This is a genomic window from Puniceibacterium confluentis, from assembly GCF_007923445.1.
GTDB lineage: Bacteria > Pseudomonadota > Alphaproteobacteria > Rhodobacterales > Rhodobacteraceae > Puniceibacterium > Puniceibacterium confluentis.
The window spans coordinates 225,188-280,050 of sequence record NZ_VOJI01000002.1; the positions used below are offsets into that span (position 1 = coordinate 225,188).

Genomic DNA, 54,863 nt, shown 5'->3' on the forward strand with positions numbered 1-54,863 from the left:
TCTTCCATCGCCTGCGACAGGTCGGTCTGGCTGGTGGCCATGAAACGCGGCACGTGTTCGCCCGGGACGTCCATCATGCGCACGATGCGGGCCTGCACCTCGTCGTCGAAATCGGTGATCTCCTCGATCAACAGGGTGCCGCCCTTGACCCGTGCCAGCACCCGCGCGGGGCCTTCGAAATCCGACAGATCCGAGCTGGTCACCGTGACGAACGGCAGATTGCGCCGGTCGGAAAAGTCATGCACCGCCCGGGCGATCAGCGACTTTCCGGTACCGGATTCACCGCAGATCAGCACCGGCAGGTCAGTGTTCATCACCCGCGCCACCAGCCTGTACAGCGACTGCATCGCCGGTGTCTTGCCCACCAGCGGCAGCTCGTCCGGGCCGTCGGCATGTTCCACCCGCTCGTCGCGCCGCGGTGACAGATTGCGGTTTTCCAGCGCCCGCGCGGTGCGTTTCATCAGATCCGGCAGATCAAACGGCTTGGGCAGATAGTCATAGGCCTCGGCCTCTGCGGCCTGGATTGCGGTCATGATGGTGTTTTGCGCCGAAATGACGATCACCGGCAGTCCGGGGCGGTCCTGCGCGATCTTGGGCAGCATCTCGAGCCCGTTGCCGTCCGGCATGACCACGTCGGAAATCACCACGTCGCCCTTGCCTTCGGCCACCCAGCGCATCAGCGTGGTGAGTGACGACGTGGCATGGACCTTGCAGCCCGCACGGGTCAGCGCCTGCGTCAGTACCGTGCGGATCGTGCGGTCGTCATCTGCGACCAGAACGGTGCCATCCATCAGTCTATCTCCTGTTTTTCTCGCGGCGCCATCGGCAGCGAAATGCGGAATACGGTGCGGCCGGGAACGGATTCCACGGAAATCCAGCCGTCGTGGTCCGACACGATCTTGCTGACCAGCGCCAGTCCGAGACCGGTGCCGTTTTCCTTGCCCGACACGAAGGGTTCAAAAATCTCACTCTTGATATGGTCCGGCAGTCCCGGGCCATTGTCGATGATCTCGATCTGCAGCGGCAGCGACTGGCCAGAGCCGTCGGCCCGGCGCAGGCGAAAGCTGTGCTCGTAGAACGAATGCAGCCGAATGGTGCCGCCCCTGGTTGCCGCCGCTTCCGATGCATTCTTGAGCAGGTTCAGCACCACCTGCAGCAATTGGTCGGGATCGCCGTGGGCCATCGGCAGCGAAGGGTCGTAATCCTCGACGATCTTCATATGCGCCCCAAAGCCCAGCAGGGCCGAGCGGCGGGCCCGGTCCAGCACATCGTGGACATTGACCGCCCGGCGCTCGGGCGGGCTGAGGTTGCCGAACTGTTCAACCTGTTCCAGCAACTTCACGATGCGGCGCGTTTCCTGAACGATCAGGTCGGTCAGCTCGAGGTCGTCCTTGGAGAGCGACATTGACAGCAGCTGGGCCGCTCCGGTGATGCCGGCCAGCGGATTCTTGATCTCGTGCGCCAGCATTTCGGCCATGCCGATCGCGGATTTCGCCGCTGACTTGACCGAATGGCTTTGGGTCATGCGCCCCGCCAGTTCGCGCGGGCTGATCAGCAGGATGGTCCAGCCCGGCCGACCCTGCACCGGGGCCATCTGCAGGTTGCACACCAGCGGCGCGCGGCGCCCGGTGCCGACATCGACATCGTTCACGAACAGCGGCGTGCCGTTGGCCCGGGCCCGGGCCAGGCTTTCCTCCAGCGGCGCATCGACGGCTAGCCTGTCCCAGATCGGCTGCCCCATCAGCCATTTGGACGAATTGTTCATGAATCCTTCGGCAGCCGAATTCATGTCGGCAATCCGCTCGTCCGCGTCGAGCAGAATTGCCGGCACCGGCAGCGACGACCACAGCATCAGATCGGTCTCGGCGTTCATGCGGCGGCTCTCCGGCGGATGTCCACAGCCCCGCCAAGAAGCGCCAAGACCGCGGCGGGCGACGTCTCGGTCAGGATGCGGCGGCGCAGATCGGTCGGGGTCGCAGCCTGATCCATGTACCAGCCCAGATGCTTGCGGGCGACGCGGACCCCGAGGTCCGGGCCATAAAAGGCCAGCATCGCCTCGTAATGACTGCGGATCATGTCGGACAGCGCGGCACCCTCGGGCCCTTCCGGGACATCGGTACCGGACAGAGCGGCGCCGATCTGTGCCAGAACCCAGGGCGTGCCCCGCGCCCCGCGCCCGATCATCACCCCGTCGGCACCGGACGCCCGCAGAGCGGCCCGGGCCGTGTCCGCATCCGTGATGTCGCCGTTGGCGATCACCGGAATGGCCACGGCGTTCTTGACGGCCCGGATCGCCGCCCAGTCGGCGCGCCCCTTGTAGAACTGGCAACGGGTGCGGCCGTGCACGACCACCATCTGCACCCCCGCAGATTCGGCGCGGCGGGCAAGCTCCGGCGCGTTCAGGCAGTCCGAATCCCAGCCCAGCCGCATCTTCAGCGTCACCGGCACATCGACGGCACCGACCACGGCGTCGATCAGGCGCAGCGCATGATCGGGATCGCGCATCAGCGCCGAGCCGGAATAGCCGCCCACCACCTTTTTTGCCGGGCAGCCCATGTTGATGTCGATCACCCGCGCACCGTTTGCCGCCACCATCCGCGCCGCTTCGGCCATCCAGTAGGCATCGCGTCCGGCGAGCTGCACCGAGGTCTGCTGCGCATCCAGTCCCAGTTCGGCACGCTCGCGGGTGCCGCGCCGGTTCTGCACCATTTCCTGGCTGGCGATCATCTCGCTCACCACAAGACCTGCGCCAAAGCCCGACACCAGCGCGCGGAACGGCAGGTCGGTGATTCCGGCCAACGGCGCCAGTAGGACCGGCATGCTGAGTTGTGTCTGGGCAAGCGTGATGCTCAAGCGCCTATTCCTTGTGCAATTGATCAGCAGCTAGCAAGGGCCGACCTATCATACAATGACCACAAGGGATTTCGTATCCGCAGAATTCCCCTTTGCTCAATTATTAAGCGATTAATCGCAAGAGATTGCACAGGCTTCGCGCAGGGCCTAAACCGGGCAGCAGCAAGAGGACCCAGGATGACCATTGCCGCTTTGATCGTCGCCGCAGGCCGTGGCACCCGGGCCGGCGGTCCGGTTCCCAAGCAGTGGCAACAGCTTGGCAGCCGACCGGTGGCGCGTTGGACGCTGGAAAAATTCGCTGATTTCCATCCGGTGATCATGGTCGTTGCCCAGGACGATATGGCGGTTGCGGCGCAGGTCAGCGACGGGCTTGCGGTCACGCTGGTGGCCGGTGGCGCGGATCGTGCCGCTTCGGTCCGGGCGGGGCTCGAAGCGCTGGCGGCGGCTCCTCCCGACCTGGTGTTGATCCATGACGTGGCGCGACCCTGTGTCGACCGGGCGGTGATCGCCGCGGTGATCGCCGCCCTGGACCAGGCCCCCGCGGCCGCCCCTGCCCTGCCGGTGACCGACGCGTTGTGGACCGGAACCGCGGGACGGGTCAGCGGCACACGTGACCGGGACGGGCTGTTCCGGGCGCAGACGCCGCAGGGATTTCATTTCGCCGCCATCCTTGACGCGCACCGCCGCCATGCCGGCGGGGCTGCGGATGACGTCGCGGTGGCGCGCGCCGCGGGGCTGGACGTGATCATCACTCCGGGCGACGAACGCAACCTCAAGATCACCGGACCCGGCGACTTCGCCCGGGCCGCAGCACTTCTGGAGACTGGAATGGATATTCGCCTTGGCAACGGGTTTGACGTGCACAGATTCCGCGACGGAGACCACGTGATGCTTTGTGGCGTCCGGCTGGCCCATACACAGGGACTGGACGGGCATTCGGACGCCGATGTCGGCATGCACGCACTCACCGACGCCCTGTATGGCGCCCTGGCCGAGGGGGACATCGGACGGCACTTCCCGCCGTCGGACCCGCAATGGAAGGGCGCGCAAAGCCATATCTTTCTGCGTCACGCGGGCGGGCTGGCGCGCGAAAAGGGCTATGCCATCAGCAATGTCGACGTGACGCTGGTGTGCGAGTTTCCCAAGATCGGACCGCATGCGGATGCGATGCGGGCGGCACTGGCCGAAATTCTGGAACTGTCGCCGGATCAGGTCTCGGTCAAGGCGACGACCTCGGAGCGGTTGGGCTTTACCGGCCGCGGCGAAGGAATCGCGGCGCTGGCCACAGCCGCCCTGGTGCGGACATGAGCCGCCTTGTCGCCACGGTTCTCGGGGTCGGCTACCTGCGACCGGCGCCGGGCACCTGGGGATCGCTGGCCGCCTTGCCGCTGTTCTGGGTGCTGCATGTGCTGGGCGGGTTCTGGCTGGCGCTGGCCGCCTGTGTTGCGGTCTTTGCTCTGGGCTGGTGGGCGACAAGCCGCGAAACTGTCGGCAGCGCCGATCACGACCCGTCCGAAATTGTCATCGACGAAGTTGTGGGTCAGTGGATCGCCCTGCTGCCGATCTCGTACGGCGCCGAGATGATGGGGGTCGATGTGACGCGGCTGTGGCCCGGATGGGTCGCGGGATTTGTCCTGTTCCGGCTGTTCGACATCTGGAAACCCTGGCTGGTGGGCATGGCGGACAGGCGCGGCGATGCCCTGGGGGTGATGCTGGACGACCTAGTCGCCGGCCTGTTTGCCGCCCTGGTGGCCATGGTGCTGGCCGGTCTGGCGCATGGGGTTCTGGTGTGAGCCACGCACTGGCCGAAGAGATTTTTGCCCGGGCCAGCGCGCAGGGCGTCACCATCACCTGCGCCGAAAGCTGCACCGGCGGGCTGGTAGCCGCCGCGATCACCGATGTCGCCGGATCCTCGGCGATTTTCGAGCGGGGCTTCGTGACCTACTCCAACCGCGCCAAACAGGAGATGCTGGGCGTGACCACTGCAACCCTGGATGCCTTCGGCGCGGTGTCCGAAGAGGTCTGCGCCGAGATGGCCACCGGGGCCAGGGCGGCGGCTCAGGCCGATCTGGCGATTTCCATCAGCGGCATCGCCGGGCCGGGCGGGTCCGAATTCAAGCCCGAGGGCCGCGTGTGCTTTGGCCTCGCCCGGTCGCACGGGGTGCACACCGAAACCATCGAGTTTACGGCGCTTGGCCGGGCGCAGGTGCGCGCGGCGGCGACGCGCCACGCGCTGACACTGATCCTTGGCGCCCTGAAGGAACTCTGACCGCACTGCCTGAGGCTTGCGCCGGACACCCGGCTGTTGCGCCCCGAGGTTTCAGATCAGCGCCGCACCGATCAGCCCCGGCGCCGCGCCGTCACCGATCAGCGCGCTCAGGCAGGCGACTCGGTCCTCGCCCAGCAGGCTTTCGGCTTTGGCCAGCACCTTGGCGCGCCGCTGCTCCAGCGGCAAGGCGTGCGCCAGATCGTGCTCTGCCCGGCAGTCCGAACCATCATCCAGAACCAGCGTCACCCGGCTTGCCGTTTCGGGAATGGTATCATCCCCCGTGACCTCGACCCGCTGCCGCAACGCCGCGACGCCGGTATCTGCACAGAGTGCATCGGTGTAGCTGTCCAGCCGCGCCGTGTCATGGCCCAGCAGGTGCATGGCCATCACCTGCGCATAGGAGAACTTGGACTGAAGCCCGGTGGTCGGGGACGTGATATTGCACACGCTCAGCCAGCGGGGATGGGTGCTGACCCGGATCCGCGCCACCGCGTCGGGCCGCACCGCGCCCAGGGATTTCAGCGCCTCGAGCGCGGCATGCAGGCCGTGGCAGCAGGCATGGAACTTGTGGCTGACCCGGTCAAAGTGCCAGTCGGTCCCCAGACCGTCCAGCGCTGCGTGATCGGCCGCACCGTGATGCGTCACGCCAAAGCCCTGCGCCACCTCGAGCGCATCCCGGCGCGGCTGCAACCCGTAGTGGACCAGCAGCGCCGCCTCGACGCCGTTGGCCGCCGCGATGCCAGCGTTGAAGGGTTTGGCCATGCTGCCGAACTGAGATTTCAGGCCCGAGGCCCGGGTTGCCAGCAGCCCCAGGACATCCGCCATCTGCGCCGGGTCAAGCCGCAACAGCCGCCCCGCCGCTAGCCCGGCGCCGAACGCCCCGGCCGTGGCCGTCTGGTGAAATCCCGCCTGATAGTGACCGCGCCCAAGCCAGAGACCGACCCGCACCGAAGCTTCGCAGCCGATCAGCGCAGCCGCCTGAAATTCCGGCCCCGACGCGCCGATACGTTCCGCCATTGCCAGCGCCGCAGGCACCACCGCCACCGACGGATGGCCGATATGGGCAAAATGGGTGTCGTCGTAATCCAGCGCATGGCTCACCGTGCCGTTCACCAGCGCCGCCATCCGGGCCGGTACCCGTTGCGCCATGCCCAGCGCATGCGCCTGCGCGGCACCGCCCTCGTCCCGGGCGAGCGCGCGCACCGATGCCGCAACCGGTTCATCGCGCCCGGCACAGCCCACCACGATCCAGTCCAGCAACGACAGGCGCATCACCGCCATGACCTCTTGCGGGATGTCCTGTGCATCTTGCTGCACGGCAAACGCGGCCAACGCCTGCGTGATGCCCTGTTGCTGTGACCGGTCCTTCATTGCGCCCCCTGTTTTCAGCGGCACAATAGCAGCGTGCCTTCAGCCGTAAAGCTCTGCCGCGCGACGCTCGAACGCGCGCACGACGCGTTGCATCGCATCGTTGAAAACCAGCCCGATGATGCCCTGCAACACCGCATTCTTGAACTCGAAGTCGACAAAGAATGACACCTCGCAACCGCCCTCGACATCGCGGAAGGCCCAGTTCGACTTGAGAAAACGGAACGGCCCGTCCAGATATTCGGTGTCGATCTTCCGCTCCCCAGGATGCAACGTCACCCGGCTGCCAAAACGTTCGCGGAACACCTTGAAGCTGATCACAAGGTCCGCCAGCATCACCAGCGCCTCCCCGTCGGGAGCGACGGAGCGCACGCGCGCCGCCGAACACCATGGCAGAAACTTGGGGTAATCATCCACATCCGCCACCAGATCATACATCTGCTGAGCGCTGTAGGGCAGCGTCCTGGTTTCGGAATGGGTTGGCATACGGCCTCGTATCTGGTTGCGTTCCGTAGGTGTCCCCGGCCCGTTTGCGCCGTGACATTGGCCGTGCATGTCGTATGCTGCGCCCGGAAAATCAAGGGAAACCAGCAAGAGAGCTCTATGACACAACGTCCCTATGTGATCGACGAACTGATTTCGGCCAAAGCCATCGCCGCCCGGATCGAAGTCCTCTGCCAGAAAATTCACGCGGAATTCGAGCAGACGGACAAGCTGGTGGTGGTCGGGCTGCTGCGCGGTTCCTTTGTGTTCATCGCCGATCTTGTGCGTGAACTGGACCTGCCGGTGGAGGTCGATTTTCTCGAAGTCTCGTCTTACGGCGATGCGATGCAGTCCAGCCGCGAGGTGCGCATACTCAAGGACCTGCGCGGCCAGATCGAGGGGCGCGATGTGCTGGTGGTCGAGGACATCGTCGACACCGGCTACACCCTCAGCCATGTCACCAACCTGCTGAAGTCGCGCAACCCGGCGCGGCTGCGCACCATCGCGCTGCTGGACAAGCCGTCCCGGCGCGAAGTCGATTTCCGCGCCGACTGGACCGGGTTCGAAATCCCGGATGAATTTGTCGTCGGCTATGGCATCGACTATGCCCAGCGCAATCGCAACCTGCCCTATATCGGCAAGGTGCGGTTCCCCGAAAACGACGCGGCATGAACTGGATCCATCTGCTGCACATGGCCCGCTGGGTGCGCAACCCGCCCTCGGCGGCCCGGGTGAAACTCGTGCTCGCGGTGATTGCCCTGTGTCTGGGGCTCTATGCCGTCGAACGCTGGATCGGGTGGCCCGAAGGTCTGAGTGTTGACGGTGTCAGGGCTCCGACACAGGTGATGCGCTGAGGGGGCAATGATGCGGCCTGGTGCCGCGAAAGATTTTCCGGGGAAGTTCCGCACACCTGGCACGGATGTTGATGTCCCGCCATGGCCCGGACCACACGGCGTTGCCCACAGCCGTTGACGCAATTGTCACAAAAACTTTAGTTGCACCACCTGGGCGATCCAAAGTTACCTTTGGTCATCCATAGGGAGTTCACAATGAAAAATACATTTATTCTGCTTACCGGCCTGGCCTTTCTGGGCAGCACCGCTGCCGTGGCCCAGAGCGATTTCTCCGGTCATCTCAAGGCGCGACAGGGGCAGTTCCGTATTCTGGCCATCAACCTCGGCATTCTCGGCGCTATGGCCAAGGGGGAAACACCCTATGATGCCGAAGCCGCGCAGCACGCCGCCGACACGCTGAAGGCAGTATCAATGATTCACGAGCCCCCGCTCTGGCCGGAAGGGTCCGACAACATGAGCATCGAAGGCACTCGTGCCCTGCCCTCGATCTGGGATGAACGCGAGGATTTCCTGGCGAAATGGGCTGGCCTGGGCGAAGCCGTAAGCGGCATGCAAGAGGTTGCTGGCACCGGCCAGGAGGCGGTTGGCCCGGCGCTTGGCAAGGTCGGTGGCGCCTGCAAGGCCTGCCACGACAAGCACCGCGCGCCCGACACCTGACTTCGGCATGCGCAGAACCCTGTCCCTTGTGATGCTGGCGGCTGTGGTCGCCGCCAGTGCCGGTCTGATCGTGACCCGGGCCATCCCGATGCCCGCAGAGACGGTGGCGGACCTGCGAGGCGATGCCGGACGCGGTGAACTGGTCTTTACCGCGGCGGGTTGTGCGTCCTGCCACCACGCGCCCGACGCCAAGGGCGCGGCAAAGCTGGTCCTGTCGGGGGGACAGAAATTCCCGTCGGAATTCGGCACCTTCCTGTCACCCAACATCTCTCCGGACCCCGTCGCCGGACTCGGCGACTGGACCCTTTCGGATTTTGCAAGCGCGGTGACTCGCGGCGTCTCGCCCGATGGCCAGCACTATTACCCGGCCTTTCCCTATACCGCCTATGCGCATATGGAGCCGCAGGATGTGGCCGATCTCTGGGCCTATATCCAGACGCTGCCAGCCTCGTCCGAACCCAGCAAGCCGCACGACGTCGGCTTTCCCTTCAACATCCGCCGGAGCCTCGGGGTGTGGAAGCTGCTGTTCGCATCGGATCAGTGGGTGATGCAGGATCCGCCGAACGCCGCGGCGATGCGGGGCCGCTACCTGGTCGAGGCTCTCGGCCATTGCGGCGAATGCCACACGCCGCGCAACGCGCTGGGGGGGCTGAAACGCAATGCCTGGCTGAGCGGCGCCCCCAATCCCAGCGGATCGGGGAAGATCCCGGCGCTGACACCCGATGAGCTTGACTGGTCGGAAACCGACATCGCCTATTACCTCGAAACCGGGTTCACCCCGGACTTTGACAGCGTCGGCGGGCACATGGTCGCTGTGGTCGAAAATTTCGCGCGCCTTCCCGCCGCGGACCGCGCGGCTGTCGCCGCCTATCTCAAGGCGCTGCCCAAACCGGCGGCGAACTGAATCACCGATAACGGCCCGCCCTTGTGTGCAAAAGCCGACCGCCTGCCAGGCAGCGACGCGACGCACCCGTGGCAAGGCAGCGGGCAGCCACGGGTCCGGATGAGCTCGGACGCGTTGCGGCAAGCCTGTGACAGTCGCATGCAGCAGGTGCAGTCGCAGTGGTGCAATCGCGGCTGGTTATCCTCTGCCGCGATAGGGCGGCACACCCTGATCCGGGATCCAGACGTCTTTTGGCATGGCGCCCGTCTGCCAGAAGACATCTATCGGAATGCCGCCGCGTGGATACCAGTAGCCTCCGATCCGCAACCAGCGCGGCGACAGGAACTCCACCAGCCGCCGCGCGATCGAAACGGTGCAGTCCTCGTGAAAGGCGCCGTGATTGCGAAACGCCCCGAGAAACAGCTTGAGGGATTTCGACTCGACCAGCCAGTCACCCGGCACGTAGTCGATCACCAGATGCGCAAAGTCGGGTTGACCGGTCATGGGGCAAAGCGAGGTGAATTCGGGTGCGGTGAAGCGCACGCAATAGGACACGTCGGCCTGCGGGTTCGACACCCGTTCCAGGACCGCCTTTTCTGGCGATGCCGGCAGATCCGTCTTGCCGCCGAGCTGTGTCAAGTCGCTGTAAATGGTTTCCATATAGTGCTCCTGTGGCGGGTCAGACGCCGCGTTTGTTACCCCAAAGCAGAACGTGAAGTTGTGGCAGCACCCGAGGCGCGAACCAGCCATCGGCCATGACCTTGTCGACCAGCCACAACAGCCGGTCTGACAGGGCTTGCGGCGCGACTGCGACCGCCGGGTCGACCTCCGGGTTGCCCGGCTGCAGATAGAGCGGCAGCGATGGATACCTGTCGGCCACGTCACGGGCCCAGGCATAATCCACGTCATCGAAGATCACGATCTTCAGCACGACCTGTCCGGCCCCCGAGGCCGCGCCGACGCAGGCCGAAAATGTGGTCCAGTTGACTTTTTCGCCGCTGGACGGCGGCTTGGGGCTGAGCACCAGCGTGTCCAGCGCCGCGAACCATGGTCTTGCGACAGAGCCCTGGGTTTCACAGGCAAAGCGGTACCCTGCCGTCTGCCCCAGCGCGATCAACGCGGTGAAATCCTGAATGGCCGGATTGCCCCCGGACAAAGAGATCGTCAGAGGCTTGCCGCCCGACAGGCGCGTGATCTCGCTCCACACCGCGTCGGTCGACATCGCCGCCCAGGTGTGGCGCAGTGCGGGATCCACCGCATGCATGCTGTCACACCATGCACAGCGGTAATCACACCCGCCGGTGCGCACGAAAACAGTGGGCTCTCCGATCAGAGCCCCCTCTCCCTGAATGGTCGGGCCAAAGATCTCGGCAATGCGCAAACTTGTCACGGCCGGTATTCCGCCCAGGTCTTGGGGGTCTCGCTGACCTTTGCCGCCACTGTCTCGGGCCAGCGCGCCGCGCACCAGTCGTAGAAATGCCGCGCCATGTTTTCGCCGGTTGGCGGATTTTCCATCACATCGTTCAGATGCCGGTGATCAAAATTTTCGTCAATATAGGTCTTCAACGGCTTCAACGCGCTATAATCGCGCACGAAACCATCAGCGTTCAGCTCGGCCGACGCCAGCTCGATCACGACGATATAGTTGTGACCATGCAGGCGGGCACATTGATGACCCTCCGGCAGGTGCGACAGTTGATGCGAGGCGGAGAAGTGAAACTCCTTTGTGATCCGATACATCAGGCGGGGTGCTTTCGTGCGATGGCCTCGGTCCAGAAGTCCGGGTCTTCATAGATCGTGGGGTCGGTCACCCCGGCCAGATGAAAGGCCTCGCGGCGTTCAACACAGGTGCCGCAGCGGCCGCAATGCAGTGCGCCGCCCTTGTAGCATGACCATGTCTCGGCGAAGGGCGTGTTGTGGCGCTGGCCAGCGGTCACGATGTCGGCCTTGGTGCGATGCACGAACGGCGTGTACAGGCGGACATCGGCATAACCGTCCAAAGCCAGCGCCTGCATGGTCGCAAAGGCTTCGGTGAAGGCGGGGCGGCAATCGGGATAAATGAAATGGTCCCCGCCGTGCACCGCGGTGGCAACAGCCTGATCGCCGCGCGCGGCGGCGACGCCGAAAGCCACGGTCAGCATTATCGCATTGCGGTTCGGCACAACGGTAATCCGCATGCTGTCCTCGGCGTAGTGGCCGTCAGGCACCGCGATATCGTCGGTCAAGGCAGAGCCGGTCAGAACGGCACCTATGGCGCGCAGGTCAATGATATCGTGCGGCACGTCCAGTCGGCGCGCGCACAGCGCGGCATAGTCCACTTCCTTGCGATGACGCTGGCCATAGTCGAACGACACGAGGCGCGTCAGTTCGCGTTCGTCTGCGACCATATGCGCAAGCGATACAGAGTCCAATCCGCCGGAGCAGATGACAATCGTCTTCATTTTACACCCTTGTTTTGTTACCCGGGTAGGCTGCGACCGGAAATCGCTCTTTAAACCGTGTTGCAATCGGTGCCAAGTGGCATGTCCTGGCGTTGCGCCCCGACGCTGGGTCACCGCAAGCCGGTCCTGGCGTTGCGCCCCGACGCTGGGTCACCGCAAGCCGGAATCCACCCGGGACCGCGTCGATCCGGGCCGCGGGCAGAGTGATCTGCGGATATCAGCACCGGGTCACCGAACGGCTGTATTTCGGACGTTCGCCAGACCACCTCAGAAGAGCCGGACAAGCACCTGATTTTGCCGACCTTGCGGATTCGCAGGGTCCTGGAACTGCCGTGCACTTCGCAATTCTGGCCTAAGTCGCTGAAATAATGGTGGGTGATAAGGGATTTGAACCCCTGACATCTTCGATGTGAACGAAGCGCTCTACCACTGAGCTAATCACCCGCTGGGGCCTATTAACGCCCTGCGGCGGACTGTGCAAGGGGGTCGCGGCACCTATACTCAGCCGTGAGCCGCAATTGTTTTGGCACCTGTATCCGGGACTGGCAGCACGGGTTTGACAACGCGTTCCGAAATTCCGGAGGCACTGGTCGCCGACAGGGAACTGTCACGCCGTTGCCGGAACGCATACGCCGCCCGGAGGTGTTCCGGGCGGCGTATTCTGGCAGGATCCGTTCGGCTCAGTGCGCTACGGGGGCCGCGCCGGGCGCGTCGCCCTTGGACAGCGCCTGGGATGCCGCCTCTTCGGCCTCTTCATCCCAGTCAATCGGCTCGGGCGCGCGGATCAGGGCTTTGGCCAGCACTTCCGCGACATGTTCGACCGGGATGATCTCCAGCCCGTTCTTCACGTTGTCGGGCAGTTCGGCCAGATCCTTTTCGTTTTCCTTCGGGATCAGAACGGTCTTGACCCCGCCCCGCAGCGCGGCGAGCAGTTTTTCCTTCAGGCCGCCGATGGGCATGGCGTTGCCTCGCAAGGACACTTCGCCGGTCATGGCGATGTCCTTGCGCACCGGGATACCCGTCAGCGCCGAGACGATCGACGTCACCATCGCCAGACCCGCCGAGGGACCATCCTTGGGAGTGGCCCCGTCCGGAACGTGGACATGGATGTCCCACCGCTCGAACCGCGGCGGCTTGATCCCGATCTGAGGCGAGATCGAGCGGACATAAGACGAGGCCGCGTCGATGCTCTCCTTCATTACGTCGCCCAGCTTGCCGGTGGTCTTCATCCGGCCCTTGCCCGGCAGGCGCAGCGCCTCGATCTGCAGCAGGTCGCCACCGACCGACGTATAGGCAAGCCCTGTCACGACGCCGACCTGGTGCTCGTCCTCGGTCAGACCATAGCGGTGTTTGCGCACGCCAAGGAAGTCACCGAGGTTTTCGGACGTGACCACAACGGTCTTTTCATCGCCGCGCACAATTTGCGTCACCGCCTTGCGCGACAGCTTGGCCAGTTCCCGTTCCAGATTCCGCACGCCGGCCTCGCGGGTATAGTACCGCACGATGTCCGTCAGCGCGCCGTCGGTCACCTCGAACTCGCCCTTTTTCAGGCCGTGGTTCTTGATCTGCTTGGCGATCAGGTGGCGCTTGGCGATCTCGGTCTTCTCGTCCTCGGTGTAGCCCGACAGCGGAATGATCTCCATCCGGTCCAGCAACGGGCCCGGCATGTTGTACGAGTTCGCCGTGGTCAGGAACATCACGTTCGACAGGTCATACTCGACCTCGAGGTAGTGATCCGAGAATGTCGCGTTCTGTTCCGGATCCAGCACCTCGAGCATGGCCGAGGCAGGGTCGCCGCGGAAGTCCTGACCCATCTTGTCGATTTCATCCAGCAGGATGAGCGGATTGGTGGTCTTTGCCTTCTTCAGCGCCTGGATGATCTTGCCGGGCATCGAACCGATATAGGTCCGGCGATGGCCGCGGATCTCGGATTCGTCGCGCACGCCGCCCAGCGAGATGCGGATGAATTCGCGCCCCGTGGCCTTGGCAACCGATTTGCCCAGACTGGTCTTGCCGACACCCGGAGGGCCGACGAGGCACATGATCGGGCCTTTCAGTTTCTTGCTGCGCTGCTGCACCGCCAGATATTCGACAATCCGCTCCTTCACTTTCTCAAGCGAATAGTGGTCGTCATCCAGCACCTTCTGCGCCAGAACGAGGTCTTTCTTGACGCGTGACTTGACGCCCCACGGAATGCTCAGCATCCAGTCGAGATAGTTGCGCACCACCGTCGCCTCGGCGGACATCGGCGACATGTTCTTCAGCTTCTTGATCTCGGCATCCGCCTTTTCGCGGGCCTCTTTGCTCAGCTTGGTTTCCGAGACGCGCTTTTCCAGTTCGGCGACCTCGTTCTGGCCGTCCTCACCATCGCCCAGCTCTTTCTGAATCGCCTTCATCTGCTCATTCAGATAATATTCGCGCTGGGTGCGCTCCATCTGGGATTTCACCCGGGTCTTGATCTTTTTCTCGACCTGCAGGACAGACATTTCGCCCTGCATCAGGCCATAGACCTTCTCGAGCCGGTCGGAGATCGCCAGCGTTTCCAGAAGCTCCTGTTTCTGACCCACTTCGATGCCCAGATGGCCGGATACCAGATCAGCCAGCTTGGCGGGTTCGGTGGTTTCCGAAACGGTGCTCAGCGCCTCTTCGGGGATGTTCTTCTTGATCTTCGCATAGCGCTCGAATTCATCGCCCACCGTGCGCACCAGTGCCTCGATCGCGGTGGCGTCACCCGGCATCTCGGTCAGGTACTCGGCCCTGGCCTCGAAGAATTCCTCATTGTCGAGATATTCGGTGATGCGGACGCGCGCCTGACCTTCGACAAGCACCTTGACGGTGCCGTCGGGCAATTTCAGCAATTGCAGCACATTGGCCAGCACGCCGGCCTTGTAGATGCCCTCGGACGTGGGGTCGTCCACGGCGGGGTCGATCTGCGACGACAACAGGATCTGCTTGTCGTCCGACATCACCTCTTCGAGGGCGCGCACCGACTTTTCGCGCCCCACGAACAGCGGCACAATCATGTGCGGGAACACCACGATGTCGCGCAGGGGCAGCACCGGATAAGACGTGTTGAGAGGCTTTTTCATGCTCAATCCTTATTCTTGGCAAGATGGCACCGGCCCCGCTGTGCGGCAGCCCCGGCCAACTCCGGTCATGGACAGTGAAGATGGGGCACAATGGTGCCGGTTTCAAGCTGTTCCCACACTGTCTTGCGGCAGCATGACCCGCAGCGACGCCAAGCGCAAGCGGGTTGGGCAGCGGTAAAACTGCCGGGGAGTTTCGGATCATTGCCGGGCAGGCTGTGCACCTGCCCGGATGGTCCCGGGGACTATTACCTGTCAATCGCGATGCCGCGGACTCTGGTTCCGGCCTGGGGCCGCAACCAGGGGCCGCGTCACCCGTTGAGACGGTCTGCCCGGCGCAAAGCCCGTGTCAGCCTGCCTTTTTCAGCTCCGCTTCGCTCAGGAACGGATAATCGGTATAGCCCTTGGCACCGCCGCCATAGAAGGTCGATTTGTCCGCAGCGTTGAGCTCTGCATCAAGCTCGAGGCGTTGGGCAAGATCGGGATTCGCGATATAGGGCACCCCGAAGGCGACCAGATCGGCAGGGCCGTCAGCAACATTTTTGAGCGCAAGTTCCCGGTCATAGCCGTTGTTGCCCATCCAGGTGCCGCCGAACTTAGCCTTCAGCGCGGCCAGATCGGTCTCGTTCGGCCAGCTGCGCGGACCGCCGGTCTCGCCTTCGATCATGTGGAGATAGGCAAGGTCATACCGTGCCAGCCTGCCGACAACGTAGTCGGCCAGTGCCGCCGGATCGCTGTCTGTCGCGCCATTGGCACCCGAGAACGGGCTCAGGCGGATACCGACGCGGCCCGGTTCCCAGACAGTGAGGATCGCGTCCAGCACTTCGAAGGTCAGCCGGGTGCGATTCTCCAGCGAGCCGCCATAGGTGTCTTCGCGCTTGTTGGGGCCATCCTTCATGAACTGATCCAGCAGGTAGCCATTGGCCGCGTGCAGCTCGATGCCATCAAAACCGGCCTTCTTGGCGTTTGCCGCCGCATGGCGGTATTCGTCCAGAAGGCGGGGAATCTCGGCGACTTCCAGGGCGCGCGGCTCGGAGGTGTCAATCATCTGGGTGCCGTCGAAGGTGGGCGCCCCCGAGGCGATGGGCGACGGGGCCACGGGCTTCTTGCCGTCCTCCTGCAACGATGTGTGCGACACCCGGCCGACATGCCAGAGCTGCATGACGATCTTGCCGCCCGCAGCGTGCACCGAGTCGGTGACGCGTTTCCAGGCATCAACCTGCGCTTCGGAATAAATGCCCGGCGTCCAGGCATAGCCCTTGCCTTCGGGTGTGATCTGCGTCGCCTCGGTGATGATCAGGCCGGCGCCCGCCCGTTGGGTGTAATAGGTGACGTGCAGGTCATGCGGTGTGTCATCTTCGGGGCGCGCCCGGTTGCGCGTCAGCGGCGCCATCACAATGCGGTTCTTCAGCTCGATCTTGCCCGCGGTATGCGGCGTGAACAACGTGTGTTTGGTCATTGGTCGGTCCTTTTATGGTGCGCCTGCCAGCAACAGGTGTCCGGATGCAACGCGCCGCATCCCGGATCGGATCCATCCGGCCGCGACCGAACGCGCGCAAACATGGTGCGGATTGCTGAAACCGGGGGCTGCCGCGCGGCCCGACCAGACCGGCGCGGGACGCTTTGCTCAGACAGGCTCGATGTCGCCCTCGGCACGTAAATCGTGGAACTGCGCCTCGAATCGGGCAAAGCCGCCCGCAGCGATTGCCTCGCGCAGACCCTGCATGAGTTCCTGGTAGTAATGCAGGTTGTGCCAGGTCAGCAGCATGCCCGAGATCATCTCCTGGGCGCGGAACACGTGGTGCAGATAGGCGCGCGAATAGTTCCGGCACGTCGGACAGGTACATTGCTCGTCCAGCGGGCGCGGATCGTCCTGATGGCGGGCGTTTTTCATGTTGACCTGCCCGCGCCGCGTCCAGGCTTGCCCTGTGCGCCCCGAACGCGACGGCAAAACACAGTCCATCATGTCGATGCCGCGCTTTACCGCGCCGACGATGTCATCCGGCTTGCCCACCCCCATCAGGTATCGCGGCTTGTCCTGCGGCAACATGTCCGTCGCGAAATCAAGGGTTTGCAGCATCATCTCCTGCCCCTCGCCCACCGCGAGACCGCCGACGGCATAACCGTCAAAGCCGATGGACTTCAACGCATCGGCGCTTTCCTGGCGCTGGTCGGCATAGACACTGCCTTGCTGGATGCCGAACAGCATGTGGCCGGGGCGGTCACCAAAGGCGTCCCGCGAGCGCTGCGCCCAGCGCATCGACAGCCGCATGCTGTCCAGGGCCTGGGCCTCGGTGCAGGGGTACGGCGTACATTCGTCAAACGCCATGACGATGTCCGAACCCAGCAGCCGCTGGATCTCCATCGAGCGTTCGGGCGTGATTTCATGTTTCGACCCGTCGATGTGGCTTTTGAAGGTGACGCCCTTTTCGGTCAGTTTGCGCAGCGCGGCCAGGGACATCACCTGAAATCCGCCGGAATCCGTCAGAATGGGGCGCTCCCAGTTCATGAACTTGTGCAGGCCGCCCAACCGCTGCACCCGCTCGGCCGTGGGCCGCAGCATCAGGTGGTAGGTATTTCCCAGCAGGATGTCGGCGCCGGTCGCGCGCACGCTTTCGGGCATCATCGCCTTGACGGTGGCGGCGGTGCCGACCGGCATGAAGGCAGGTGTGCGGATGTCGCCCCTGGGTGTCGAAATGACCCCGGTCCGGGCCATGCCATCCTTGGCGTTCAGGGTAAATGAGGTGCTCATGGGAGCCTGCTTTAAGCCCCCCGATGGCGCGGCACAAGACAGCTGCGGTGCGCGACGCCCCGGCAATGTTGCAAACCGGCCCGGACTGCCGCCCGCCCGGTATCCCGCAAGGCATCGGCACCGCGACCGGGGTCACTGCCGCCTGCCCCGGCAGCCGCGCGGGTTTCCGCGGCCCGAGGCGGCCCGGCAGAGCGCCCGAAAAGCCGCCCCACCGTGCGAAACGTTCCGTCAAACGGCCCGACTGTAACACAATGGTCATCTGCGCGCCCTAGGCACACCTTGCGGCGCTTCGTCCTGCTTGTTAGGGCTGGGGACCCTCTTCGCACCAAAGGCGTGAACATGACCGACGACATTCCAGTATCTCCCGATCTGATCCGTTTCGGATGGGAAGAATGGGTCGCACTTCCCGACCTTGGCCTGCCGGCGTTGCGGGTAAAGGTCGATACCGGGGCGCGCACCAGCGCCCTGCATGCCTTTGACATCGAAACCTTCGGATCGGCCAGCGCGCCGCGCGTGCGCTTTACCGTGCACCCGATCCCGGGACGGGACGATCTGGTGATCCCCTGTTCCGCGCCCATAGTCGACCGGCGCAGCGTGGTGTCGTCGAACGGGGAAAGCGAAAGCCGCTACGTCATCGGCTCGACCCTGCGGGTGGGCGGCGAAGACTGGCCGATCGAGATCACCCTGACCAATCGCGACCGGATGAACAGCCGGATGCTGCTCGGACGCGAAGCGCTGAAGGATCACATCACCATCGTTGCCACGGACCGTTTCTGCCAGCCCGAGCTGAGCTATGACGTCTACTCCTCGCTCGAAGTCCGCCGCGCCGCCCCCAAGCGGGCGCTGCGGGTGGCGGTGCTGAGCCGCGAGGACAATTATTCCACCCGCCGTCTGGTGGCCGAAGGCGAAGAGCGCGGCCATACGGTCGAGGTGATCGACACCACCCGCTGCTACATGGCGATCAACGCCATGGCGCCCGAGGTGCATTACGACGGCAAGCGGCTGCCGCGCTATGATGCGGTGATCCCGCGCATCGGCGCCTCTGTGACCTCTTATGGCACGGCGGTGATCCGGCAGTTTGAAACCATCGGCACCTTCTGTGTGAACGGGTCCGAAGGCATCACGGCGAGCCGCGACAAGCTGCACGCGCACCAGTTGATGGCCCAGCACCGGATCGGCATGCCGAACACCGCGTTTGCGTCGTCGCCAAAGGACACGGATTCGCTGATGCGGCTGGTCGGTACCGCGCCGCTGATCGTGAAGCTGCTTGAATCGACGCAGGGCAAGGGTGTCGTCCTTGCCGAAACCAAGAAGGCGGCGCAATCGGTGATCGACGCTTTCCGGGGTCTGCGGGCCAATTTCCTGGTGCAGGATTTTGTCAAGGAAGCGGCAGGCGAGGATGTGCGCTGTCTGGTGGTCGGCGGCAAGGTCGTCGCCGCGATGAAGCGCACCGGCGCCGAAGGCGATTTCCGCTCGAATCTGCATCAGGGCGGCACAGCCACGGTGGTGCGGATCTCGAAGGACGAGCGGGAAGCGGCGATCCGGGCGGCACGGGCGTTCAAGCTGAACCTCGCGGGCGTCGACCTGCTGCGCTCGGAGGCCGGGCCCAAGGTGCTCGAGGTCAATTCCAGCCCCGGGTTCGAGGGAATCGAGGCCGCATCGAAGAAAAATATCGCAGGAATGCTGTACGATCACATAGAAGAACGTGTGCGCCCGGTGCCGGTCCGCAAACGCAAATTGCTGGGCTGAGCGGGGCGCGCGCGACGGCACCGGTCGCGCGGTCTGCCAGTCGTGCTGATCGGCAGATCGGCTGCCCTTTACGCCGTCATTGCCATTCCCTATATGTTTGCTCAGGTAAGACTTGGAAGGACCGTCCATGACCGACGCAAGCCCAAAGCTTGAAGGCACCCCGCTGATCACGCCGTCCAGCACCGATCATCCGCTGTATGATCAGGTGGTCGAGGCCTGTCGCAGTGTCTATGACCCCGAAATTCCGGTCAACATCTATGATCTGGGGCTGATCTACACCATCGACATCTCGCCAGAGAACGCCGTGAACGTGACCATGACCCTGACCGCGCCGGGATGTCCCGTGGCCGGAGAGATGCCGGGCTGGGTGGCCGAGGCGATCGAACCGCTGGCCGGGGTCAAGCATGTGGATGTCGACATGGTCTTTGAACCGCCCTGGGGCATGGACATGATGTCAGACGAGGCGCGGCTTGAACTGGGGTTCATGTAGGCGTTCGCCACCGGGCTGACGCCCTTTTTCCCCTCCCCTCCCCGCGACGCAGACAGAAGGCGCCTTTGCCGATGCCCTCGGAAAAGCAGAAGATGATTGGCGGGGAGCTGTACCTGGCCGGTGATCCCGAACTTGTCGCGGAGCGCAAGCGCGCGCAGGGGCTGATGCGCGATTATAATCAGACGATCTTTGGCGACGACGCGCGCAAGGACCTGTTGCCCCAGCTTTTCGCCAAGGCCGAGGGCGTGGCGGTGCGGGCGCCGGTCTACGTGGACTATGGCTATAACATCACCCTCGGGCGCGATGTCTTCGTGAACTACGGCTGCGTGTTCCTGGATGTCTGTGCGATCACCATCGGCGAGAAGACCGCCATTGGCCCTTATGTCCAGATCCTGACGGCGGATCATCCGCGTGACGGGGCGACCCGCGACGCCGGGCTGGAGTTCGGCCGCCCCGTCACCATCGGGCGCAATGTCTGGATTGGCGGCGGGGCCGTGATCCTGCCGGGTGTCAGCATCGGCGACGACGCGATCATCGGCGCGGGCAGCGTGGTGACCCGCGACGTTCCCGCAGGGGTCACGGTCGCGGGCAGCCCGGCCCGCCCCCTTGTTTCCAAAGGCTGATCGCCTTACCTTGAGGCCAACACAGGAGTTAGGCGCATGTTCGGCATTCCCGGCAAATCCCCGATCACCATGACCCCGGCGGCGATCAGCCAGATCACCCGGCTGATGGCGCGCGACAACCGCGCCGGTCTGCGGATCGGCGTGAAAAAGGGCGGCTGCGCGGGCATGGAATACACGATGGAATACGTCGACGCGGCCGACCCCCATGACGAGGTGGTGAATCAGGATGGCGCCTGCGTGATGATTGCGCCGATGGCGCAGATGTTCCTGTTCGGCACCGAAATCGACTATCAGACCTCACTGCTGGAATCCGGTTTCCGGTTCAACAACCCGAACGTGGCGGATGCCTGCGGCTGCGGCGAGTCGATCAAGTTCAAGGACATCGCCGAACTCGAGAGCGAGCAGGCGGGCGGCAAGGCCTGAAACCCCCGCATCTTCGCCAGCATACGAACGACGGCCCGAGGGTCGGCGGCACCGTGTTGCAGCATTCGTCTGTGGACGTTCCGAGCTGCCGGTGCCGGGAAGCGGTCTCGCGACCGTCAGAAGGCAAATTTTATTTGAACCCGAATAGACACAGGAGACTTCATGCGACGCAAGATGGCGGCAGGAAATTGGAAGATGAACGGCACGCAGGTGTCCTTGGCGGAACTCGCGGCCCTGCAGGGCATGGCGCAGGGCACGGTTGAGACACTGATATGCCCCCCGGCGACACTGATCTATGCGGCGGCGGGCCTCAAGACCGGCATCACCATTGGCGCGCAGGACTGTCACAGCGCCGAAAGTGGCGCGCATACCGGTGATCTGTCGGCTGGCATGCTGGCCGATGCCGGCGCGGCATATGTGATCACCGGGCACTCTGAACGCCGTCAGGACCATGGCGAAAGCGATGCCGATATCGCCGCCAAGACCAAAGCCGCCTGGGCTGCCGGGCTGAAGGTGATCCTGTGTGTCGGCGAAAGCCTGGAACAGCGCGAGGATGGCACCACGCTCGAGGTGCTCGCGGCGCAGCTCAAAGGCTCGGTGCCGGACGGCAGCACCGGCGGCAATCTGGTCATTGCCTACGAACCGATCTGGGCCATCGGCACCGGCAAGGTTCCGACCGCCCAGCAGATCGGCGAAGTACACCGCTTCCTGCGCACCGAACTGGCCAGCCGCTTTGGTGACGACATCGCCGGTGGCGTGCGGTTGCTGTATGGTGGCAGCGTCAAGGCGTCGAATGCTGCGGAAATCTTTGCGGTACCGGATGTCGACGGCGCACTTGTCGGCGGAGCCAGCCTGAAGGCGTCGGATTTCATGCCCATCGTCTCGGCGCTGAACGCCGCTCCCAACACCTGAGACCGGCCACAGACCAGGTGGAGCCGGGCCGTTTCGCGGCTGGTGCTCGGGACAGACGCTCCGGCGCGGACCGACACGGTCGACAAAGACGGGCCCGCGCGATGCGCGGGCCCGATACTCGTTACCAACCTCAGTTGGTGATGATCTCGGGGCCCATGATGCTGTTGGGCAGGAAGGTCGAGATGATCGGGATGTAGGTGATCAGGATCAGGAAGACGAAGAGCACGGCGAGGAACGGCAGCGCTGCCTTCACCACCCGCATCATCGACATGCCCGCCACACCGGAGGTCACGAACAGGTTCAGGCCGACCGGCGGTGTGATCATGCCGATTTCCATGTTCACCACCATGATGATGCCCAGGTGGATGGGGTCGATCCCCAGCTGAATGGCAATCGGGAACACCAGCGGCGCGACGATCACGATCAGTCCCGAAGGCTCCATGAACTGCCCGCCGATCAGCAGGATGACGTTCACGATCACCAGGAACATCACCGCACCAAAGCCTGCGCTCAGCATCGCATTGGCGATGTGCTGCGGGATCTGCTCGTCCGTCAGGACGTGTTTGAGCAGCAGCGCGTTGGCAATGATGAACATCAGCGTGATGGTCAGCTTGCCGCCTTCGAACAGCGTCGCCTGCGTGTCGCGGTGAAAGAACGCGGTGACCAGCGCCAGGGGCTTGCGGTGCAGCGGCAGCGGGCGGCCGCCCGGTTCGGTTGCGGCCAGCGGACCCATGTCGCGGTAGATGAAGGTCGCCACGACAAAGGCATAGACGGCGGCCACGGCAGCGGCTTCGGTCGGGGTAAAGGCCCCGCCCTTCCAGTAGATCGGGCTCAGGCCGTCCTCGAACCGGATCCAGGGGTGGCCGTAGATGCCGCCCATGATGATCCCGATTAGCAGCAGACCCCAGACGGCGTCACGGAAGGAATCGCCGATTTCGCCCCAGCCCAGCCATTCGCCCCTGGGCATGTCCTTGATACGGGCGATGACATAGATCGTCACCATCAGCATGAGCCCCGCGAGCAAGCCCGGAAAGACCCCCGCCAGGAACATCCGCCCGACCGAGACATCGGTGGCCGAGGCATAGACCACCATCACGATCGACGGCGGAATGAGGATGCCCAGCGTGCCCGCGTTGCAGATAACCCCGGCGGCAAAGTCCTTGGTGTATCCCACCTGCCGCATCGCCGCGATGACGATGGAGCCGATGGCGACCACCGTGGCCGGGCTGGACCCGGACAGGGCCGCGAACATCATGCAGGCCAGAACGCCGGCAATGGCAAGACCGCCCTGCAGGTGCCCGACGCAGGCAATGGCAAAGCGGATGATCCGCTTGGCGACGCCGCCGGTGGACATGAAGCTTGAGGCCAGCACAAAGAACGGGATCGCCAGCAGCGTGTAGTGCCCGGCCATCGCCAGATACAGCGACTGGGCGACCGAGGCGAGCGAGGTTTCGGAAAAGGCCAGCTGAAAGAAGATCGAGCTGAAGCCAAGCGCCACGGCGATCGGAACGCCGAGAAACAGCAGGCCGATGATCAGGATAAAGAGAAGGAGGACTTCCATGTAATCAGTCTCCGCGGTTCATGGCTGCGACGTCCTCGATGGCGTCTTCGGCTTCGTGGCTGACGATCAGGCTTTCGCTTTCGTCGTTCCAGACCCGCAGGACCGCCTGACAGATGCGGAACAGAATCAAGACGGCGGCAATCGGCAGGATGGTGTAGGGCACCACGCGCGGCAGTTTCGAATACCGCTCGCCGTAGTTGATCCAGTCTTCCAGAAACCGCAGCCATTCCGGCATCGGGATCTGGTCGGTTTCAAAGAAGGAACGTCCTCGGGCCTGGGTGTCCAGCCCGGTCGGGAACCAGTGTCCGGTGGTGGGGGGAAGATCGGCGAAGGGCGCCCACTGATCCCAGGCGCCTTTGCACAGCAGCAGCGCATAGGCAATGCAGACCACCCCGGCGATCAGCGCCACAACCTTGCGCGGCCCGGGGGGCAGCAGATTGGTGATTGCGTCAACCCCGAGGTGCGCCGTCACCTTGAAGGCATAGGACACCCCGAACAGTACCAGCCATGTGAACAGCACCAGCACGATTTCAAGGCTCCAGATCAGCGAGCTGTTGAAGACGTAGCGCAGGATCACGTTGACGAATGTAAGCATCGTCATCAGACCCAGCATGACGGCGATGGCGGTCTCTTCGAACCCGTGCACGACCCGTCCGACAGGGCCTTTGGGTGTGTATTTGCCGCTCATGGTGTCCCTCCCCCGGCAGAATCGGACGGCCCGGAATGTCCGGGCCGTCCTTCAGATGTCCGCGCTTCAGTTCTGCGCGTTGATCTCTTGGGCTGCGGCGATGTTCTCGGCGCCGACCTCTTCCTCGAACTGCGCCCAGACCGGCTTCATCACGTCGACCCAGTCCTGGCGCTGCTCTGCGGTCAGCTCGCGGATGGTGCCGCCGGCATCGAGGATCGCCTGACGCGCCTCGAGATCGACCTTGCCGACTTCGGCGTTCCGCTCGACGGTGACCTCGTTCAGGATGGTCAGGAACTGCTCGCGCACGGCGGCATCCAGGCTGTCGAGCCAGTCGACACTCGCCACCACCAGATAGTCGATGATGCCATGGTTGGTTTCGGTGATCCCGTCCTGCACCTCAAAGAACTTCTGGCCGTAGATGTTGGACCAGGTGTTCTCCTGCCCGTCGACAACGCCGGTCTGCAGCGCGCCGTAAACCTCGGCAAAGGCCATCGGCTGCGGGCTGGCGCCCAGCGCGTTCATCTGTGCCACAAGCACATCCGAGGGCTGCACGCGGAACTTGAGGCCATTGGCATCCGAGGGCTCGAGCAGCGGCTTGTTGGCCGAAATCTGCTTCATGCCATTGTGCCAGAAGCCCAGCCCCTGCAGGCCGCGGCGCTGCATCGCGTCCAGCATCGCGCGCCCGGTATCGGACCCCTGGAAAGCGTCGACCGCCGCGATGTTCTTGAACATGAACGGCAGGTCGAACAGGCGGTAGGATTTGGTGATCGATTCAAACAGCGACAGCGACGGTGCAGCCAGCTGCACATCGCCGCGCAGCATCGCCTCGATCACCTGCTCGTCGGTGTACAGTGTCGAGTTCGGGAACACCTCCATGCAGGCGGTGCCGTTCATCTCGTCGTTTACGCGCTGCTGCAGCAGCGACGCGGCGATGCCCTTGGGGTGTTTGTCGGTGTTGGTCACGTGGCTGAACTTGATGACCATCTCGCCGTCTTCGCAGGATGCGGCAGCGGTCTGCGCCGTGGCGCCCAGAGCCATTACCGCGGCAGCGGTCATGAGAAACTTCTTCATCGGTGTCCTCCCGGAACGTTTTTTGAATTTGAGGTCCAAGCGCCACTCCCCGAGGCGGCTGGATGTCCCTAGAAGACAGCGCCTGCGACGGCGCATCAAGGCTTCGCTTCCGGTGACGCCTTGAAATCCTTAAAATCTATATTTTTCAATATCTTATAAAGAAAGGCTCAGAGCCCCCACTGGCATCAGCGACCCGGTTGTGCGGATTTTCGCACAAATGTTTGCGCTGCCCGTGCGAAAATCCGCACAACTCCGACTCGGCAGAGCGGCGGACTTCGCACCGGCACAGGCGCGCTGTCGCCCAGGTTGGGGCTAACGGAAGGACTCGGGTTTCAGCCCGTATTTCGCCAGTTTGTCGTAAAACGTCTTGCGTGGCAGCTTGAGCGCTTCGGCAGCGGCACTGGCCTGCCCGTCACAGCGCCGCAACGCTTCGCTCAGCAACGACTGTTCGACTTGGGCCAGTTGTTCGCTCAGCCCGAGCCGGGTGTCCGGGGTTCCGGCTTCGCGCAGGCCCAGCGCAAAGCGCATCGCCGCCGACATCAGCGCCCGGGCATTGCCCGGCCAGTCCTGCGCCATCAGGCCTGCGACCACTTCGGGGGTGATCTCGGGCGGCCGCAGTCCGGCCTGCTCGCTGGCCTGCGCCACGTAATGACGGAACAGCACCGGAATATCCTCTGGCCGCTCGGACAGGGCCGGAATCCGCACGGTCACGACCTGCAACCGGTAGAACAGTTCGGCACTCAATCCGCCCGTTGCCACCATGGCGTCGAGCGCCTGCGTGCTGCCTGCGATCAGACGGGTGCCGCCCCCCGCCTGCGACCGCTCGAGCGCGTCGATCAATGCCAGCTGCGTGTCCATCGGCAGCGCCCCGATATCGTCCAGGAACAGCGTGCCGGGGGCGCAGGCCTGCCAGATTTCGCTCAGCAGGTCGCGCGTCAGACCGGCCGAGGCGCGCTTCTCGAACGGCCCCTTGGCTCTCGGTGAACACAGGTGCACGACTTCGGCAATCTTTGATATGCCGGTTCCGGGCGCGCCGGTCACCAGCACGTCGGTGCCCGCCTTCGCGGCGGCACGCACCGTGGCGCGCAGATCTCCGGCCAGGGCGGAATTGCCAAAGATCAGCCGGGCGGCGGCATCCCCGGTCTCAAGCTGCGCCTTCAGGCGGCGGTTCTCCAGCACCAGGGTCCGGGTACGCAGGGCGCGTTCGATCACCGCCGTGAGATCACCCGGGGCGCAGGGCTTTTCGAGAAAATCAAAGGCGCCGGCGGCCATCGCCCGCACCGCCATCGGGATGTCACCCTCGCCGGTCAAAAGGATCACCGGCAGATCCGGATCGACGCCGCGGGCATACTCCAGCAGATGAAATCCGTCGCGGCCCGGCATCCGCAGATCCGACACCACCACGCCGGCAAACCCGGGGGCGATGTGATCCTTGGCCTCGATGAACGAGCCCGCGGGAAGCGCCTGCATGTCAGCCAGTTCCAGCGACTGGCACAGCGCATCGCGCACCGCGGTGTCATCGTCGACCAGCAATACCCGCCGGATCATCGCCGCTCTCCTGCGGGATGGCGGGTGGGGCGACGGGCGTCAGCCCGAGCGTCACCGGCCATGCCCCGCCTCACGCCGCCACCTCTTCGGCCCAGGGTTCCAGCGCCACGGTGAACACGGCACCACCCCCCGCGGCATTCGCCCCCAGAATGGTGCCGCCGAAACTCTGCACCAGACCATAGCTGATCGACAGACCCAGCCCCATGCCGTCACCGCCCCCCACCGCCTTCGTCGTGTAGAACGGATCAAAGATCCGGTCCGGCTCCTCGATGCCCGGGCCGCTGTCGCGGAACGTCACCAGCGTGTGTGCGCTGGTCACGATCCCGATCTCCAGCCGCCGCCGCGCGCCGCCCTCCATCGCATCCGCCGCGTTGGTGATGAGGTTGACGAACACCTGCCCCAGACGGACGTCCCCCCCCCGCACCCACAGCGGCGCCTCGGGGCGCTGCCAGACAAGGTCCACCGCCGCCTGTTCGCGCCGCGTCTCGGTCAGTTCGACCGCGGACTGCAACACACGGCCCAGATCGACCCGGGTCACCGGCGCGCTTTCCTGTCGTGCAAACGCCCGCAGATTGCGGATGATCCGCGCCATCCGCTGCGCCATCTCGGAAATCCGACCCAGCGCCTCGCCGGCCTTTTCCGGCCGCTGCCGGTCCAGGAAGGCGACACCATTCTCGGCATAGGACCGGATGGCCATCAGCGGCTGGTTCAATTCGTGGCTGATGCCCGCCGACATCTGCCCCAATGCGCTCAGCTTGCCGGCCTGGACCAGTTCCGTCTGCGCCTGTCGCAATGCGGCTTCGGCCTCTTCGCGCTCTCGCACCTCGCGGCGCAACGCGGTGTTGGTCGCGGACAGCGCCCGCGTGCGCGCGGCCACCCGTTCTTCCAGCACGATATTGGCCAGTGCCAGCGCACGCCGCCGCTCGGTTGTCAGAAACAGCAGCGCCCCGAGAAACAGGCAGACCGCGACCACCACAGCCGCCTGCAAGGCTGCAAGCCGCCGCGCCGGGGTGACGTCGATCAGAGCGCCCCCCTCCATTTCGATCACCGGCAGCGGTGTCGACAGGTACAGCGCCCGCTGCGGCACATAGGGGCTCCAGTCCTGCAGCCAGATCTCGTGGCCGCCCAGCCGCTGCAGCGCCACATCGTACCGCGCCAGGTCCGGCGCCTCCATCGCCCCGTCACCGGCAGGTTTCCAGAACAGCAACTCCGAGCGGTTGGTGATGAAGATCTGCCCGTCGGCATCGGTGAAATAGACCGTGGGCAGGGTGCCGCGCCAGTCCTGTTCCAGCTCGACCACATCGACCACCGCCACCAGAACGCCGCGCACCTTGCCGGTGGCACCGAAATTCGGCGCGGCAAAGGAAAATGTCCGCTGACCGTTGCGAATGCCCAGCGACACCCCCAGTGCCCCCTGCAACGCCCGCAGGAAATGCGGGGACTGTGCCAGATCCGGCGGCACGTCTCCGGTGGACGAGGCCAGCACCTGACCACGGGCGTCGGCGTATAGTGCGGTCAGCGTGCCGGTCTTGTCCGCGGCGGCCAGCAGCACCGCCTCGGCCACGGCGCGATCACCCACCGTGTGCAGCAATTCCAGCGTTGGGTGACGCGCCATCAGGACCGCGAATTCGCGGTATCGCTGCAACTGCGTGACCAACCTGTCGGCTGCCAGCTCCAGATCCGACCGGCCCCGGGCCGCCACCTGATCCAGCGCCTGCACATAGCCGTAGACCCAGACGCCGACCGACAGACCCAGCACGGCGGCAAGGTAAAGTCCGATCAGCGCCGGTCGTGAAGAGATCCAGGTCCGCATGCCCCTGCTTAGCAAAAGCCCGCTTGCAAACGCCAGCGTCAAACGCCATGCCGGGCCGCATGCAAAGCTTTGACCAGTCCCCGACCGATCCCGAATTCAATCAGGATCCCTATCCGCTCTACGCGGCGATGCGCGCCGCTGGCGATCTGGTGCGCTGGACCCAGTATGACCACGTCTGCGCCGTCAGCCACCGCGCGGTCAATGCCATCCTGCGTGACCGCCGTTTTGGTCGCGAAGTTCCGCCCGACCTTGCCGCTCCGGTGCCCCAACATCTTGCCGCGTTCTATGCGATCGAGGATCACTCGATGCTGGAACTGGAACCGCCGCGCCACACCCGGTTGCGCGGCCTTGTGCTGCGCGCCTTCACCTCGCGGCGCATCGCGGCGCTGCAACCCGAGATTGCCGACCTGAGCCACACATTGATCGACGCCATTCCCGAGGGCAACTTCGACCTGCTGCCGCATTTTGCCCAGAAGCTGCCGGTGATCGTCATCGCGCGATTGCTGGGGGTCCCGGACAGTCACGCCGACCAGCTGCTGCGCTGGTCCAATGCCATGGTGGCGATGTATCGGGCGGGGCGCAGCCGCGCGATCGAAGACGCGGCGAACGCCGCTGCCGCCGAATTCGCAGTCTTTCTGAACGGCTATATCAATGCCCGCCGCGCCGATCCGCGCGACGATCTTCTGACACAACTCATTGCCGCCGAGGAATCCGGCGCGGCGCTGACAACCGATGAGCTGATTTCGACCTGTATCCTGCTGCTGAACGCCGGCCACGAAGCCACCGTGCACACACTGGGCAATGGCGTCACCTGCCTGCTGAACCACGGGATTACCCCGACAGCGAGCAATGCGGACGCCGTCAGCGAAGAGATCCTGCGCTACGATCCTCCGCTGCACATCTTTACCCGCATCGCCTATGAGGACATCCCGATGTACGGGCACACCTTCCGGCGCGGTGACAGGGTGGCGCTGCTGCTGGCCTCGGCAAACCGCGACGCGACGGTCTGGGACCACCCCGAAGTGTTTGATCCCGCGCGCGGCAGGGCCGCACACACCAGCTTTGGCGGCGGGCTGCATTTCTGTGTCGGTGCGCCGCTGGCAAGGCTCGAGTTGCAGACCGCTCTGCCGATCCTGTTCGCGCGGATGCCGGATCTGCGGCTTGCCGCGCCTGTGCGCTACGCGACAACCTACCATTTTCATGGACTCGAGGCGCTGCACCTCGCGCGCTGATCGCCCCGGCGGCGCAGAGGGCGCGGCCCCGGCTGCTGGACGGTGGACCGGCGGGCGGCCCTCGCGCACAAGTCGGCGCCGCCGGGACAGGGTTGGCCTGGCGTGAATTACCGAGCGGTGTCAACGCGTTGACACACGCAAAAAAACTAGGGTTTTTTCTGTGGCGTCCAATAGGCCTGGCTGTGTTTTCGCAGGTCTTCATACGAAGTGATTCTGGTCTGCGCCGCCTCGCCTCCGCGGGCGACCAGCATGGCGATCAAAGTGTCGATCAGGGCCATCGCCCCGGCGTAGCACCCGAAATGATATGTCGACAGAACCGACGCGATCAATGTCTCGTCCGCGCGGAAATCCGGAGACACGATCTCACTGTCGGAAATCATGATCAGTTTCAGACCCTTGCGTCTGGCAAAGCCACAGGCTTCGATGGTTTCGCGGGAATATGGGGTAAAGGTGATCGCGATCACCACGTCTCCCGGCTGGGCAGAGTGCAGTTCGTCGATGGCACTGTTCATGTGGCGCGGGATCAGTTGCAGCGACGGCAGCGCCATCCGCCCGACATAGTGCAGATAATAGGCCAGCGCATAACTGGCACGCACCGCCGTCAGATACACCGTCGACGCCTCGCTCAGCATCGCAACAATCCGCTGCATCTGCGCGGCCTTCTGCCCTTCGAGTGTGCGTCGCACGATGGCCATCTCATTCGCCGAGGCCTCGGCCTGCACGATGCCCAGCACGCCCTGCTCCCGCAGCCCGTCGATCCATTCGGGTTTCTCCTCAGCGGCCGCTGAAACAAGCGCCTGTCGGAACGGTTCGCGCATTTCGTCATAGCCGCCAAAACCAAGCCGTTCGGCCAGCCGCACCAGCGTATAGGTGCTGACCCCAATCTTCTTGGCCGATTCACGAATTGGATCGAGTCCGAAATCGGAGGGGTGGTCGACCACATATTTCGCCGCCATCCGCAGACCCCGTGGCAGATTGGGAATCTCGTTTTTCAGGGTGGCAACAGTACGGTTCCTGAGCGTCGGGTCCATGCGCCGGCCTTTCCGATCCTCGCAATATCAGATGTTATTAATTGGCAAGATTGACCGGTTTCGTTTTTTACGCAAGACTTGCGCCATGCAGTTCCGGCCCAGCCCCACCGTCTCTGCCAACCCTCTGCTGAAAGACGTCATGTCCGATGCCCGCCCCGCCCGCAACTCTCCCTCGGTCAGCGCTGCCACCGCCACCGGACATGAGCTTTGTCAGCCCGAAGCCGGATCGGCGCCTGCGCCGGATCCGCCGCACCGGGCGGCCCCGATCTCGACCGATGGCGACCTGCGGCTCAGGGCACCGCCCCGCACTCCACCTGACCGATAAGGCCCCGCGAGGTCAAACCACCATCGCGGCGTCGATTGAAGCGTTGCAGACCCTGCTTGAAAGGCACATGCCATGAGCCACGTTTTTCCCCGTCACTGTCACACCCCCCTGCCCACCGCCGTCGGGGGCGACGGTTGTTATCTGATTGATGCGGACGGCAAACGCTACTTTGACGGTTCCGGCGGGGCGGCTGTCTCCTGCCTTGGCCATTCCAACGGCCGGGTGCAGGCGGCGATCAAGGCGCAGGTTGACCAGCTGGCCTTTGCCCACACCGGCTTTTTCACATCGGAGCCTGCCGAACAGTTGGCCGACCTGCTGATCGCCAACGCCCCCGGAGACCTGGACCGGGTGTATTTTGTCTCGGGCGGCTCCGAGGCGGTGGAAAGCGCGATCAAGCTGGCGCGGCAGTACCATGTCGAACGCGGCGAGCCGCAGCGGCGTCACCTGATCGCCCGGCGGCAAAGTTATCACGGCAACACCATCGGTGCGCTGTCGGCCGGCGGCAACGCCTGGCGTCGTCAGCAATTCGCCCCTCTGTTGGTCGAGATGAGCCATATCGCACCCTGCTATGAATACGCCGAACGCGCCGGAACCGAGACCGTCGAGGCCTACGGCCTGCGGGTCGCGGACGAACTGGAGGCCGAGATTCAGCGGCTCGGGACCGACAGCGTCATCGCCTTCATCGCCGAGCCCGTGGTGGGCGCGACACTGGGGGCAGTGCCGTCGGTGCCGGGCTACTTCAAACGCGTGCGCGAGATCTGCGACCGCCACGGTGTGCTGCTGATCCTGGATGAGGTCATGTGCGGCATGGGCCGTACCGGGCACCTTTTTGCCTGTGATGGCGATGGTGTGGCCCCCGATATCCTGTGCATCGCCAAAGGACTGGGCGCCGGGTATCAGCCGATCGGTGCAATGCTGTGTTCCGGCGGAGTTTACGAGACGATTGCGGGGGGCACCGGCTTTTTCCAGCACGGGCATACCTACATCGGGCATCCGGTGGCGGCGGCGGCAGGCCTTGCCGTGGTGTCCGAACTGCTGGAGCGTGACCTGATCCCGCAGGTCCAGGCACGCGGCAACTACCTGCAGTCTGCCCTGATGGCGCGCTTTGGCCAGCATGCCCATGTCGGTGACATCCGCGGCCGAGGCCTGTTCCGCGGCCTGGAGTTCGTGGCCGACCGCGCAACCAAAACGCCGTTCGACCCGGCTCTGGGCGTGGCGGGGAAGCTGAAGAAAGCCGCCTTTGCCGAAGGTCTGATCTGCTACCCGATGCCCGGCACGCGCGACGGTCGCCACGGCGATCACCTGCTGCTGGCGCCGCCGTTCATTGCGACCGAAGCTGAACTGGACGAGATGGTGGGCCGTCTGTCGCGTGCCGTCGACAGGGTGATGGCCGAAACTGTGTAATACCTCTGCCGACGGCGTCACGCTGCGACAGGGCCGAGCCCGGATGCCCCGCGGATGCAATTACGGCGCTCCTGAACCCTACGGCTGCCTGCCCGAGGCGCGTTCCGGCGGCCATTCGCTGGCCGCTTGAACCGGTCCCGGGGTATCTTCAGACCCGTTGCCCCTACCGCGCAGCGACGGCACCGCCGCGCGTTTCGGGCCGCGCGGCCGACAACGGAAGGCCGGAAGCGATCAGAAATGGGCCCGCGGTTCGTCAGGGCGACCGGCGAGTAGCGCCAGAGCCCCGCCCAGACCGGCAAAACAGATCGGAAACATGGTAAAGACGTTAAAGCCAAAGGCGACATACATGCCTGTGGCCGACAGCAACATCATGACACCGCCCCACAGCGCCCGGGACACCGCCATGGCGCCGCCTGCAATCGCCAGCATCGGCGACAGGATCGACACCATGCGCACCAGGGCGGGATCGTCGAACATGCCGAACAGCTCTTCGATTTCGCCAAAATGCCGGGCCACTTCGGTATAGCCGAACCCGGCGAAACCGACGACCATACCGATCATCCCGGCAATGATGCCCAGTGTCAGGGCGGCGTTGCGCATCTCAGCCCCGTCCCGACAGCGCGGTCTGAACCTCGCCGCCCCAGCCGAGCCACATCTCGTCACCCTGAACGATCAACGGCCGCTTCATCAGGCTTGGGTGCTCTTGCAGCAGTGCCTGCGCAGGCTGTGCGCGTTGCTCCGGTGTAAGTCCGCGCCAGGTGGTTGAACGCCTGTTCACGAGATCGGCGCCAAACTGTTCAAGCGCACGGCTGAGCAACGGCACCGGCACCCCATCCGTCCGCACATCCCGGAAGGTCGCTGTGTCCAGCACCTTCATCGCCTTGCGGCAGGTGTCACACGTCTTGAGTCCGTAGAGGATCATGCCCGCTCCTGTGTCATCACCTTCAAATAATCGCCCCGTCATCACATTGCGACCCTGTTTTGCTTGCTTTTTACATATCCCATGCAATCATTTTGCTCACGTGGCCCTCGGGGCCGGTTCGAAAACGGCACTCCGCACCCGGCATCTGCCGCCCTCCGAACCCTGCGGACCGCGCCGAAACCCTGACATTTTCAGGGAAAAGCAAGACATGAAGGAGACACGGGACATGCCGACGGGCACCGTGAAATGGTTTAACACCACCAAAGGATACGGGTTCATTGCACCCGATGATGGCGGCAAGGATGTGTTTGTGCACATCTCCGCAGTGGAACGCTCGGGCCTCACTGGCCTGGCCGACAATCAGAAAGTCGGATTTGAAATGCGCGAAGGCCGCGATGGGCGGCAGATGGCTTCGGATCTTACCCTTCTCTAGGGGGCCCTGTTCCAGGGGGATTGCCCGTGCCGGAGCTATTGCGCCTGAAGCTTGACCGCTTCGGTGCGGGCATATCCGATCAGGTCACGCACAAAAGGCTTGTCCACATCCGTGCTGCGGGTCGCAGCATACAGCCGCCGGGTGATGCCTGCGCGGGTCAGCGGTCGGGTGACGTAATCCGAGTTGTACTTGACCTCGCGCACAACCCAGTCCGGCAACACGGCAACACCGCGGTTGCTGGCCACCAGCAGCAGGATGACGGCTGTCAGTTCGACCTGCCGGATGGCGGCCGGCTCCACCTTGGCCGGTGTCAGCAACTGGCTGAACACGTCCAGCCGGGCGCGGTCCACCGGATAGGTGATCAGCGTCTGACCACGGAAGTCCTGCGCCTCGACATAGGCTTTCTTTGCCAGCGGATGTGTCGATGCGGCGACAAAAACCGCATTGTAATCAAACAGCTCGGTAAAGGTGACGCCCGAAATTTTTTCGGGATCCGACGACACCACCAGATCGACGTCCTCCTTCAGCAGCGCCGGAAGTGCGTCAAAGGCCAGTCCAGGGCGGATGTCCACATCGACATCCGGCCAGCTCTTGCGAAAGGCTTCCAGCACCGGAAACAGCCACTCGAAACAGGCATGACATTCGATCGCGATGTGCATCCGCCCCGAAGAGCCGGCCCGCAGGCCAGTGAACTCGTCCTGAAGCGCCTCGACCTGCGGCAGCACCTGCTCGGCCAGCCGCAACAGGCGCATGCCCGCCGCCGACAATGTCATGGGCTTGGACCGACGGACGAACAGCTCGACCCCCGCCTGATCCTCAAGCCCCTTGATCTGGTGGCTGAGCGCGCTTTGCGTGATGTTCAGCTGGTCCGCGGCCTTGGCGACACCGCCAGCTTCGTAGATCGCCTTGATCGTGCGCAGATGCCGGAATTCGATGTGCATACCCGCGTCCACCTCATGTTGTTGATGAGTTTTATGAGTTTGTCTCACAGAGGCGATCGTGCAACAAGAGCTGAAACGAGTACAAGGACCGCCGCCATGACCCGCCCCGAAATCTCTTTCGAGTTCTTCCCGCCCAAGAATATCGAAGCCACCTTCCGGCTCTGGGACACGGTGCAGGTGCTGGCTCCTCTTGCACCGCGGTTCGTCTCGGTGACTTATGGCGCCGGCGGGACGACGCGGGATCTGACCCGCGACGTGGTGTCGACCCTGCACAAACACTCCGGCCTGCGCACCGCCGCGCATCTGACCTGTGTCGATGCCACCCGCGCGGAAACGTTGCAGATCGCCCGCGACTTTGCGGACGCAGGCGTCACCGACATCGTTGCGCTGCGCGGCGACCCGCCCAAGGGCGCAAACGGCTTCGTCCCGCACCCCGAAGGCTTCCACAACTCGGTCGAACTGATCGAATCACTGAAAGCGACCGGTGATTTCACCATCCGTGTCGGTGCCTATCCCGACAAGCACCCCGAGGCCCCCACCGCGACGGCGGATGTCGAGTACCTGAAGCGCAAGCTGGATGCGGGTGCCGACGAAGCGCTGACGCAGTTTTTCTTCGAGGCCGAGACATTTTTCCGCTTCCGCGACGCCTGTGTGAAGGCCGGGATCGACAAGCCGATCGTTCCGGGCATCTTTCCGATCGAAAACTGGAAAGGCGCGCGCCGCTTTGCCGAAGCCTGTGGCACGCATATTCCCGCCTGGGTGATCGATGCCTTTGAAACGGCAACCCGCGACGGACGCCAGGACCTGCTGGCCACGGCGATGTGTACGGAGCTTTGTTCCGACCTGATCGACGGTGGCGTGGACAAGCTGCATTTCTACACGCTCAACCGGCCGGAACTGACGCGTGACGTCTGCTTCGCCCTCGGTGTCGCACCCGACGTAAAGCTGGAAAATGTCGCCTGACATCGCGACCCGGACCAAGAATTTTAAATAAAATTCTTGTGAAAATTCTTCGCAAGAATTTTCTCCCGGCGCGACCGGCACCGCCCCGCACGGGCCGGTGCGTCCGGCCGTTCTGATGTGCATGATACGTCGCGCTGAAATTGCCGATCTGCCCGAGATGCGACGCATCGCGCAGCAAGCCTATGCCCGTTACATCCCGGCGATAGGTCGCAGACCCGCGCCCATGGACGCGGATTATGCAGAGCAGATCAGTGGCGGGCACGCCTATGTTGCACAGACCGATACCGGTGATTTGGCCGGATTCATCGTCTTCTTCCCGAAGGGACAGTCGATGTTTCTGGAAAATGTCGCGGTGGATCAGGAGATGACGGGGCGGGGGATCGGCAGGGCCCTCATCACCTATTGTGAAACCCAGGCCCGCGTCGGTGGGTTCGGCTCGGTGTCGCTGTACACCAATGCCCGGATGACGGCCAATCTGCGGATCTATCCGCGCCTGGGATATGTCCGCACCGGACGTGGCCGCGAGGATGGCTTTGACAGGATTTATTTCAGCAAGGATCTGACTTCAGCCTGAGACCTGTCTGCCGATGCCCTCAGTCACGTCCCGCGCAGCCGCGAGCAGGGTGAATCCGGTAAACCGCTGTGCCGCCTGTTCGTGGAGAATCCGCACCACCAGCCCTGCCTGTTCGATGCCCAGGTCCGCGGTCTTTCCGGTATTCTCCAGCAGCCGCCGCAGCACTGGACTCGCCCACGCGGCGCCTGTCCGCCACCCGCATCACCTTCGATCAACCTCGGCTCGATCACTTTGAAAAACGCCCTCGTACCGTGAAAAATACAAGGCATTGAATTTCATGAAATATTTCTGAAATTACAAAAATGAAATGTAATTTCAAAAAAATTGCCCGCCAAACGGGTACGGCGTACATCAATCCCACAGCGAGGAGAAAACGCCATGAGCCTTCAGAACCCGGTATTCATTCCCGGCCCCACCAACATTCCCGAGGCGATCCGCAAAGCCTGCGACATGCCCACAATCGACCACCGCTCGCCACTGTTTGCGACGATCCTGCATCCCGCCATCGACGGCTGCCGCAAAGTGCTGAAGACGACCGAGGGCGAACTGTTCATCTTCCCCGCCTCCGGCACCGGCGGCTGGGAGGCGGCATTGTCCAACACCCTCAACCCCGGCGACACGGTTCTTGCCGCGCGCAACGGCATGTTTTCGCACAAGTGGATCGACATGTGCCGTCGCTTTGGCCTGAATGTCACCCAGGTTGACGTGCCCTGGGGCGAAGGGCTGCCCGTCGCGAAGTTTGGGGAGATCCTGCGTGCCGACACGTCGGGCACCATCAAGGCCGTCCTCGCCACGCACAACGAGACCGCAACCGGAGTGGTGTCCGACATCAGCGGCCTGCGCCGGGCGATGGACGACGCGGACCACGGCGCACTGCTGCTGGTCGATGGCGTCAGCTCGATCGGCTCCATGGACTTCCAGTTCGACGCCTGGGGTGTGGATGTCGCCGTTGCCGGGTCGCAAAAGGGGTTCATGCTGCCCGCCGGCCTTGCCATCGCCTGCTTTTCCGCCAAGGCCGTTGCCGCGTCCAGGACCGCGACCCTGCCCCGGACGTTCTGGAGCATCGACGACATGCGCAAAGGCTATGCCGCCAATGCCTACCCCTACACGCCGGCGGTCGGCCTGCTGAACGGGCTGAAGCTGTCGACAGAAATGCTGCTGGCCGAAGGGCTTGACCAAGTCTATGCCCGGCACGCCCGGATTGCCGACGGGGTGCGCGCCGCCGTCGCGGCCTGGGGCATGGCCCCCTGCGCCGCGACGCCCGACCTCTACTCCAACACGGTGACGGCGATCCGCACGCCCGAAGGCTTTGACGCGACCACGATCGTCGAACGTGCGGCGCAGGACTACGGCATGGCCTTTGGCACCGGTCTCGGCGATGTCGCGGGCAAGGTGTTCCGCATCGGCCATCTGGGCATGCTCACCGACGCCATGGCCCTGTCCGGCATCGCCACCGCCGAAATGGTCATGGTCGATCTGGGTCTGCCCGTGACCCTCGGGTCCGGCGTCGCTGCGGCACAGAGCGTTTACCGCAGGGGCCGCCCCCGGGCGACGGAACTGGCCGCATGACCCAGCGCGTCGCCAAGCGGGACTGGAATGTGACATCAACGGCGGCGGGACCAGTTCGAAGCCGGGGCTGCCGGTGGCCCATGGGCGCAGCGATGTCATCCGTGTCAAATGCTCGGACGAACATGGCGTCGTCGCGGACCCCGGCACGGATCTGAAAGTGAACGACAGGCCGGGTTTCGTGCCCGGCCACAGCGACCCGACCTGCAATGTGCATGACTGGAATGTCGGTTTTCGCAACAGCTGCGTCGAAACGCTCTGGCCGGTCTTCGCACGCGGCAAGGCCTGCTGACGTGGCAGGCAGCTCCCGGATTTCGGGGACTGCCGTTCGACGGCGTCTTTCTGGGAACCCCTGGACGCGTTGCGGAAGTGATCACCTCGATCACGTCGAGCTTTGCGCCGATCCTGCGTGACGCCTGTGACACTCCCGAAACCCACATTGCCTGCACGACAACCAACACCGGGAAAGCAGGAGGCTGGGGCGGACCGGCGTCTGCACCGAATTGATCGCCCAAAGCGTCGGAATCGGTGAAGCCCGGCACGCCATCGCTTCGGGGATGGTCGCGCCCGCCGACGTCACCGAAATCGGCGCCCTCATCAACGCCGCTGATCCCGGCTGCACCTCTGATGCGGAAATCCCCCTGTTCGACGGCACCGGAGCCGGCCTGCAAGACCTTGCAGTCGCCGCCAAATTGGTGAAGCTTGCACACCGGAACGGCACTGCCGTTTCGGTTGATTTCCAAGGCAAAGGCAATGACATGCGGGTGGCTCTTAACGGATTTGGCCGGATCGGTCGCACCATCCTGCGCCAGCTTTTGGCCACGCATTCCGATATCACCGTCGCGCTGATCAACGACATCGCGCCTCTGGACACATGCGCCTATCTTTTCCGCTACGATTCGGTGTTCGGGCCGTTTCCGGGGGAAGTACGGACTGATCCGGACGCGTTGATCATCAACGATCAGACCATCCCGTTCCGCCAGAAACGTGATCTGGCCGATCTGGACCTGTCCGACGTCGATGTGGTCATGGATTGCACCGGCACAATCAGCACCCGTGCCCATGCGGCGCGCGGTCTGACGGCGGGTGCCAGGAATGTCCTGATATCGGGTCCCTGCGACGAGGCCGAGCAGACCATTGTTCTGGGGGCGAACGCGCATCTTCTGGCGGATGCCCGCATCGTGTCAAACGCATCCTGCACAACGAATGCACTGGCGCCGCTGCTGCGCGTCCTGCAGGACAGCTGCGGTGTGGTCCAGGGACATATGACCACGATACATTGTTACACCGGCAGTCAGCCGATGGTCGATGCCCCCCGGGGTGATCTGGCCCGCAGCCGTGCCGGCGCCGTGTCCATGGTTCCGACCACCACCAGCGCCACCCGGCTGATCGACCGTGTTCTGCCCGACATCGCAGGTCGGGTGACAGGTGCCGCGGTGCGCGTCCCGGTGATCAGCGTTTCTGCCATCGACCTCGTGGTAACTCTGAAAACATTGCCGGATCAGCCGCTTGCGGATCATCTTGCATGTATCGCACAAACGTCTGCGGTACTGGGTGTCACCCGAGATGCCACCGTGTCCACCGACTTGCGCGCCCGCCCGGAATCCCTGGTGATCGCTCTGCCGGAAACCATTCAGAGCGGCAATCAGGCGCGGATCTTCGGCTGGTATGACAACGAATGGGGCTTTTCGGCCCGCATGATCGACATGGCGCGGTTGATGGCCGCGCGCTGACGCAGCCTAGCGCGCCAGCCGCGCCAGTTGCGCGACTCCCGCCAGCGCCCTGTCGTGTTTGCCGTCTTCCAGGAAGGTCTGCACCCGGGCCAGTGCCGTCGGCAGGCAGAGCCGGTCCAGCACGGCGCTGTTGCCCAGCGCCTTGCGGCGAATGGTGAAATAACTCACCCGCAGATCCCGGGCACCAAAGGAATACTTGTACGGCTCGTTGCCGTGGCAGAAATCGTAGTCGGCAAACCCGTTCTCGATACCCCAGCGAATGCTCTCGGCGTGCAAAAGCAGCCCGATCGCCGCCGCATCCGATCCCGTGTCACGCCCGGCGACGATGAAATGCAGACGGTCCATCTCGTGATCCACCACATGCCCCAGCGCCCCGAGAGGTCTGTCGCCCTGCCACAGCACCGGCAAAAAGAGACAGTCGATCTTCAGCGCGGTTTCCAGGATCAGCCGATAGTTCGCCGCCACCTTTGCGGCCGCCTCGGCGCCCTTGCTGGCCAGCCATTTTTCCTGCCAGAACCCAAGCAGGATATCCACGTCACGGCGGAATGTCCGGGCGGTGGCAAAGCTGATGTGCCAGTCGCCATTTGTCAGGAAGCGGCGGGAAAAGCGGCGGATTTTTTGCCGGGTGCCTGGGCGCGGCATGGTCTGAAGCCAGGTTTCATAGCTGCCCGGCAGCGGCACATGCGGGCACAGCAGGTTGTCGGTGGCGCCATCATTGATCATGTAGGGCCGAAAGCTGACGTCAAAGTCGTTGTCCGCAAACGACTGTGCGAACAGGGCCGCCCGGTTGCGCGACGATTCGTAGCGCAACGACAGGGTCGACCAGGGCAGGGTCTGCAGGCGCCGCGCAATCGCCGCTATCGCGGTGTCCTCGAAAGCGGGATCGCACAGAAAGCCGGTGTATTCGCTGTACAGCAACCGACCGCCGGCCTCGATCTCGGTCTGGAACTCAGAGCGCGACCGGCTCCAGTGTACCCGCAGCCGCAGCGGCATGACGCAGACCGGTCCGGCATTGCGGTCCGGGCCGTGCGCGACGAGAACCCGCCACTGCCCCGGCGCCGCGCGAAAGGCGGCATCCAGCCAGGCCCAGGACAGAAATATCGTGCCTTCGGGGTCACGGGCCTGCAACGCCATCCAGCCGGGTCTGAGCGCCTGAAACCCCTCGTAGGTGTCGATCACGCTGACCTGGATACCGCTGTCGCGTGACACAACCTTGGTGGCGGCGGCCATGCGGGCCGCGATCCGCGCCTGGATGTCATCGGGCTGGTCTAGCATGGATGCACCCTCAGACCCTCAGCACAGGGCGGCGCTTTTTCTTCAACAGCCGCGCCGCTTCCCGCGCTTCGCGTCGTGCCTCCTGCACCGTGACATATTGAAAATTCACCATCGCCGCCTCGAAGGCATCGCGCAGCGGCAGAGTCAGCTTGTCCTGAGCCGCGAAATAGGCGCCAACCTTGCAGATGTGGGCCGCAAATTCGGGGTGGACACCGGCGTCGTCATACTTGCGCACCCGGTCCTTGTTCAGCCAGCCGCGCTTGGCCTCTTCTTTCAGGATCAGCTTGAAGCGCTGGATGCAGTGCAAGGTCACATAGGTCGACAGATAGCGGAAATACTCTTCGAGACTGTGGCCGCAGCTGGGATCGAAGGCATCAATCACCACATCGACCATGGCGTCCGGTTCCAGTGGCCAGGCCTCATCACCGATCAGCCAGGCGATGTCCTCGGCGCCGTGGCGCACGCCGCAGTATTCAAAGTCGAACCAGCGCAGCTTGCCGTCCGCGCCGATGGCGGCATTGCCGGACCGGCAGTCCCATTTGATGAACTGCGTCATCGGGACCGCAAGCCGTTCATACACCGCCTGCCCGTCAAAGTCCTTGCCGACGCCCGGCCCGTAGGGCTGCAGGGCCGTGGCCGCGTTGATGAAGTTTTCGTACCACTCGCCATTGCTGCCGAGATTGGGCAGAAAGGTGTGCAGATCCGTGGCGCGCGCCGCATTCTGGAACCGAAAGATCCCGGCGACGGCATTTTCGGCCATGTGCTGACGCTCGCTGCCCTCGACGCGGGCAATCTCGACGTTCAGTCTCTTGCGGCCCACATCGGACTGGAACAGGATTTCGCCGACAACACCCAGCATCCGTGGCACGTCATCGCAATGCGCCGAAATCTGTTCCAGCGCATGGGCTTCGAGGTGGGTGCGGCGGAAGTTGGGCCGGAGCGTCGCAATCACGCTCTGATCCTTGAAATGGATCCGAAAGCTCGAACGGCCGTCGCCGCCGGGCGCCGAGGTCTTGACCACCGGCTTGCCGAAATGCGACTCGGCGGCGGTCACGATGCGCGACAGGCGGCTCTCGCTGGACTCAGACATCGGCAAATCTCCATTCTCTCGGCAATAAATTCGGCGGCGGCTGTCGCGCGCGGCCACGCGACGGCACCGACCTTTCGGCTAAACAAAGATTTCGGCAATTTTATGGTATTTCCGGTGTCACACAGGTTCCGCGGCCTGCTGACGGCAGCCTGCTGGAAACAATGGGGCGCACGCCGGGACACTGTCGCCATTCCTACAACGATTGCCCACGGATTGGAAACGCCGTGCCGCCGTTGGCGGAACGCCGGTTCAGTCCGGCAGAATCTGTGCGTCGATCAATGCCAGGCGACCGGTGCGGACCTCGCTCAGCGCCTCTTGCAGAGCTTTTGCCAGCCCGGCTTCGTCCCGGACGGTTGCGGTCCAGGCGCGGCTGGCCCCGGCAATTGCCGCAAAATCCGGTGACGGACCCAGCCCGGTCAACGGCATCTCGTTCGCCCGCGCCGCTGCGCCGTCGGGATACAGCCCGCGCACCGACTGACGCACCGCGCCCCATTCATGATTGTTCAGCACCAGAACCAGAATGCCGATGCCAAGGGATTCCGCGATCTGGTGGCAAGCGACAGGGTTGGAAAAAATGTAGGATCCGTCGCCCATCGTCGCCACGACCATGCGGTCGGGCGCGGCCATCCTGGCCCCCAGGGCCGCCGGAAAACACCAGCCCAGCCCACCGGAGTGCGGTTCCTGAAACCAGGACCGGTGGTCGCGGCGCGGCAGCGCCCCCAGCACGCAGCCCAGTTCGGAAAATACCGCGGATGGCAGACCGTCAAGCGCGGCGCCCAGGGCCCGGCTCACTCCGGCCTTGGTCAGCGCACCGTCGGCCCGGGGCCGCGCCGCCGCCGCCGTCCGGTCCCGATCCGCCCGCGCCAGATCACCCACCCGGCGGCGGCGCACGGCGATTTCGTCGGTGTCGCGTGCATGTTTCCCCATCTCGGCGATCAGGGCCGGCAGGGTGTCGGCGCTTTCCCCGGCGATGCACAGATCGGCCGGAAAACTGCGGCCGGGATAGCGGCTGAACAGCGGGTCGGGTCCGATATGGATGACCTTCGCCCCGGGTCTGAGCGGGTGTCTGTCCGGCCACCAGGGCGCGAGACAGTCAAGAACCACCACCACGTCCGCCTGCGCCAAGGCGGCGCCCGGGTCAGCCCCGACATGGCAGGGATGGTCGGTCGCCAGCGCCAGATGCGTCGCCCACCAGCTGCTGACCGCAATGCCCCAGTCCGCGACCCACGCGCCAAAGGCGTCGAAACTGGCTGCATCCCCTGCCCCGCGCTGTGCGATCACCAGCGGGGCCCTGGCCGCGGCCAGCCACGTCGCCGCCTGTTCCAGAGCCGCGGCATCCGGTGCGATCCGGACCGGGCGCTGCAACGGGGCCGCATCGAGCCCGCTGGCGGGAATGGTCTCGCACAGCACTTCGCGCGGGAGGGACAGATAGACCGGCCCCTTCGGCGTCGAGTTGGCAACCGCATGGGCGCGGTCCAGCATCGGCGACACCTGTTCCGGAAACTTCAGCTCGTAGTCCCACTTGGCGGCTTCGCGCACCAGTGCGGTCTGATCGCGCATTTCCTGCCCCCAGCCGATGGGCACGGTGCGCGCGCCGAACCGTCCGCCCTCGGTCACCGGGGTGCGGCCCGACATCAACACCATCGGCACATGGTCGCAGGCCGCATTCAGCGCGCCGATGGCACCGTTCGCTAGACCGACGTTGGTGTGCAGCATCACCGCCTGCGCCCGCCCGGACAGCAGGTAATAGCCGTGCGCCATGCCCATCGCCGCGTGTTCATGCGGCATGACCAGTGCCTGCGGCAGGTCTTCTCCGGCTTCGGCCGCCTGCGCCAGACCTTCGATGATCGGCGGAAAGTCGGTCCCGGAATTGGCAAAGACACAGTCCACACCCAGCGCCTTCAACCGCGGGAACAAGGCCCCCCCGGCAGTGATCCTCGTGGCCATGCCCTACCCCGCCAGCAGCCGCGGCAGCCACAGGGACAGACCCGGCAACATCAGCAGCACCACAACCCGGACGATCTCGGCACCAAAGAACGGCATGACCCCTTTGAAGGTTTCGATCATCGGCGTGTCCCTGGCCAGGGCCGAGATCACAAAGACGTTCATCCCCACGGGTGGCGTGATCAGTCCCAGTTCCACGACAATCAGCGCCAGAATGCCGAACCAGACCTTGAGATCTTCGGTGCTCATCCCGAACCCGGCGCCTTCGGTCCCCTGGTACATGCCGCCGTTCAGATCCATCAGCACCGGCCAGAAGAACGGGATCACCAGCAGGATCATCGAGAGGCTGTCCATCAGGCAGCCCAGCAGCACCAGCGCGATCAGCAGCAGGACCATCACCGTCATCGGCGCATATCCCGACTGAATGATCCACTCTGCCGTTGCCTGCGGCAGGCCCGCGCGCGACATGAAGATCTTCATCAGTTCGGCGCCCAGCAGGATCAGATAGATCATGCCCGCGGTTCTGGCGGTTTCCTGAATGCTGTCGACCAGTTCGGCGGTCCGGATGCGACCGCGCAGCGCGCCATAGAGCCAGACCAGCGCCACCCCGATCGAGGCGGCCGGGGTCGGGTTGTAGAAACCACCGTAGATCCCGCCCAGCACGACACCAAAGATCAGCACGACCGGGATCACCCCCAGCGTTGCCGCGCGAAACTCGGCGCGGTCGATACCGGCGCCGCGCGGGCCCGCCTCGGGACGGATCCAGACGTAGATAGCGATTGTCAGGATGAACAGCAGCACCGCCAGCAGGCCGGGCACCAGGGCGGCGGCGAACATGGTGACGATGTTCGCCTCGACGATGATTGCGTAGATGATCAGCACGACCGACGGCGGGATCAGGATACCCAGCACCCCGCCAGCCGCCAGCGTGCCGGTGGCCAGCGCGCCGGAATAACCGTAGCGCTTGAGTTCCGGCAGCGCCACGCGCCCCATGGTCGACGCGGTGGCAAGCGACGAGCCGCAGACCGCGCCAAAGCCTGCACAGGCCGCGATCGCTGCCATCGCCGTGCCGCCGCGCATCCGCCCCAGCCAGGCGTTGGCGCAGCGGAACAGGGCAGTGCTCAGCCCTGCCTTGGAGGCCAGCGCGCCCATCAGGATGAACATCGGCACGACCGTCAGGTCGTAGATCGAGAACTGGCCATAGGCGAGCGTCTTGAGCTGGTTGAGCAGCAGCGCGGGTCCGTTCAGCAGCGCCACCCCGACGCCGCCGACAAGGATCATCGCGTAACCGATGGGGATGCGGATGGCGATCAGCGCGACCAGAATGGCCAGCGCCGTGAACCCCAGTGTGATCGGATCCATCAGGTTGTTCCTCTCAGCACCGCGGCATGGTCACGCAGCGACACCAGCGCCGCCAGCGCCAGCAGGGCCAGGGACACCAGGATCGGCAGGAACGCCAGCCAGACCGGAACCTGCAGGATGGTGGTGGTATAGCCATACGCACGCTGATCCCCCATGCCGGCATACATGCGCCACAGCAGCAGCAGCGCAAACCCAAAGGCGATCACCGCGCCCACCAGCTTGAGACAGGCCACAGTGCGCGGCCCGGCCCCCGAGGTGAAGATGTCGGCCGTCACATTACCGTCCGACACCTGGGTGTAGGGCAGAAAGGCAAAGACCGCGATTGCGACGCCCAACTCGGTCAGTTCGAAATCCCCCGGCACGGGACGGCCGATGATGGCCCCCAGTATGGACGCCACGTTCATCAGAACCACCGCAAACAGCAGCGCACCGCCCAACAGGGCCCAGAGGGTGATCACACGGACAGCCGCACCGGTCCAGCCGGTGCGGCTCCTGTTCAGGGGGTCGGTCACTTACATGCTGCCCGCGTTGTCCGCGACCAGTTTGCGTGCCTTTTCGACCAGAGCGGCGCCATCGATACCGCTGCCCGCAACATCCGCGATCCAGCGGTCCACAACAGGTGCCACCGCGTCGCGGAACGCCTGTGTCTCGGCTTCGGTCAGTTCGATATGGGTGTTGCCCGCGTCGGTCGCGATCTTGAGGCCAAAGTCATCGGTGCCGCGCCAGACATCGCCCACCTTGCCCCACCAGTCGCGTCCGGAGGCATCCTTGAACGCCTTCTTGATATCGTCGGGCAGCCCGGCCCAGCGGTCGCCGTTCATCGAGACCTGGAAGGTGGTTGTGCCCAGACGCTCTTCTTCGAAGCCTTCGATCTGGTATTGGGTCTGGTCCTGGATCGCCAGCGGCGGAATGATCTCGAACGGGATCAGCGCTCCGTCCACCACCTTTTTCTGCAGCGCCGGCGGCAGTTCCGGCACCGGCATGCCGATCGGGGATGCACCCAGCGCCTCGATCACCCAGGCACCGGTCCGGGTCGGAATACGCAACTTGGTCCCGGCCAGATCGGCGGGTGCGCGCACTTCCTTGTCGACCATGTGGATGGCCTGACCGGCGTGGACATGCAGGAACATCACCTCAAGGCCTTTGTAGTCGTCCTTGAGATCACTTTCGAACATGTCGAACAGCGCCAGATTGGCCGCCCTTGGATCGTTCTTGAACACCGTTGGCAGTTCCATCACCTCGGTCCGCGGGAACAGACCGGGGGTATAGCCGTTCACCGTCCAGATCAGGTCGACGACACCGTCGCGCGCCTGCTGCACCAGTTCGGGGGGGCGCCCGCCCAGGGTCATCGCCGGAAAGATCTCGATCTTGACCTGCCCGCCGGAATTTTCCTCGACCTGCTTGGCCCAGGGCTCGAGCATCTCGGTCTGCGCCGGCGACCGTGCGCCGAGCAGGTGGTGCAGCCGGAATGTGTAATCCTGCGCCGCGGCGGCGCTGGCCAAGGTCATGGCAACGGCTGTTCCCGCCATCGCCCCCATCATCGTGCGTCTCTTCATTGTATCCTCCCTGGATGTTTCCCGATTGCGGGTCTTGTTCTCTGCTTTTATGCAGGCCGGTCCTTGTCCGGCACCACACTTGTTGTGATCGATACCCTTTCCGGCGCGTGACCGGCAAATATCAATCATGCCGTGATTTATAATTTCAGGCTAGCCCACCCCGCGCGTGCCGACGTCCGCCATCAGCGCGATTCCCGGAATCCGCGCTGAATGTCTGGCCCCCTCACCCAGAAAGAAATTCAGGTTGCGCAGGGCAAGGCGGGCATGTTCGCGCGCCAGCGCCTCGGCGCGCGCGCCCTCGCGCTGGCGAATGGCATCGACGATCGAGCGGTGGTGGTCCTGTGCCACCAGCAGCGAACGCAGGGTCTGCGGGATCACCGCCTGCCCCTGCAAAAAGGCACTGGGCCCCGCCATCGGCATGTTGGTCACACGTTCAAGCTCCCGCAGCACCACCGCGCTGCCCCCAAGTTGCGCCAGGGCGTGATGAAACTGCGCGTTCAGATCCATGTACAGTTCGAAATCCGTATTCTCGGCACTCCGCCCGAGCGCGACGTCGATCCTGTCCAGAAGCGCATCGCAGGCGGCAAGCCGGTCCCCGGACACGCCGCGCTCCGCAGCAAGCCGACAGGCCAGACCTTCGAGCGTTCCGCGCAGCTCGATTCCATCCTCGACGTCGGCGCGGGTCAGGCTGCGCACCATGCACCCGCCGGTGGGCATCTTTTCCAGCAGGCCCTGCTCTACCAGCTCCGACATCGCCTCGCGCAGGGGTGTGCGGGACACCCCGAGATCCCGGGCCAGCGCAACCTCTGACACCCGGTCCCCCACGGCGAGCGCGCCGGTGAGGATCCGCTCGCGCAGGCCCATGACGGCGCGCTGATAACTGATCTTCTTTTCGGCTTCGGCCACACCGGTCCCCTCGCGTCCTCTGAGGATGTTTGTATACATTAATTTTCATCTGTCACATGAAAATCGCCATCTCGTCCACATGATAGCAAAAATATGGTAGGCCAAGATTATAATTGTCGACATTTATCTGCGACCGGCCTAGCTTTCCCAAACCAGTCAGATTGGGAATCGCCACCGTGACCGACGCCCCCCTTGCCCCGCTCGACACCTCGATCAGCATCCAGCAACTGGATGAAGACCCCTATCCGATCTACCGTCGGCTGCGTGCGGAATCGCCGGTGCTGCGGGTTCAGTCCGTCGGCCGCACCCTTCTGACCCGTGCCGAGGACACCAAGTACGTCAAGGACAATCCCGGCCTGTTCAGCTCGGACGACCCGAACACGCCGATGCAGCGCGCCTTTCTGGCGCAGACGCTGATGCGCAAGGATGGCGACGCGCACAAATGCGAACGCGACGCCATGGCGCCGGCCTTCAATCCCCGGGTCATCCAGACCGAGTGGGTCCCCAAGTACCGCGAGATTGCCGAAGCCTACCTCGACCGGTTGCCGCGGAACGAACCGGTCGACCTGTTCAGCCTGCTTGCCGCGCCCTATGCCGCGCGCGGCCTTGCCGTGCTGCTGGGCACGGAAGAGGCGTCGGATGCCGAAATGATCCGTTGGTCGCAAGTGCTGATCGACGGCGCGGGCAACTTCGGCTGGCGGCCGGAACCCTTTGAAAAGACCGACATCGCCAATGCCGAAATGGACGCGCTGTTCGACCGGATCAGCGCGCGTCACCGGGCCGAGCCCAACAACTCGGCCCTGTCGGTGATGCTCAACGCCGATCGCCCGATTCCCAAAAGCCAGATCTACGCCAACATCAAGATCGCCATCGGCGGCGGCATCAACGAACCGCGCGACGCGCTGTGCACCATCCTGTACGGCCTGCTCACCAATCCGGATCAGCTTGAACAGGTGCGCGCGAATGCCGACTGGAGCAAGGCGTTCGAAGAAGGCGTGCGCTGGGTCGCCCCCATTCAGGCCTCGTCGCGTCTGGTCACCGAAGACACCGAGATCCGCGGTTGCAGGATCCCCAAAGGTGACACCGTGATGACGATTCAGGCTTCGGCCAACCGCGATGAAGACCTGTATGACAACGGCGAGGCGTTTGTCGTCTATCGGGACAAGAACCCGCATCAGGCCTTTGGCAACGGGCCCCACTTCTGTCAGGGCACACATGTGGCCCGGCGTGCGGTCGGCGTGGTGATGCTGCCGCTGCTGTTCGAACGCTTCCCGGACATCCGGCTGGTGGCGCCGGAAAAGGTGCTCTGGCGCGGATTTGGCTTTCGCGGACCGACCTCGCTGCCGGTGATCCTGTCGTGACAGCAAGATAGGCCTCGAAGCGGCCCGGCTTTGACGCTACTCAGGGCGCCATGAGCAACGCCACACCTTTTGAAATCTTCCTTGTCGCCCCCCCGGGCCTCGAATCCCTGCTGTGCGCCGAAGCGCGGGAAAAGGGGTTTGACGGCGCGGTTGTGACGCCGGGCGGCGTCACCTTCACCGGCGGCTGGCCCGAGGTGTGGCGCGCCAACCTGACCCTGAGAGGGGCATCGCGCGTCCTTGCGCGGATCGGCGCGATCCGGGTGATGCATCTGGCCCAGCTGGACAAGCGGGCGCGCAAATTTCCCTGGGCCGAAGTGCTGCGCCCCGATGTGCCGATCCGCGTCGACGTCAGCTGCAAGGCGTCGCGCATCTACCACGCCGGTGCCGCCACCCAGCGGATCGAAACCGCCCTGAAGGAAAGCCTTGGCGCGACGATTGCCGCCGATGCCCCGCTGCGGCTGATGGCGCGGATCGAGGATGACCTTTGCACATTTTCGCTCGACACCTCCGGCGAACCGCTGCACAGGCGCGGCCACAAAGAAGCGGTGGGCAAGGCTCCGATTCGCGAAACCCTGGCCGCGCTGTTCCTGCGCCAATGCGGCTACAGCGGCAGCGAGCCGGTGGTCGACCCGATGTGTGGCTCCGGCACTTTCGTCATCGAAGCGGCGGAAATCGCCCGCGGGCTGTATCCCGGACGATCCCGCACCTTTGCCTTTGAACAGTTCGCGAGCTTTGATCCCGCGCTTTGGGCACAGATGCGCGGCGCCGCCACGCCCCGCACCCCGGACAGCCGCTATTTCGGCAGCGACCGCGACACCGGCGCAATCCGCATGAGCACCGCAAACGCCGAACGTGCGGGGGTGCAGGATATCGCCAGCTTCCGGCACAACGCGGTCAGCGATCTGATCCGCCCCGAGGGCCGCCCGGGCCTGGTCATGGTCAATCCGCCCTATGGCACCCGGATCGGCGAGAAAAAGCTCTTGTTTGCGGTCTATGGCGCGCTTGGCAAGACTCTGCTCGAGCGGTTCAAAGGCTGGCGCGTCGGCATGGTCACAACCGACCTGGGGCTTGCCAAGGCGGCGGCCCTGCCCTTCACCACGCCGCTGCCGCCGGTGTCGCACGGCGGCCTGCGCATCCAGCTGTTGCAGACGGAACCGCTGCGCTGAACCACCGTGTCAGGGGCGGCAAGCGGACCGGAGCGGTCATATTTTCGTGACCCTCCACAGGGGCGAGCTGACGGAAACCAGCCACGGGTGCTGTCCGACCGGCCTCGGTGAACAGGATCTGCGCGTCGGCGCCTGCTTTGCGTGCATCCGACAGCGTTTCATCGCCGCCGGACCCGGCCCGCCTGAACAAACGCGTTGTACCCTGTCACCACATCAGAGTAGGAAGCGACCATGTATCGACAACGGGCGACATGCTGACATGAAAATGCGCGACACCTTCATCAAGCCCATGCACCCCGAGGGGCGCCGGTTTGTGGCGATATTCGCCGCCATCACCGTGGTTCTGTTCCTGGTCTGGGAGGTGCTGGGCTGGGTCGGTCTGGGCCTGACCATCTGGTGCTATTACTTCTTTCGCGATCCGCAGCGCACGACGCCGACCCGCGCCGGGCTGATCGTCAGCCCCGCAGACGGTGTGGTGTCCCTGATCGAACCGGCGGTGCCCCCCGCCGAGCTGGGCATGTCCGACCAGCCGCTGACCCGGGTGAGCGTGTTCATGAACGTGTTCAACTGCCATGTGAACCGCGCCCCGGTCGCGGGCCGCATCAGCGCCATCGCCTACCGGCCGGGCAAGTTCCTGAACGCCTCGCTCGACAAGGCCAGCGAAGACAATGAACGCAACAGCCTGTGCATCGACATGGAAGACGGCCGCCAGATCGCCGTCGTGCAGATCGCGGGCCTCGTGGCGCGCCGGATCGTCTGTTTCGTCACGCCGGGCACCGAGATCCTCACCGGGCAGCGCTTTGGCCTGATCCGTTTCGGGTCGCGGCTGGATGTCTATCTTCCCGACGGCGTGCCGCCGATGGTGAACATCGGTCAGACCATGGTGGCAGGCGAAACCGTGCTTGCAGATCTCCTGTCGGACGAACCGGCCCGCGTCGGACGCACGGGTTAACGGATGAGGGACGACGTACCGGGCCAGAAGGGCGATCTGCAGCTTGTCCAACTGCTGCCCAACCTCATGACCATCGCCGCCATCTGCGCCGGACTGACCGCGATTCGCTTTGGCTTTCAGTCCGATTTCGAACGCGCTGTGCGGCTGATCCTGCTGGCAGCGGTTCTGGACGGTCTGGACGGGCGCCTTGCCCGGATGCTCAAGAGCGAATCCAAGATCGGCGCCGAACTCGACTCTCTGGCCGATTTCCTGAACTTCGGGGTGGCCCCGGCGCTGATCGTACACGTCTGGGCCCTGCAGCACTGGCGTGGCGCCGGCTGGATCGCGGTGCTGGTCTATGCGATCTGCTGCGTGCTGCGCCTGGCCCGGTTCAACGTCACCAGCAAGGACGCGGACGACACCGCTGACAAAAGCTTTTTCGTTGGTGTGCCGTCACCGGCAGGGGCGTTTCTGGTGATGTTGCCGATGTTCGTTGCGTTTCTGTTCCCGGACATGCCGCGCCTGCCGGTCGAAGTGCTTGCCGGGTATGTGGTGGCGGTCGGATTGCTGATGATCAGCAACATCCCGACGTATTCTTTCAAGAAGATCGCTGTCTCGCGGCGCGACGCAAAATTCGTCGTTGTCGGCTTCGTGCTCTTGATTGCCGCACTCCTGACCTATCTCTGGGCGACGCTGGCCTTGCTGAGCATCGGCTACGCCGCAACCGTTATCTGGGCTCTGCGCCCGGGCAAGACCCCGAAGCGCGGGCAAGGATAACTGCATGGACATCGACGCTGTCAAATCTTCCTACGCCCGCTGGGCGCCTGTCTATGATCGCACCTTTGGCGCCCTGACCCGCGCCGGTCGCCACGCAACGGTGCGCTACATCAACAGCCAGCCGGTCGAATCCGTGCTCGAGGTAGGTGTCGGCACCGGCCTTGCCCTGCCTTACTATCGCAACGACCTGAAGGTGACCGGCATCGACTTCAGCGAGGACATGCTGAAAAAGGCCCGGCGCCGCGTCGACGAGGACGCGCTGGACCATGTGGCGGACCTGCGTCAGATGGATGCCCGGTCGCTGGACTTTCCCGACGATCACTTCGACGTCGTGACCGCGATGCACATCGTCTCGGTGGTGCCCGAACCCGAACGGGTGGTGTCCGAGATGGCGCGGGTCTGCAAACCCGGCGGCAAGATCGTGATCACCAACCACTTTGCCAGCGACAAGGGCATTCTGGCTGTGGTCGAAAAGCTGAGCGCGCCGTTCTCGGAACTGCTGGGGTGGCACTCGGATTTCTGCATCTCGACGGTGCTGGCGAACCCCACTCTGACAGTGGTGGAACGCAGATCCCTGCCCCCCATGGGCGTGATGACCTTTCTGGTGCTGGAAAAGTCCGCGCACGTGGTGTCCTGACAGCCCGCCGCCGGGCCTGCCCGGCAGTATCCCGCAGCATTGACAGCCATGGACACAGCCCCCTGTGCCATTGCCGGACGGCAATGCGCGGTTGAGGGCTGCCCGCTGGTCGCCCCCCGAGGTCTGAACGCAAAAGGGGAAGGCCGCAGCCCTCCCCTCTGGTGTGCGTGCGAGGACGCGTCCTATCGCCCGGTGATCCCCGGAAAGGCGATCAGCACAGCCAGTGCCAGGATCTGCAGGCAGATGAACGGCAGCAGCGACCTGAAGATCTCGCCCAGTGAGATGTCCGGTGGTGCCACGGATTTCAGGTAGAATGCCGCCGGGCCAAACGGGGGCGACAGGAAACTGACCTGCATGTTCATGCAGAACAACACCCCGAACCAGACCGGGTCATACCCCAGATCCACGATGATCGGCACAAACACCGGCATCGCCAGAAGTGCGATCCCGACCCAGTCAAGGAACATGCCGAGCACAAACAGGATCAGCATCATGAACAGCAGGATCACCAGCGGGCTGTCCGAGATTCCGGTGATCAGCTGCGAGATGAAGTTGATCCCGCCCATCAGGTTGAACACCCCGACCAGCGCCGAGGCGCCAATGCCGATCCAGACGATCATGCCCACGGTCTGCAGGGTCTGAAGGGCTGCGCCCTTCATCAGCGACAGGGTGAATTCGCCACGGATGATCGTCGACAGCGTCACGCCGAGCACCCCGACGGCCGACGCCTCGGTCACCGAGGCGATGCCGCCATAGATCGAACCCAGCACGCCGATGACCACGAGTATCGGCAGGATCAGGCCCTTGAGCAGCTTGATCTTTTCCGACGTGGGGGTTGTGTCCGCTTCCATGATCGGCGCAACCGACGGGTTGAGATAGGCACGGATCAGCACATAGGCGACGTAAAAGCCCGCCAGCATCAGCCCCGGCAGGAACGAGGCGGTGAACAGCGCCCCGATCGAGACGTTGGCCGTCAGCCCGTAGATGATCAGCACGATCGACGGCGGCACCATGGTGCCCAGTGCGCCCCCCGCACAGACCACGCCGATGGCAAGCCGCCGGTCATACCCCAGCCGGAGCATCTGCGGCAGTGCGATCAGGCCCAGCAGAACGATCTCTCCGCCGATGATGCCCGACATCGCCGCCAGAACCACAGCGACAATGATCGTCTGGATCGCGACGCCGCCGCGCAGGCGGCCGCCGACAAGCTTCATCGCGTCGAACAGATCGCGTGCGATGCCCGACCGGTCGAGGATCGCCGCCATCAGCACGAACATCGGGACCGATACAAAGACAAAGCTCGAGACAAAGGAATAGACCCGGCTGGTGATCAGCGGCACCGCCATCGGGCCGAACCAGCCAACAGCAAAGATCAGCGCCACAAGCAGTGTCACGAAGGCCAGCGGAATGCCGGTGACCAGCAAAAGCAGCAGCATGGCGAACATCAGGAAGGTGCCGCCCTCGACCCCCAGGGCCTGAAGGGATCCGAAAATTTCCATCAGCGTTTGACTCCGCGAGCATAGTTCCAGGCAAGGATCAGAAATTGCAGCGCCATCACGCTCATCACCACCAGCAGAAAGATCTTCATCAGTCCCGGATAGACCGGGTCCCAGGCGCTGCCCGAGCGTTCGAGCCGAAAATCACCCTGGGGTGTGAATGCCGCGCGCGCGACCATCAGCCAGGCCGCCCAGGCAAACATCAGGCTTGCGGCAGCACAGACCAGCGAAATCACGATATCGAAAATGCGGCGCGGGCCCGGCGGGATCGCGTCATAGATCAGCACCACGCGGATGTGGCTGTCGCGGGCGGTGCAGTACAGTCCGCCATAGACAAAGGCGATGCCGGACAGGAAAATCGTGGTCTCATGCGCCCAGTTGGTCGGCGCGTTGAAGAAATACCGCAGAACGACTTCCTGAATCAGGATCAGCATCGCGGCAACGATGCCGATGGCGAAAATCAGCCCCCCCGCAGAAATCCAGCGGCCCAGCAGACCCGCCTCGGCAATCGGACCGCCTTCATCGCGGTGAACGGTTTCAGGTAAATCAGTCATCCGGTGTCCCCCTGTGATCCCTGTCGTACTATCAAAACGGGCCGACCCCCGGGGGCCGGCCCGCCAAACTGGCCCGGAGGCCGGGCCTTACATCAGTCCGGCGTCCTTGAGGTATTTGGTCAGCGCGTCATAGACCTTCCGGGCGCTTTCCGAGCGTTCG

The 54,863-nt window shown here is 64.2% G+C and carries 57 protein-coding genes, 1 tRNA gene and 1 pseudogene (2 of these 59 running past the window's edge); 26 read left to right on the forward strand and 33 right to left on the reverse strand.

Annotated features, from left to right (window positions below):
- The 3 genes in view from FOY53_RS03710 to dusB are tightly spaced (each overlapping or abutting the next) and all read right to left on the reverse strand, a layout consistent with a single transcriptional unit that may run on beyond the window.
- Window positions 1–791, reverse strand: the 5' portion of a protein-coding gene (locus FOY53_RS03710) for a response regulator (protein ID WP_146585858.1). It extends 580 nt beyond the left edge of the window; only the first 791 of its 1,371 coding nucleotides appear in the window; it begins with the start codon at window positions 789–791; the stop codon falls past the left edge of the window.
- Window positions 791–1,873 carry a two-component system sensor histidine kinase NtrB gene (locus tag FOY53_RS03715; protein WP_146585860.1) on the reverse strand — a complete coding sequence of 361 codons (1,083 nt, stop codon included), beginning with the start codon at window positions 1,871–1,873 and terminating at the stop codon, window positions 791–793. Before FOY53_RS03715 ends, FOY53_RS03710 begins: the two co-directional genes overlap by 1 nt.
- Window positions 1,870–2,853 carry a tRNA dihydrouridine synthase DusB gene (gene dusB / locus FOY53_RS03720; RefSeq protein ID WP_246107271.1) on the reverse strand — a complete coding sequence of 328 codons (984 nt, stop codon included), beginning with the start codon at window positions 2,851–2,853 and terminating at the stop codon, window positions 1,870–1,872. Before dusB ends, FOY53_RS03715 begins: the two co-directional genes overlap by 4 nt.
- A 177-nt stretch (window positions 2,854–3,030) precedes the next feature.
- Here dusB and FOY53_RS03725 point away from each other — a divergent pair, with 177 nt between their 5' ends.
- Genes FOY53_RS03725 through FOY53_RS03735 form a run of 3 tightly spaced genes read left to right on the forward strand, consistent with a single transcriptional unit; the run spans window position 3,031 to window position 5,122 of the window.
- Window positions 3,031–4,161, forward strand: a complete 1,131-nt coding sequence (locus FOY53_RS03725) for a bifunctional 2-C-methyl-D-erythritol 4-phosphate cytidylyltransferase/2-C-methyl-D-erythritol 2,4-cyclodiphosphate synthase (protein ID WP_146585862.1) — start codon at window positions 3,031–3,033, stop codon at window positions 4,159–4,161.
- Window positions 4,158–4,646, forward strand: coding sequence for a phosphatidylglycerophosphatase A family protein (locus tag FOY53_RS03730; protein WP_146585864.1), 489 nt, complete (start codon window positions 4,158–4,160; stop codon window positions 4,644–4,646). Before FOY53_RS03725 ends, FOY53_RS03730 begins: the two co-directional genes overlap by 4 nt.
- Window positions 4,643–5,122, forward strand: coding sequence for a CinA family protein (locus FOY53_RS03735; protein WP_246107272.1), 480 nt, complete (start codon window positions 4,643–4,645; stop codon window positions 5,120–5,122). The genes FOY53_RS03730 and FOY53_RS03735 overlap by 4 nt, the downstream gene beginning before the upstream one ends.
- Window positions 5,123–5,173: 51 nt before the next feature.
- Here FOY53_RS03735 and FOY53_RS03740 read toward each other — a convergent pair whose 3' ends face one another.
- Entirely contained in the window at window positions 5,174–6,493 is a 1,320-nt protein-coding gene (locus FOY53_RS03740; protein ID WP_146585866.1) for an MmgE/PrpD family protein, read from the reverse strand.
- Between the two features lie 39 nt (window positions 6,494–6,532).
- Complete coding sequence (locus FOY53_RS03745; protein ID WP_146585868.1) at window positions 6,533–6,976, reverse strand: type II toxin-antitoxin system RatA family toxin; 444 nt, start codon at window positions 6,974–6,976, stop codon at window positions 6,533–6,535.
- A gap of 117 nt (window positions 6,977–7,093) precedes the next feature.
- Between FOY53_RS03745 and hpt the strand changes: the two genes are divergently transcribed.
- From hpt to FOY53_RS03765, 4 genes are all read left to right on the forward strand, one after another.
- Window positions 7,094–7,645 carry a hypoxanthine phosphoribosyltransferase gene (hpt, locus tag FOY53_RS03750; RefSeq protein ID WP_146585870.1) on the forward strand — a complete coding sequence of 184 codons (552 nt, stop codon included), beginning with the start codon at window positions 7,094–7,096 and terminating at the stop codon, window positions 7,643–7,645.
- The gene (locus FOY53_RS03755; RefSeq protein WP_146585872.1) at window positions 7,642–7,827 is read left to right on the forward strand and encodes a hypothetical protein; all 186 of its coding nucleotides are present in this window, start codon (window positions 7,642–7,644) and stop codon (window positions 7,825–7,827) included. Before hpt ends, FOY53_RS03755 begins: the two co-directional genes overlap by 4 nt.
- A gap of 195 nt (window positions 7,828–8,022) precedes the next feature.
- Complete coding sequence (locus FOY53_RS03760; RefSeq protein ID WP_146585874.1) at window positions 8,023–8,484, forward strand: c-type cytochrome; 462 nt, start codon at window positions 8,023–8,025, stop codon at window positions 8,482–8,484.
- A gap of 7 nt (window positions 8,485–8,491) precedes the next feature.
- The gene (locus FOY53_RS03765; RefSeq protein ID WP_146585875.1) at window positions 8,492–9,388 is read left to right on the forward strand and encodes a cytochrome c; all 897 of its coding nucleotides are present in this window, start codon (window positions 8,492–8,494) and stop codon (window positions 9,386–9,388) included.
- 177 nt (window positions 9,389–9,565) lie between these two features.
- Here the strand turns inward: FOY53_RS03765 and queF are convergent, their stop codons facing one another.
- The 8 genes from queF to tgt form a co-directional block, all read right to left on the reverse strand.
- Complete coding sequence (queF, locus tag FOY53_RS03770) at window positions 9,566–10,027, reverse strand: preQ(1) synthase (RefSeq protein WP_146585877.1); 462 nt, start codon at window positions 10,025–10,027, stop codon at window positions 9,566–9,568.
- 19 nt (window positions 10,028–10,046) lie between these two features.
- Window positions 10,047–10,757: a 7-carboxy-7-deazaguanine synthase QueE gene (queE, locus tag FOY53_RS03775; protein ID WP_146585879.1), complete on the reverse strand. Its 711-nt coding sequence runs from the start codon at window positions 10,755–10,757 to the stop codon at window positions 10,047–10,049.
- On the reverse strand, window positions 10,754–11,107 hold the full coding sequence (gene queD / locus FOY53_RS03780; protein ID WP_146585881.1) for a 6-carboxytetrahydropterin synthase QueD: 354 nt from the start codon (window positions 11,105–11,107) through the stop codon (window positions 10,754–10,756). The genes queE and queD overlap by 4 nt, the downstream gene beginning before the upstream one ends.
- Window positions 11,107–11,808 carry a 7-cyano-7-deazaguanine synthase QueC gene (queC, locus tag FOY53_RS03785; RefSeq protein WP_146585884.1) on the reverse strand — a complete coding sequence of 234 codons (702 nt, stop codon included), beginning with the start codon at window positions 11,806–11,808 and terminating at the stop codon, window positions 11,107–11,109. The genes queD and queC overlap by 1 nt, the downstream gene beginning before the upstream one ends.
- A 369-nt stretch (window positions 11,809–12,177) precedes the next feature.
- Window positions 12,178–12,252: transfer RNA gene (locus tag FOY53_RS03790), tRNA-Val, on the reverse strand.
- A 236-nt stretch (window positions 12,253–12,488) separates the two neighbouring features.
- The gene (gene lon, locus FOY53_RS03795; RefSeq protein ID WP_146585886.1) at window positions 12,489–14,897 is read right to left on the reverse strand and encodes an endopeptidase La; all 2,409 of its coding nucleotides are present in this window, start codon (window positions 14,895–14,897) and stop codon (window positions 12,489–12,491) included.
- Between the two features lie 346 nt (window positions 14,898–15,243).
- Window positions 15,244–16,353: an alkene reductase gene (locus FOY53_RS03800; RefSeq protein WP_146585888.1), complete on the reverse strand. Its 1,110-nt coding sequence runs from the start codon at window positions 16,351–16,353 to the stop codon at window positions 15,244–15,246.
- A gap of 168 nt (window positions 16,354–16,521) precedes the next feature.
- Window positions 16,522–17,646 (reverse strand): tRNA guanosine(34) transglycosylase Tgt, encoded by a 1,125-nt coding sequence (gene tgt, locus FOY53_RS03805; protein ID WP_146585889.1) that lies wholly within the window; start codon window positions 17,644–17,646, stop codon window positions 16,522–16,524.
- Window positions 17,647–17,985: 339 nt separating this feature from the next.
- Between tgt and rimK the strand changes: the two genes are divergently transcribed.
- The 5 genes from rimK (at window position 17,986) to tpiA (ending at window position 21,843) form a co-directional block, all read left to right on the forward strand.
- Entirely contained in the window at window positions 17,986–19,395 is a 1,410-nt protein-coding gene (gene rimK / locus FOY53_RS03810; protein ID WP_146585891.1) for a 30S ribosomal protein S6--L-glutamate ligase, read from the forward strand.
- 127 nt (window positions 19,396–19,522) lie between these two features.
- Window positions 19,523–19,885, forward strand: coding sequence for an SUF system Fe-S cluster assembly protein (locus FOY53_RS03815; RefSeq protein WP_146585893.1), 363 nt, complete (start codon window positions 19,523–19,525; stop codon window positions 19,883–19,885).
- Between the two features lie 71 nt (window positions 19,886–19,956).
- Complete coding sequence (locus FOY53_RS03820; protein WP_146585895.1) at window positions 19,957–20,508, forward strand: sugar O-acetyltransferase; 552 nt, start codon at window positions 19,957–19,959, stop codon at window positions 20,506–20,508.
- A 36-nt stretch (window positions 20,509–20,544) separates the two neighbouring features.
- Window positions 20,545–20,931 (forward strand): HesB/IscA family protein, encoded by a 387-nt coding sequence (locus FOY53_RS03825; protein WP_146585897.1) that lies wholly within the window; start codon window positions 20,545–20,547, stop codon window positions 20,929–20,931.
- A 162-nt stretch (window positions 20,932–21,093) separates the two neighbouring features.
- Window positions 21,094–21,843: a triose-phosphate isomerase gene (gene tpiA, locus FOY53_RS03830; protein ID WP_146585899.1), complete on the forward strand. Its 750-nt coding sequence runs from the start codon at window positions 21,094–21,096 to the stop codon at window positions 21,841–21,843.
- 130 nt (window positions 21,844–21,973) lie between these two features.
- On the opposite strand, the gene FOY53_RS03835 is transcribed toward tpiA, so the two are convergent.
- From FOY53_RS03835 to FOY53_RS03855, 5 genes are all read right to left on the reverse strand, one after another.
- A complete protein-coding gene (locus tag FOY53_RS03835; RefSeq protein ID WP_146585900.1) occupies window positions 21,974–23,404 on the reverse strand; it encodes a TRAP transporter large permease in 1,431 nt (476 codons plus the stop codon).
- Between the two features lie 4 nt (window positions 23,405–23,408).
- Window positions 23,409–24,092, reverse strand: a complete 684-nt coding sequence (locus FOY53_RS03840; protein ID WP_146585901.1) for a TRAP transporter small permease — start codon at window positions 24,090–24,092, stop codon at window positions 23,409–23,411.
- A gap of 66 nt (window positions 24,093–24,158) precedes the next feature.
- On the reverse strand, window positions 24,159–25,163 hold the full coding sequence (locus FOY53_RS03845) for a DctP family TRAP transporter solute-binding subunit (protein WP_146585902.1): 1,005 nt from the start codon (window positions 25,161–25,163) through the stop codon (window positions 24,159–24,161).
- 312 nt (window positions 25,164–25,475) lie between these two features.
- Window positions 25,476–26,711, reverse strand: a complete 1,236-nt coding sequence (locus FOY53_RS03850; RefSeq protein ID WP_146585903.1) for a sigma-54-dependent transcriptional regulator — start codon at window positions 26,709–26,711, stop codon at window positions 25,476–25,478.
- 70 nt (window positions 26,712–26,781) lie between these two features.
- Complete coding sequence (locus tag FOY53_RS03855) at window positions 26,782–28,524, reverse strand: sensor histidine kinase (protein ID WP_146585904.1); 1,743 nt, start codon at window positions 28,522–28,524, stop codon at window positions 26,782–26,784.
- A gap of 59 nt (window positions 28,525–28,583) precedes the next feature.
- Here FOY53_RS03855 and FOY53_RS03860 point away from each other — a divergent pair, with 59 nt between their 5' ends.
- A complete protein-coding gene (locus FOY53_RS03860) occupies window positions 28,584–29,756 on the forward strand; it encodes a cytochrome P450 (RefSeq protein WP_146585905.1) in 1,173 nt (390 codons plus the stop codon).
- Between the two features lie 146 nt (window positions 29,757–29,902).
- Here FOY53_RS03860 and FOY53_RS03865 read toward each other — a convergent pair whose 3' ends face one another.
- Window positions 29,903–30,787 (reverse strand): MurR/RpiR family transcriptional regulator, encoded by an 885-nt coding sequence (locus tag FOY53_RS03865; protein WP_146585906.1) that lies wholly within the window; start codon window positions 30,785–30,787, stop codon window positions 29,903–29,905.
- A gap of 139 nt (window positions 30,788–30,926) precedes the next feature.
- On the opposite strand from FOY53_RS03865, the gene FOY53_RS03870 reads away from it, so the two are divergent.
- Window positions 30,927–31,112, forward strand: a complete 186-nt coding sequence (locus tag FOY53_RS03870) for a hypothetical protein (RefSeq protein WP_222435215.1) — start codon at window positions 30,927–30,929, stop codon at window positions 31,110–31,112.
- A gap of 72 nt (window positions 31,113–31,184) precedes the next feature.
- Window positions 31,185–32,516, forward strand: a complete 1,332-nt coding sequence (locus tag FOY53_RS03875) for an aspartate aminotransferase family protein (RefSeq protein WP_146585908.1) — start codon at window positions 31,185–31,187, stop codon at window positions 32,514–32,516.
- A gap of 231 nt (window positions 32,517–32,747) precedes the next feature.
- Here the strand turns inward: FOY53_RS03875 and FOY53_RS03880 are convergent, their stop codons facing one another.
- The gene (locus FOY53_RS03880; RefSeq protein ID WP_146585910.1) at window positions 32,748–33,116 is read right to left on the reverse strand and encodes a hypothetical protein; all 369 of its coding nucleotides are present in this window, start codon (window positions 33,114–33,116) and stop codon (window positions 32,748–32,750) included.
- A 1-nt stretch (window position 33,117) separates the two neighbouring features.
- Complete coding sequence (locus FOY53_RS03885) at window positions 33,118–33,438, reverse strand: ArsC/Spx/MgsR family protein (protein WP_146585912.1); 321 nt, start codon at window positions 33,436–33,438, stop codon at window positions 33,118–33,120.
- A gap of 226 nt (window positions 33,439–33,664) precedes the next feature.
- On the opposite strand from FOY53_RS03885, the gene FOY53_RS03890 reads away from it, so the two are divergent.
- Window positions 33,665–33,871 (forward strand): cold-shock protein, encoded by a 207-nt coding sequence (locus FOY53_RS03890; RefSeq protein ID WP_146586097.1) that lies wholly within the window; start codon window positions 33,665–33,667, stop codon window positions 33,869–33,871.
- Window positions 33,872–33,906: 35 nt separating this feature from the next.
- Here the strand turns inward: FOY53_RS03890 and FOY53_RS03895 are convergent, their stop codons facing one another.
- Window positions 33,907–34,812: a LysR family transcriptional regulator gene (locus FOY53_RS03895; protein ID WP_146585914.1), complete on the reverse strand. Its 906-nt coding sequence runs from the start codon at window positions 34,810–34,812 to the stop codon at window positions 33,907–33,909.
- A gap of 96 nt (window positions 34,813–34,908) precedes the next feature.
- Here FOY53_RS03895 and metF point away from each other — a divergent pair, with 96 nt between their 5' ends.
- Window positions 34,909–35,775: a methylenetetrahydrofolate reductase [NAD(P)H] gene (metF, locus tag FOY53_RS03900; protein WP_146585916.1), complete on the forward strand. Its 867-nt coding sequence runs from the start codon at window positions 34,909–34,911 to the stop codon at window positions 35,773–35,775.
- A gap of 121 nt (window positions 35,776–35,896) precedes the next feature.
- Window positions 35,897–36,349, forward strand: a complete 453-nt coding sequence (locus FOY53_RS03905) for a GNAT family N-acetyltransferase (protein WP_146585918.1) — start codon at window positions 35,897–35,899, stop codon at window positions 36,347–36,349.
- On the opposite strand, the gene FOY53_RS22980 is transcribed toward FOY53_RS03905, so the two are convergent.
- Window positions 36,341–36,514 (reverse strand): hypothetical protein, encoded by a 174-nt coding sequence (locus tag FOY53_RS22980; RefSeq protein WP_186766496.1) that lies wholly within the window; start codon window positions 36,512–36,514, stop codon window positions 36,341–36,343. The genes FOY53_RS03905 and FOY53_RS22980 overlap by 9 nt on opposite strands.
- 213 nt (window positions 36,515–36,727) lie before the next feature.
- On the opposite strand from FOY53_RS22980, the gene bhcA reads away from it, so the two are divergent.
- From bhcA to FOY53_RS03920, 3 genes and pseudogenes are all read left to right on the forward strand, one after another.
- On the forward strand, window positions 36,728–37,918 hold the full coding sequence (gene bhcA, locus FOY53_RS03910; protein ID WP_146585920.1) for an L-aspartate--glyoxylate aminotransferase BhcA: 1,191 nt from the start codon (window positions 36,728–36,730) through the stop codon (window positions 37,916–37,918).
- Window positions 37,919–37,982: 64 nt separating this feature from the next.
- Window positions 37,983–38,207 (forward strand): annotated as a pseudogene (locus tag FOY53_RS23595) (DSD1 family PLP-dependent enzyme); the annotation flags it as partial.
- A gap of 211 nt (window positions 38,208–38,418) precedes the next feature.
- Window positions 38,419–39,648 (forward strand): glyceraldehyde 3-phosphate dehydrogenase NAD-binding domain-containing protein, encoded by a 1,230-nt coding sequence (locus FOY53_RS03920; protein WP_146585924.1) that lies wholly within the window; start codon window positions 38,419–38,421, stop codon window positions 39,646–39,648.
- A 6-nt stretch (window positions 39,649–39,654) separates the two neighbouring features.
- Here the strand turns inward: FOY53_RS03920 and FOY53_RS03925 are convergent, their stop codons facing one another.
- The 7 genes from FOY53_RS03925 to FOY53_RS03955 all read right to left on the reverse strand — a co-directional run bounded on the left by FOY53_RS03925 (window position 39,655) and on the right by FOY53_RS03955 (window position 47,820).
- A complete protein-coding gene (locus FOY53_RS03925; protein WP_146585926.1) occupies window positions 39,655–40,923 on the reverse strand; it encodes a GNAT family N-acetyltransferase in 1,269 nt (422 codons plus the stop codon).
- A 10-nt stretch (window positions 40,924–40,933) separates the two neighbouring features.
- Window positions 40,934–42,013: a hypothetical protein gene (locus FOY53_RS03930; protein WP_146585928.1), complete on the reverse strand. Its 1,080-nt coding sequence runs from the start codon at window positions 42,011–42,013 to the stop codon at window positions 40,934–40,936.
- A gap of 249 nt (window positions 42,014–42,262) precedes the next feature.
- Window positions 42,263–43,960, reverse strand: coding sequence for a thiamine pyrophosphate-requiring protein (locus tag FOY53_RS03935; RefSeq protein WP_146585930.1), 1,698 nt, complete (start codon window positions 43,958–43,960; stop codon window positions 42,263–42,265).
- 3 nt (window positions 43,961–43,963) lie between these two features.
- Window positions 43,964–45,319, reverse strand: coding sequence for a TRAP transporter large permease (locus FOY53_RS03940; protein ID WP_146585932.1), 1,356 nt, complete (start codon window positions 45,317–45,319; stop codon window positions 43,964–43,966).
- Window positions 45,319–45,831: a TRAP transporter small permease gene (locus FOY53_RS03945; protein WP_246107273.1), complete on the reverse strand. Its 513-nt coding sequence runs from the start codon at window positions 45,829–45,831 to the stop codon at window positions 45,319–45,321. The genes FOY53_RS03940 and FOY53_RS03945 overlap by 1 nt, the downstream gene beginning before the upstream one ends.
- A complete protein-coding gene (locus tag FOY53_RS03950) occupies window positions 45,832–46,875 on the reverse strand; it encodes a TRAP transporter substrate-binding protein (RefSeq protein ID WP_146585934.1) in 1,044 nt (347 codons plus the stop codon). It abuts the gene before it with no gap.
- Between the two features lie 150 nt (window positions 46,876–47,025).
- Window positions 47,026–47,820 (reverse strand): GntR family transcriptional regulator, encoded by a 795-nt coding sequence (locus FOY53_RS03955; protein WP_146585936.1) that lies wholly within the window; start codon window positions 47,818–47,820, stop codon window positions 47,026–47,028.
- Window positions 47,821–47,957: 137 nt separating this feature from the next.
- Between FOY53_RS03955 and FOY53_RS03960 the strand changes: the two genes are divergently transcribed.
- The 5 genes from FOY53_RS03960 (at window position 47,958) to FOY53_RS03980 (ending at window position 52,653) form a co-directional block, all read left to right on the forward strand.
- Window positions 47,958–49,142 (forward strand): cytochrome P450, encoded by a 1,185-nt coding sequence (locus FOY53_RS03960; RefSeq protein ID WP_146585938.1) that lies wholly within the window; start codon window positions 47,958–47,960, stop codon window positions 49,140–49,142.
- Window positions 49,143–49,192: 50 nt separating this feature from the next.
- A complete protein-coding gene (locus FOY53_RS03965) occupies window positions 49,193–50,308 on the forward strand; it encodes a THUMP domain-containing class I SAM-dependent RNA methyltransferase (protein ID WP_146585940.1) in 1,116 nt (371 codons plus the stop codon).
- 259 nt (window positions 50,309–50,567) lie between these two features.
- Window positions 50,568–51,260, forward strand: coding sequence for a phosphatidylserine decarboxylase (locus tag FOY53_RS03970; RefSeq protein WP_146585942.1), 693 nt, complete (start codon window positions 50,568–50,570; stop codon window positions 51,258–51,260).
- Between the two features lie 3 nt (window positions 51,261–51,263).
- A complete protein-coding gene (gene pssA / locus FOY53_RS03975) occupies window positions 51,264–52,016 on the forward strand; it encodes a CDP-diacylglycerol--serine O-phosphatidyltransferase (protein ID WP_146585944.1) in 753 nt (250 codons plus the stop codon).
- A gap of 4 nt (window positions 52,017–52,020) precedes the next feature.
- Window positions 52,021–52,653, forward strand: a complete 633-nt coding sequence (locus FOY53_RS03980; protein ID WP_146585946.1) for a class I SAM-dependent methyltransferase — start codon at window positions 52,021–52,023, stop codon at window positions 52,651–52,653.
- 182 nt (window positions 52,654–52,835) lie between these two features.
- Here FOY53_RS03980 and FOY53_RS03985 read toward each other — a convergent pair whose 3' ends face one another.
- The 3 genes from FOY53_RS03985 to FOY53_RS03995 form a co-directional block, all read right to left on the reverse strand.
- Window positions 52,836–54,152, reverse strand: coding sequence for a TRAP transporter large permease (locus FOY53_RS03985; RefSeq protein ID WP_146585948.1), 1,317 nt, complete (start codon window positions 54,150–54,152; stop codon window positions 52,836–52,838).
- The gene (locus tag FOY53_RS03990; RefSeq protein WP_146585951.1) at window positions 54,152–54,703 is read right to left on the reverse strand and encodes a TRAP transporter small permease subunit; all 552 of its coding nucleotides are present in this window, start codon (window positions 54,701–54,703) and stop codon (window positions 54,152–54,154) included. Before FOY53_RS03990 ends, FOY53_RS03985 begins: the two co-directional genes overlap by 1 nt.
- Before the next feature lie 87 nt (window positions 54,704–54,790).
- A protein-coding gene (locus FOY53_RS03995) for a TRAP transporter substrate-binding protein (RefSeq protein WP_146585953.1) crosses the window boundary here: on the reverse strand, window positions 54,791–54,863 show its 3' end. It continues 935 nt past the right edge of the window; 73 of the gene's 1,008 nt are visible here — the last part of the coding sequence; the start codon falls outside the window, past its right edge; it ends in the stop codon at window positions 54,791–54,793.

What these genes read in the sequence shown, in the direction of transcription:
- FOY53_RS03980 (WP_146585946.1), top strand. Translation starts at nt 52,021, where the DNA reads ATGGACATCGACGCTGTCAAATCTTCCTACGCCCGCTGGGCGCCTGTC.
- FOY53_RS03835 (WP_146585900.1), bottom strand. Translation starts at nt 23,404, where the DNA reads ATGGAAGTCCTCCTTCTCTTTATCCTGATCATCGGCCTGCTGTTTCTC.
- FOY53_RS03715 (WP_146585860.1), bottom strand. Translation starts at nt 1,873, where the DNA reads ATGAACGCCGAGACCGATCTGATGCTGTGGTCGTCGCTGCCGGTGCCG.
- FOY53_RS03930 (WP_146585928.1), bottom strand. Translation starts at nt 42,013, where the DNA reads ATGTCTGAGTCCAGCGAGAGCCGCCTGTCGCGCATCGTGACCGCCGCC.
- FOY53_RS03985 (WP_146585948.1), bottom strand. Translation starts at nt 54,152, where the DNA reads ATGGAAATTTTCGGATCCCTTCAGGCCCTGGGGGTCGAGGGCGGCACC.
- FOY53_RS03950 (WP_146585934.1), bottom strand. Translation starts at nt 46,875, where the DNA reads ATGAAGAGACGCACGATGATGGGGGCGATGGCGGGAACAGCCGTTGCC.
- FOY53_RS03765 (WP_146585875.1), top strand. Translation starts at nt 8,492, where the DNA reads ATGCGCAGAACCCTGTCCCTTGTGATGCTGGCGGCTGTGGTCGCCGCC.
- queF (WP_146585877.1), bottom strand. Translation starts at nt 10,027, where the DNA reads ATGGAAACCATTTACAGCGACTTGACACAGCTCGGCGGCAAGACGGAT.
- FOY53_RS03870 (WP_222435215.1), top strand. Translation starts at nt 30,927, where the DNA reads ATGTCCGATGCCCGCCCCGCCCGCAACTCTCCCTCGGTCAGCGCTGCC.
- FOY53_RS03850 (WP_146585903.1), bottom strand. Translation starts at nt 26,711, where the DNA reads ATGATCCGGCGGGTATTGCTGGTCGACGATGACACCGCGGTGCGCGAT.
- FOY53_RS03730 (WP_146585864.1), top strand. Translation starts at nt 4,158, where the DNA reads ATGAGCCGCCTTGTCGCCACGGTTCTCGGGGTCGGCTACCTGCGACCG.
- FOY53_RS03880 (WP_146585910.1), bottom strand. Translation starts at nt 33,116, where the DNA reads ATGCGCAACGCCGCCCTGACACTGGGCATCATTGCCGGGATGATCGGT.
- FOY53_RS03840 (WP_146585901.1), bottom strand. Translation starts at nt 24,092, where the DNA reads ATGAGCGGCAAATACACACCCAAAGGCCCTGTCGGACGGGTCGTGCAC.
- FOY53_RS03990 (WP_146585951.1), bottom strand. Translation starts at nt 54,703, where the DNA reads ATGACTGATTTACCTGAAACCGTTCACCGCGATGAAGGCGGTCCGATT.
- FOY53_RS03970 (WP_146585942.1), top strand. Translation starts at nt 50,568, where the DNA reads ATGAAAATGCGCGACACCTTCATCAAGCCCATGCACCCCGAGGGGCGC.
- FOY53_RS03860 (WP_146585905.1), top strand. Translation starts at nt 28,584, where the DNA reads ATGCAAAGCTTTGACCAGTCCCCGACCGATCCCGAATTCAATCAGGAT.
- rimK (WP_146585891.1), top strand. Translation starts at nt 17,986, where the DNA reads ATGACCGACGACATTCCAGTATCTCCCGATCTGATCCGTTTCGGATGG.
- queD (WP_146585881.1), bottom strand. Translation starts at nt 11,107, where the DNA reads ATGTATCGGATCACAAAGGAGTTTCACTTCTCCGCCTCGCATCAACTG.
- FOY53_RS03745 (WP_146585868.1), bottom strand. Translation starts at nt 6,976, where the DNA reads ATGCCAACCCATTCCGAAACCAGGACGCTGCCCTACAGCGCTCAGCAG.
- FOY53_RS03890 (WP_146586097.1), top strand. Translation starts at nt 33,665, where the DNA reads ATGCCGACGGGCACCGTGAAATGGTTTAACACCACCAAAGGATACGGG.
- FOY53_RS03905 (WP_146585918.1), top strand. Translation starts at nt 35,897, where the DNA reads ATGATACGTCGCGCTGAAATTGCCGATCTGCCCGAGATGCGACGCATC.
- FOY53_RS03885 (WP_146585912.1), bottom strand. Translation starts at nt 33,438, where the DNA reads ATGATCCTCTACGGACTCAAGACGTGTGACACCTGCCGCAAGGCGATG.
- FOY53_RS03875 (WP_146585908.1), top strand. Translation starts at nt 31,185, where the DNA reads ATGAGCCACGTTTTTCCCCGTCACTGTCACACCCCCCTGCCCACCGCC.
- FOY53_RS03800 (WP_146585888.1), bottom strand. Translation starts at nt 16,353, where the DNA reads ATGACCAAACACACGTTGTTCACGCCGCATACCGCGGGCAAGATCGAG.
- pssA (WP_146585944.1), top strand. Translation starts at nt 51,264, where the DNA reads ATGAGGGACGACGTACCGGGCCAGAAGGGCGATCTGCAGCTTGTCCAA.
- FOY53_RS03935 (WP_146585930.1), bottom strand. Translation starts at nt 43,960, where the DNA reads ATGGCCACGAGGATCACTGCCGGGGGGGCCTTGTTCCCGCGGTTGAAG.
- FOY53_RS03855 (WP_146585904.1), bottom strand. Translation starts at nt 28,524, where the DNA reads ATGCGGACCTGGATCTCTTCACGACCGGCGCTGATCGGACTTTACCTT.
- FOY53_RS03965 (WP_146585940.1), top strand. Translation starts at nt 49,193, where the DNA reads ATGAGCAACGCCACACCTTTTGAAATCTTCCTTGTCGCCCCCCCGGGC.
- metF (WP_146585916.1), top strand. Translation starts at nt 34,909, where the DNA reads ATGACCCGCCCCGAAATCTCTTTCGAGTTCTTCCCGCCCAAGAATATC.
- lon (WP_146585886.1), bottom strand. Translation starts at nt 14,897, where the DNA reads ATGAAAAAGCCTCTCAACACGTCTTATCCGGTGCTGCCCCTGCGCGAC.
- FOY53_RS03825 (WP_146585897.1), top strand. Translation starts at nt 20,545, where the DNA reads ATGTTCGGCATTCCCGGCAAATCCCCGATCACCATGACCCCGGCGGCG.
- bhcA (WP_146585920.1), top strand. Translation starts at nt 36,728, where the DNA reads ATGAGCCTTCAGAACCCGGTATTCATTCCCGGCCCCACCAACATTCCC.
- FOY53_RS03760 (WP_146585874.1), top strand. Translation starts at nt 8,023, where the DNA reads ATGAAAAATACATTTATTCTGCTTACCGGCCTGGCCTTTCTGGGCAGC.
- FOY53_RS03955 (WP_146585936.1), bottom strand. Translation starts at nt 47,820, where the DNA reads ATGTATACAAACATCCTCAGAGGACGCGAGGGGACCGGTGTGGCCGAA.
- FOY53_RS03845 (WP_146585902.1), bottom strand. Translation starts at nt 25,163, where the DNA reads ATGAAGAAGTTTCTCATGACCGCTGCCGCGGTAATGGCTCTGGGCGCC.
- queC (WP_146585884.1), bottom strand. Translation starts at nt 11,808, where the DNA reads ATGAAGACGATTGTCATCTGCTCCGGCGGATTGGACTCTGTATCGCTT.
- FOY53_RS03740 (WP_146585866.1), bottom strand. Translation starts at nt 6,493, where the DNA reads ATGAAGGACCGGTCACAGCAACAGGGCATCACGCAGGCGTTGGCCGCG.
- hpt (WP_146585870.1), top strand. Translation starts at nt 7,094, where the DNA reads ATGACACAACGTCCCTATGTGATCGACGAACTGATTTCGGCCAAAGCC.
- FOY53_RS03725 (WP_146585862.1), top strand. Translation starts at nt 3,031, where the DNA reads ATGACCATTGCCGCTTTGATCGTCGCCGCAGGCCGTGGCACCCGGGCC.
- FOY53_RS03895 (WP_146585914.1), bottom strand. Translation starts at nt 34,812, where the DNA reads ATGCACATCGAATTCCGGCATCTGCGCACGATCAAGGCGATCTACGAA.
- FOY53_RS03820 (WP_146585895.1), top strand. Translation starts at nt 19,957, where the DNA reads ATGCCCTCGGAAAAGCAGAAGATGATTGGCGGGGAGCTGTACCTGGCC.
- FOY53_RS03940 (WP_146585932.1), bottom strand. Translation starts at nt 45,319, where the DNA reads ATGGATCCGATCACACTGGGGTTCACGGCGCTGGCCATTCTGGTCGCG.
- FOY53_RS03755 (WP_146585872.1), top strand. Translation starts at nt 7,642, where the DNA reads ATGAACTGGATCCATCTGCTGCACATGGCCCGCTGGGTGCGCAACCCG.
- FOY53_RS03815 (WP_146585893.1), top strand. Translation starts at nt 19,523, where the DNA reads ATGACCGACGCAAGCCCAAAGCTTGAAGGCACCCCGCTGATCACGCCG.
- FOY53_RS03865 (WP_146585906.1), bottom strand. Translation starts at nt 30,787, where the DNA reads ATGGACCCGACGCTCAGGAACCGTACTGTTGCCACCCTGAAAAACGAG.
- tgt (WP_146585889.1), bottom strand. Translation starts at nt 17,646, where the DNA reads ATGAGCACCTCATTTACCCTGAACGCCAAGGATGGCATGGCCCGGACC.
- FOY53_RS03925 (WP_146585926.1), bottom strand. Translation starts at nt 40,923, where the DNA reads ATGCTAGACCAGCCCGATGACATCCAGGCGCGGATCGCGGCCCGCATG.
- tpiA (WP_146585899.1), top strand. Translation starts at nt 21,094, where the DNA reads ATGCGACGCAAGATGGCGGCAGGAAATTGGAAGATGAACGGCACGCAG.